General features: G+C 60.3%; 56 protein-coding genes, 3 tRNA genes, 1 pseudogene and 1 riboswitch (1 of these 61 cut by a window edge). Of the genes and pseudogenes, 42 read left to right on the forward strand and 18 right to left on the reverse strand.

From position 1 onward, the window contains the following. From B5E41_RS25900 to B5E41_RS25915, 4 genes are all read right to left on the reverse strand, one after another. Positions 1-242 (reverse strand): transposase (locus B5E41_RS25900; protein WP_176439322.1); only part of this gene is annotated, 242 nt, incomplete at its 3' end. A 96-nt stretch (positions 243-338) separates the two neighbouring features. After that, on the reverse strand, positions 339-806 hold the full coding sequence (rpsI, locus tag B5E41_RS25905; protein WP_009995734.1) for a 30S ribosomal protein S9: 468 nt from the start codon (positions 804-806) through the stop codon (positions 339-341). Between the two features lie 2 nt (positions 807-808). Next, positions 809-1,273 carry a 50S ribosomal protein L13 gene (gene rplM, locus B5E41_RS25910; protein WP_012483399.1) on the reverse strand — a complete coding sequence of 155 codons (465 nt, stop codon included), beginning with the start codon at positions 1,271-1,273 and terminating at the stop codon, positions 809-811. Positions 1,274-1,565: 292 nt separating this feature from the next. Continuing rightward, positions 1,566-2,444, reverse strand: a complete 879-nt coding sequence (locus B5E41_RS25915) for a LysR family transcriptional regulator (protein ID WP_088396697.1) — start codon at positions 2,442-2,444, stop codon at positions 1,566-1,568. A 93-nt stretch (positions 2,445-2,537) separates the two neighbouring features. On the opposite strand from B5E41_RS25915, the gene B5E41_RS25920 reads away from it, so the two are divergent. Beyond that, a complete protein-coding gene (locus tag B5E41_RS25920; protein WP_088396698.1) occupies positions 2,538-2,756 on the forward strand; it encodes a DUF1127 domain-containing protein in 219 nt (72 codons plus the stop codon). Between the two features lie 94 nt (positions 2,757-2,850). After that, positions 2,851-3,678 (forward strand): enoyl-CoA hydratase, encoded by an 828-nt coding sequence (locus B5E41_RS25925; RefSeq protein ID WP_088396640.1) that lies wholly within the window; start codon positions 2,851-2,853, stop codon positions 3,676-3,678. Here the strand turns inward: B5E41_RS25925 and B5E41_RS25930 are convergent, their stop codons facing one another. Both B5E41_RS25930 and B5E41_RS25935 read right to left on the reverse strand, forming a co-directional pair. Then, entirely contained in the window at positions 3,679-4,515 is an 837-nt protein-coding gene (locus B5E41_RS25930) for an EamA family transporter (protein ID WP_088396641.1), read from the reverse strand. Positions 4,516-4,988: 473 nt separating this feature from the next. Then, positions 4,989-5,312, reverse strand: a complete 324-nt coding sequence (locus B5E41_RS25935) for a hypothetical protein (protein ID WP_088396699.1) — start codon at positions 5,310-5,312, stop codon at positions 4,989-4,991. A gap of 117 nt (positions 5,313-5,429) precedes the next feature. On the opposite strand from B5E41_RS25935, the gene B5E41_RS25940 reads away from it, so the two are divergent. Together B5E41_RS25940 and B5E41_RS25945 are read left to right on the forward strand one after the other, a co-directional pair. Further along, positions 5,430-5,858, forward strand: coding sequence for a CoA-binding protein (locus B5E41_RS25940; RefSeq protein ID WP_088396642.1), 429 nt, complete (start codon positions 5,430-5,432; stop codon positions 5,856-5,858). Positions 5,859-5,978: 120 nt separating this feature from the next. Further along, a complete protein-coding gene (locus B5E41_RS25945) occupies positions 5,979-7,262 on the forward strand; it encodes an O-acetylhomoserine aminocarboxypropyltransferase (RefSeq protein WP_088396643.1) in 1,284 nt (427 codons plus the stop codon). A gap of 355 nt (positions 7,263-7,617) precedes the next feature. On the opposite strand, the gene B5E41_RS32820 is transcribed toward B5E41_RS25945, so the two are convergent. The 4 genes from B5E41_RS32820 to B5E41_RS25965 form a co-directional block, all read right to left on the reverse strand. Next, on the reverse strand, positions 7,618-7,884 hold the full coding sequence (locus B5E41_RS32820) for a DUF982 domain-containing protein (RefSeq protein WP_088396644.1): 267 nt from the start codon (positions 7,882-7,884) through the stop codon (positions 7,618-7,620). Positions 7,885-8,445: 561 nt separating this feature from the next. After that, positions 8,446-8,739, reverse strand: a complete 294-nt coding sequence (locus tag B5E41_RS25960; RefSeq protein ID WP_245303152.1) for a hypothetical protein — start codon at positions 8,737-8,739, stop codon at positions 8,446-8,448. A 158-nt stretch (positions 8,740-8,897) separates the two neighbouring features. Continuing rightward, on the reverse strand, positions 8,898-9,200 hold the full coding sequence (locus B5E41_RS32440; protein WP_245303153.1) for a hypothetical protein: 303 nt from the start codon (positions 9,198-9,200) through the stop codon (positions 8,898-8,900). A 2-nt stretch (positions 9,201-9,202) separates the two neighbouring features. Then, entirely contained in the window at positions 9,203-10,129 is a 927-nt protein-coding gene (locus B5E41_RS25965; RefSeq protein ID WP_245303154.1) for a serine hydrolase domain-containing protein, read from the reverse strand. Positions 10,130-10,749: 620 nt separating this feature from the next. Here B5E41_RS25965 and B5E41_RS32445 point away from each other — a divergent pair. Continuing rightward, on the forward strand, positions 10,750-10,944 hold the full coding sequence (locus tag B5E41_RS32445) for a hypothetical protein (RefSeq protein ID WP_003577126.1): 195 nt from the start codon (positions 10,750-10,752) through the stop codon (positions 10,942-10,944). Between the two features lie 574 nt (positions 10,945-11,518). Here B5E41_RS32445 and B5E41_RS32875 read toward each other — a convergent pair. Both B5E41_RS32875 and B5E41_RS25980 read right to left on the reverse strand, forming a co-directional pair. Then, positions 11,519-12,019: a hypothetical protein gene (locus tag B5E41_RS32875; RefSeq protein ID WP_483431146.1), complete on the reverse strand. Its 501-nt coding sequence runs from the start codon at positions 12,017-12,019 to the stop codon at positions 11,519-11,521. A 478-nt stretch (positions 12,020-12,497) separates the two neighbouring features. After that, the gene (locus B5E41_RS25980; RefSeq protein ID WP_088396647.1) at positions 12,498-13,457 is read right to left on the reverse strand and encodes a LysR family transcriptional regulator; all 960 of its coding nucleotides are present in this window, start codon (positions 13,455-13,457) and stop codon (positions 12,498-12,500) included. A gap of 106 nt (positions 13,458-13,563) precedes the next feature. Here B5E41_RS25980 and B5E41_RS25985 point away from each other — a divergent pair, with 106 nt between their 5' ends. The 5 genes and pseudogenes from B5E41_RS25985 to B5E41_RS26005 all read left to right on the forward strand — a co-directional run bounded on the left by B5E41_RS25985 (position 13,564) and on the right by B5E41_RS26005 (position 18,073). Next, on the forward strand, positions 13,564-14,319 hold the full coding sequence (locus B5E41_RS25985; RefSeq protein ID WP_088396648.1) for an SDR family oxidoreductase: 756 nt from the start codon (positions 13,564-13,566) through the stop codon (positions 14,317-14,319). Between the two features lie 34 nt (positions 14,320-14,353). After that, positions 14,354-14,731: pseudogene (locus B5E41_RS25990) on the forward strand (oxidoreductase); the annotation flags it as partial. 145 nt (positions 14,732-14,876) lie between these two features. Then, positions 14,877-15,188, forward strand: a complete 312-nt coding sequence (locus B5E41_RS25995; protein ID WP_088396649.1) for a DUF982 domain-containing protein — start codon at positions 14,877-14,879, stop codon at positions 15,186-15,188. Positions 15,189-15,370: 182 nt separating this feature from the next. Continuing rightward, entirely contained in the window at positions 15,371-15,715 is a 345-nt protein-coding gene (locus B5E41_RS26000) for a cupin domain-containing protein (protein ID WP_088396650.1), read from the forward strand. A gap of 231 nt (positions 15,716-15,946) precedes the next feature. Beyond that, complete coding sequence (locus B5E41_RS26005; protein ID WP_088396651.1) at positions 15,947-18,073, forward strand: bifunctional diguanylate cyclase/phosphodiesterase; 2,127 nt, start codon at positions 15,947-15,949, stop codon at positions 18,071-18,073. 48 nt (positions 18,074-18,121) lie between these two features. Here B5E41_RS26005 and B5E41_RS26010 read toward each other — a convergent pair whose 3' ends face one another. After that, positions 18,122-19,366: a cytochrome P450 gene (locus B5E41_RS26010; RefSeq protein WP_088396652.1), complete on the reverse strand. Its 1,245-nt coding sequence runs from the start codon at positions 19,364-19,366 to the stop codon at positions 18,122-18,124. Between the two features lie 154 nt (positions 19,367-19,520). Next, on the reverse strand, positions 19,521-20,774 hold the full coding sequence (locus B5E41_RS26015; protein WP_088396653.1) for a GGDEF domain-containing protein: 1,254 nt from the start codon (positions 20,772-20,774) through the stop codon (positions 19,521-19,523). Between the two features lie 387 nt (positions 20,775-21,161). On the opposite strand from B5E41_RS26015, the gene clpP reads away from it, so the two are divergent. The 5 genes from clpP (at position 21,162) to B5E41_RS26040 (ending at position 27,929) form a co-directional block, all read left to right on the forward strand. Further along, entirely contained in the window at positions 21,162-21,791 is a 630-nt protein-coding gene (clpP, locus tag B5E41_RS26020) for an ATP-dependent Clp endopeptidase proteolytic subunit ClpP (RefSeq protein WP_038688182.1), read from the forward strand. A 302-nt stretch (positions 21,792-22,093) separates the two neighbouring features. Further along, positions 22,094-23,371 carry an ATP-dependent Clp protease ATP-binding subunit ClpX gene (gene clpX / locus B5E41_RS26025; protein WP_004680013.1) on the forward strand — a complete coding sequence of 426 codons (1,278 nt, stop codon included), beginning with the start codon at positions 22,094-22,096 and terminating at the stop codon, positions 23,369-23,371. Positions 23,372-23,775: 404 nt separating this feature from the next. After that, positions 23,776-26,193, forward strand: coding sequence for an endopeptidase La (gene lon, locus B5E41_RS26030; protein ID WP_088396654.1), 2,418 nt, complete (start codon positions 23,776-23,778; stop codon positions 26,191-26,193). Positions 26,194-26,399: 206 nt separating this feature from the next. Beyond that, positions 26,400-26,675, forward strand: a complete 276-nt coding sequence (gene hupB, locus B5E41_RS26035) for a DNA-binding protein HupB (RefSeq protein WP_003558438.1) — start codon at positions 26,400-26,402, stop codon at positions 26,673-26,675. Between the two features lie 117 nt (positions 26,676-26,792). Further along, a riboswitch (FMN riboswitch) is annotated at positions 26,793-26,944 on the forward strand. 82 nt (positions 26,945-27,026) lie between these two features. Beyond that, the gene (locus B5E41_RS26040) at positions 27,027-27,929 is read left to right on the forward strand and encodes a DMT family transporter (RefSeq protein ID WP_425350146.1); all 903 of its coding nucleotides are present in this window, start codon (positions 27,027-27,029) and stop codon (positions 27,927-27,929) included. Between the two features lie 237 nt (positions 27,930-28,166). Here the strand turns inward: B5E41_RS26040 and B5E41_RS26045 are convergent, their stop codons facing one another. Then, positions 28,167-29,153, reverse strand: a complete 987-nt coding sequence (locus B5E41_RS26045; RefSeq protein ID WP_088396656.1) for an aldo/keto reductase — start codon at positions 29,151-29,153, stop codon at positions 28,167-28,169. A 142-nt stretch (positions 29,154-29,295) separates the two neighbouring features. Between B5E41_RS26045 and B5E41_RS26050 the strand changes: the two genes are divergently transcribed. Continuing rightward, complete coding sequence (locus tag B5E41_RS26050; RefSeq protein WP_088396657.1) at positions 29,296-29,697, forward strand: (R)-mandelonitrile lyase; 402 nt, start codon at positions 29,296-29,298, stop codon at positions 29,695-29,697. Between the two features lie 5 nt (positions 29,698-29,702). Here B5E41_RS26050 and B5E41_RS26055 read toward each other — a convergent pair whose 3' ends face one another. Beyond that, positions 29,703-30,308, reverse strand: a complete 606-nt coding sequence (locus B5E41_RS26055) for a class I SAM-dependent methyltransferase (RefSeq protein WP_088396658.1) — start codon at positions 30,306-30,308, stop codon at positions 29,703-29,705. Between the two features lie 163 nt (positions 30,309-30,471). Here B5E41_RS26055 and B5E41_RS26060 point away from each other — a divergent pair, with 163 nt between their 5' ends. Continuing rightward, positions 30,472-30,834 (forward strand): hypothetical protein, encoded by a 363-nt coding sequence (locus tag B5E41_RS26060; RefSeq protein WP_088396659.1) that lies wholly within the window; start codon positions 30,472-30,474, stop codon positions 30,832-30,834. Between the two features lie 128 nt (positions 30,835-30,962). Next, on the forward strand, positions 30,963-31,511 hold the full coding sequence (locus B5E41_RS26065) for a glutathione peroxidase (protein ID WP_088396660.1): 549 nt from the start codon (positions 30,963-30,965) through the stop codon (positions 31,509-31,511). A 23-nt stretch (positions 31,512-31,534) separates the two neighbouring features. Here the strand turns inward: B5E41_RS26065 and B5E41_RS32700 are convergent, their stop codons facing one another. Both B5E41_RS32700 and B5E41_RS26075 read right to left on the reverse strand, forming a co-directional pair. Beyond that, complete coding sequence (locus B5E41_RS32700; protein ID WP_088396661.1) at positions 31,535-31,747, reverse strand: hypothetical protein; 213 nt, start codon at positions 31,745-31,747, stop codon at positions 31,535-31,537. A gap of 284 nt (positions 31,748-32,031) precedes the next feature. Continuing rightward, a tRNA-Val gene (locus tag B5E41_RS26075) sits at positions 32,032-32,107 on the reverse strand. A gap of 414 nt (positions 32,108-32,521) precedes the next feature. Between B5E41_RS26075 and B5E41_RS26080 the strand changes: the two genes are divergently transcribed. The 24 genes from B5E41_RS26080 to B5E41_RS26195 form a co-directional block, all read left to right on the forward strand. Continuing rightward, positions 32,522-32,598 (forward strand) — tRNA-Asp (locus B5E41_RS26080). A 51-nt stretch (positions 32,599-32,649) separates the two neighbouring features. Further along, positions 32,650-32,726: transfer RNA gene (locus B5E41_RS26085), tRNA-Asp, on the forward strand. Positions 32,727-32,973: 247 nt separating this feature from the next. Further along, positions 32,974-33,339 carry an NADH-quinone oxidoreductase subunit A gene (locus B5E41_RS26090; protein ID WP_010055493.1) on the forward strand — a complete coding sequence of 122 codons (366 nt, stop codon included), beginning with the start codon at positions 32,974-32,976 and terminating at the stop codon, positions 33,337-33,339. Further along, positions 33,330-33,914 carry a NuoB/complex I 20 kDa subunit family protein gene (locus B5E41_RS26095; RefSeq protein ID WP_064801815.1) on the forward strand — a complete coding sequence of 195 codons (585 nt, stop codon included), beginning with the start codon at positions 33,330-33,332 and terminating at the stop codon, positions 33,912-33,914. The genes B5E41_RS26090 and B5E41_RS26095 overlap by 10 nt, the downstream gene beginning before the upstream one ends. Before the next feature lie 18 nt (positions 33,915-33,932). Beyond that, positions 33,933-34,535 carry an NADH-quinone oxidoreductase subunit C gene (locus B5E41_RS26100; protein ID WP_085859162.1) on the forward strand — a complete coding sequence of 201 codons (603 nt, stop codon included), beginning with the start codon at positions 33,933-33,935 and terminating at the stop codon, positions 34,533-34,535. 67 nt (positions 34,536-34,602) lie between these two features. Continuing rightward, entirely contained in the window at positions 34,603-35,793 is a 1,191-nt protein-coding gene (locus B5E41_RS26105; protein WP_064801819.1) for an NADH-quinone oxidoreductase subunit D, read from the forward strand. Beyond that, the gene (locus B5E41_RS26110; protein WP_011424926.1) at positions 35,793-36,065 is read left to right on the forward strand and encodes a hypothetical protein; all 273 of its coding nucleotides are present in this window, start codon (positions 35,793-35,795) and stop codon (positions 36,063-36,065) included. The genes B5E41_RS26105 and B5E41_RS26110 overlap by 1 nt, the downstream gene beginning before the upstream one ends. A 16-nt stretch (positions 36,066-36,081) precedes the next feature. Beyond that, entirely contained in the window at positions 36,082-37,242 is a 1,161-nt protein-coding gene (locus B5E41_RS26115; RefSeq protein ID WP_088396662.1) for an NADH-quinone oxidoreductase subunit E, read from the forward strand. Between the two features lie 10 nt (positions 37,243-37,252). Continuing rightward, positions 37,253-38,557 carry an NADH-quinone oxidoreductase subunit NuoF gene (gene nuoF / locus B5E41_RS26120; RefSeq protein ID WP_088396663.1) on the forward strand — a complete coding sequence of 435 codons (1,305 nt, stop codon included), beginning with the start codon at positions 37,253-37,255 and terminating at the stop codon, positions 38,555-38,557. A 2-nt stretch (positions 38,558-38,559) separates the two neighbouring features. Next, the gene (locus B5E41_RS26125) at positions 38,560-39,261 is read left to right on the forward strand and encodes a 5' DNA nuclease (RefSeq protein WP_088396664.1); all 702 of its coding nucleotides are present in this window, start codon (positions 38,560-38,562) and stop codon (positions 39,259-39,261) included. A gap of 221 nt (positions 39,262-39,482) precedes the next feature. Beyond that, a complete protein-coding gene (nuoG, locus tag B5E41_RS26130; protein WP_088396665.1) occupies positions 39,483-41,564 on the forward strand; it encodes an NADH-quinone oxidoreductase subunit NuoG in 2,082 nt (693 codons plus the stop codon). A 12-nt stretch (positions 41,565-41,576) separates the two neighbouring features. After that, the gene (nuoH, locus tag B5E41_RS26135; protein WP_064801830.1) at positions 41,577-42,620 is read left to right on the forward strand and encodes an NADH-quinone oxidoreductase subunit NuoH; all 1,044 of its coding nucleotides are present in this window, start codon (positions 41,577-41,579) and stop codon (positions 42,618-42,620) included. Between the two features lie 40 nt (positions 42,621-42,660). Then, positions 42,661-43,152 (forward strand): NADH-quinone oxidoreductase subunit NuoI, encoded by a 492-nt coding sequence (nuoI, locus tag B5E41_RS26140; RefSeq protein ID WP_004680064.1) that lies wholly within the window; start codon positions 42,661-42,663, stop codon positions 43,150-43,152. 142 nt (positions 43,153-43,294) lie between these two features. Then, complete coding sequence (locus tag B5E41_RS26145) at positions 43,295-43,909, forward strand: NADH-quinone oxidoreductase subunit J (RefSeq protein WP_085859166.1); 615 nt, start codon at positions 43,295-43,297, stop codon at positions 43,907-43,909. Between the two features lie 23 nt (positions 43,910-43,932). Beyond that, positions 43,933-44,241 (forward strand): NADH-quinone oxidoreductase subunit NuoK, encoded by a 309-nt coding sequence (nuoK, locus tag B5E41_RS26150; protein WP_010066755.1) that lies wholly within the window; start codon positions 43,933-43,935, stop codon positions 44,239-44,241. A gap of 7 nt (positions 44,242-44,248) precedes the next feature. Further along, positions 44,249-46,249, forward strand: coding sequence for an NADH-quinone oxidoreductase subunit L (nuoL, locus tag B5E41_RS26155; RefSeq protein WP_088396666.1), 2,001 nt, complete (start codon positions 44,249-44,251; stop codon positions 46,247-46,249). Then, the gene (locus B5E41_RS26160; protein ID WP_088396667.1) at positions 46,249-47,760 is read left to right on the forward strand and encodes an NADH-quinone oxidoreductase subunit M; all 1,512 of its coding nucleotides are present in this window, start codon (positions 46,249-46,251) and stop codon (positions 47,758-47,760) included. The genes nuoL and B5E41_RS26160 overlap by 1 nt, the downstream gene beginning before the upstream one ends. Positions 47,761-47,778: 18 nt before the next feature. After that, on the forward strand, positions 47,779-49,224 hold the full coding sequence (gene nuoN / locus B5E41_RS26165; RefSeq protein ID WP_088396668.1) for an NADH-quinone oxidoreductase subunit NuoN: 1,446 nt from the start codon (positions 47,779-47,781) through the stop codon (positions 49,222-49,224). Further along, positions 49,224-49,988 carry a biotin--[acetyl-CoA-carboxylase] ligase gene (locus B5E41_RS26170; protein ID WP_088396669.1) on the forward strand — a complete coding sequence of 255 codons (765 nt, stop codon included), beginning with the start codon at positions 49,224-49,226 and terminating at the stop codon, positions 49,986-49,988. The genes nuoN and B5E41_RS26170 overlap by 1 nt, the downstream gene beginning before the upstream one ends. A 16-nt stretch (positions 49,989-50,004) precedes the next feature. Continuing rightward, the gene (locus tag B5E41_RS26175) at positions 50,005-51,675 is read left to right on the forward strand and encodes a ribonuclease J (RefSeq protein WP_088396670.1); all 1,671 of its coding nucleotides are present in this window, start codon (positions 50,005-50,007) and stop codon (positions 51,673-51,675) included. 2 nt (positions 51,676-51,677) lie between these two features. Further along, positions 51,678-52,082, forward strand: a complete 405-nt coding sequence (gene mce / locus B5E41_RS26180) for a methylmalonyl-CoA epimerase (protein ID WP_088396671.1) — start codon at positions 51,678-51,680, stop codon at positions 52,080-52,082. A 164-nt stretch (positions 52,083-52,246) separates the two neighbouring features. Then, positions 52,247-52,522 (forward strand): DUF1467 family protein, encoded by a 276-nt coding sequence (locus B5E41_RS26185; protein ID WP_088396672.1) that lies wholly within the window; start codon positions 52,247-52,249, stop codon positions 52,520-52,522. Between the two features lie 588 nt (positions 52,523-53,110). Then, positions 53,111-54,433, forward strand: coding sequence for a proline--tRNA ligase (gene proS, locus B5E41_RS26190; protein ID WP_088396701.1), 1,323 nt, complete (start codon positions 53,111-53,113; stop codon positions 54,431-54,433). 15 nt (positions 54,434-54,448) lie between these two features. Continuing rightward, positions 54,449-55,459, forward strand: partial view of a lipoprotein-releasing ABC transporter permease subunit gene (locus tag B5E41_RS26195; protein ID WP_088396673.1) — the 5' portion only. 294 nt of this gene lie beyond the right edge of the window; the window shows 1,011 of its 1,305 coding nt (coding positions 1-1,011); its start codon is at positions 54,449-54,451; its stop codon lies beyond the right edge, outside the window.

Genomic DNA, 55,459 nt, shown 5'->3' on the forward strand with positions numbered 1-55,459 from the left:
CGCACCAACTGCCGCTCGGAGCGGATGCCGAACAGGTAGCCGATGAACAACGCCTTGAACATCAAGGTTGGATCGAGCGGTGGTCGGCCGTTGTCGGCGCAATACAATCCCGCAACGCGGTCGTGGATGAAGGAGAAGTCAATCACCGCCTCGATCTTGCGAAGCAGGTGATCCTTTGGCACCAGACTATCGAGCGTCACCATCTCGAGAGCTGTCTGTTCAGGGCTGGGTTTCTTCAACATGTCCCAGTGAATCACAAACCCCCAGCTCTCGCCAGGGGTTTGTCAGCAATCTGAGGCCGGGTTTCCCCGGCCTTCGTACCCGTCTGTCCGAAGCGATTAACGCTTGGAGAACTGGAACGAGCGGCGGGCCTTCGCCTTGCCGTACTTCTTGCGCTCGACGACGCGGCTGTCGCGGGTCAGGAAGCCGCCCTTCTTCAGCACCGAGCGAAGGCCCGGCTCGAAGTAGGTCAGCGCCTTGGACAGGCCGTGGCGAACGGCGCCGGCCTGGCCGGAGAGGCCGCCGCCGGCAACGGTTGCGACGATGTCGAACTGGCCGTCACGGGCAGCCGCGACGATCGGCTGACGCAGGATCATCTGCAGTACCGGGCGGGCGAAATATTCCGCGAATTCCTTGCCGTTGACGATGATCTTGCCGGAGCCCGGCTTGACCCAGACGCGGGCGACGGCGTTCTTGCGCTTGCCGGTCGCGTAGGAGCGGCCGAGCGAATCGACTTTGCGGACGTGGGCCGGAGCAGCAGCTTCGGAAGCCGTGCCGAGATCCTTCAGGGAGGAGAGGTCAGCCATGATCAGGCGCTCCTTACGTTCTTTTTGTTGAGCGCGGCAACGTCGAGGGCGACCGGCTGCTGGGCTTCATGGGGATGGTTGGAGCCGGCGTAGACGCGCAGGTTCTTCATCTGGCGACGGCCGAGCGGGCCGCGCGGAACCATGCGTTCGACGGCCTTTTCGAGGACGCGCTCCGGGAAGCGGCCTTCGATGATCTGGCGTGCGGTGCGTTCCTTGATGCCGCCGGCATAACCGGTGTGCCAGTAGTAGACCTTGTCGGAATACTTCTTGCCGGTGAAAACGACCTTGTCGGCATTGATGACGATGACGTTGTCGCCGTCGTCAACGTGGGGCGTGAAGGTTGCCTTGTGCTTGCCGCGCAGGCGCATAGCGATGATGGAAGCGAGACGGCCAACGACCAGCCCTTCGGCGTCGATGATCACCCACTTCTTCTCCACCTCTGCCGGCTTCTGTGAGAAGGTTGCCATAGTGAATACTCTCTTTTAGGACCCTTGGCCCGAGGGCTTTAAGGGCGTTTCTTGTTGCTTGGATTGGCAAGCGCGAACCCGCCAAAAAGAAAGCAGCCCGGACAGGCTGCGTTCTGGCGCGGTGTATAAAGGCAATGTGACACAGGGTCAATATCGGTTTTCGCGACCGTCGGAAAAAACGACAAATGAAAACAGTTGGTTAGGTGTGTGGTGTTGTGATACCTCACGATTAAGCTGAATATTTGCGCTATTTAACATTTTAGCGTTGCCCGCGTGCGATCGAAAACCATCGCTAATCCTCAAAGGCACGCAGGCATTTTATCATTTCCCGAAGGCCGCGTGTCAGATGTTTGTCCCGGCGAAGAACCATGCCGAGGCGGCGTGTCAGCTTCGGCTGCAGCGACGATGTCGTCAGGAGACCGGCGCGATCGCCCTTCACTGCCAGCCCCGGCAGGATCGACCAGCCGAGACCAACGGCCACCAGCTCCTTGATCGCCTCGATGCTGCCGAACTCCATCGCCGGTCGGATCCGGGTATCCGGAGCAGCCAGCCATGCGTCGATTGCCCGCCTCGTATTGCCGCCCTCATAAAGCAGCAGCGTCCTGTCGCGCATGAAGGCGGCGTCCGGCCCACCCTCAGGCACGGGGCTGCCCGCAGGGGCGACAGCCAGCAGTTCCTCCTCGTAGAAGGGTTCGATCTCGAAGTTCCGTCCCGATGCTGGCAGGGCCGCGACGGCGATGTCGAGACTGTTGGCTTCCAGATCGCGCAGAATATCGTCGGCATTGCCGATCGAGACGGTGATTTCGAGGCCAGGCATGGACTTCCGGGCGGCGGCGATGGCGCGGGGAAGCAGATGGATCGAGGCCGTGCCGCCGCTGCCGATGCGCACCCGGCCGCTGGCCCCATCCCTGTGGGGCATCATCGCTTCTTCCGCCGCGGCTGCCTGCTGAAGCAGACGCCTTGCATGCGAAAGCAGGTCGATGCCCGCCGCGGTCGGTTGCGCTCGTCGTCCGACGCGCTCGATCAGCCTGACGCCGAGCCGCTGTTCGAGCCCCTTGATCTGCAGGCTGACGGCCGGCTGCGTCACGCCTTCCTTGTCGGCCGCAGCCGTAAAGCTCCCCAGGTCGGCGACATTGATGAAGGTTGCGAGCTGATCGAGATTGAGGAGCATGCCAAAGAAATCCTTATGCAAATGATAATATCCATAAGCTTCCTTCGCTGCACCTTCCAGCGCATCTTTCGTCCATCGGGAAAGGATGAAGAGATGACCGTGGAATTCGACGAAAGCTTGGAGATACCGCTCAGCGCCCTTCGGCTGAAACATCGTGAGACGGCGCGTTGGGGCAGGCGGCTGCTGTCGGTCATCGAGTGCCGGCTCGAAAAGCGTCGCAGCCGCCGCAAACTGTCTGAACTCACCGATGACGAGCTTCGCGATATCGGTCTGACCCCTGCGCAGGCGAGGGCGGAGAGATCGAAATCATGATTCTGGTTTTGACTGCGACGGCGGATCCTGCTCGAAATTGGCGGCGCCTTGTGGCAGAACGGCTGTGTGGAAATCGAGCGCAGGGAGCAGCAACATGGCCGAAATCGTATCCTTCCGAAAGGAAGCGGACAGGACGGATGGATTGTTGCTCCGCTCGTTGCGCGACGGCGTGCTGCGGCTCGTGCTTAACGACCCGCCGGCCAATGTGCTTTCGATGGCGCTTCTCGAGGCGCTGATGGCTGAGCTCGAAAAGGCGGAGGCGGATTTGGATGTGCGCGTCGTCATCATCGCCTCCACCGGCGTCGTCTTTTCCGCCGGTCATGACCTCAAGGAACTCACGGCCCATCGCGTCGACGAAGATCAGGGCGCCGCTTTCTTCGAGAAAAGCTTCCGGCTCTGCGCCGATTTGATGCTGAAGATCGCGCATCTGCCAAAACCGGTCATCGCCGAGGTCGATGGGCTTGCAACGGCTGCGGGCTGTCAACTCGTCGCCTCCTGCGATCTGGCGATCTGCACCGACACTTCGACTTTCTGCACGCCGGGCGTCAATATCGGCCTGTTCTGTTCGACGCCGATGGTGGCCGTTTCCCGTGCCGCGCACCGCAAGCAGGCGATGGAGATGCTCTTGACCGGCGAGACCATCGATGCCTCGACCGCCAAGGATTTCGGCCTCGTCAACCGCATCGTGCCGAAGCAGTATCTGGCGCAGGTCGTTTCCAAATATGCCGCCGTGATTGCCGGCAAATCGCCGCTGATCTTGAAAATCGGCAAGGAAGCGTTTTATCGGCAGCTCGAACTGCCGGTGGAGGCGGCCTATGATTATGCCGCCAAGGTGATGGTGGACAACATGCTGACGCGGGACGCGCAGGAAGGGATCGGCGCCTTTCTCGGCAAGCGCAAGCCGGAATGGAAGGGTGAATGATCAGGCGAGTTTCAGAACCAGCACGCCGATCGCGATGACGACGCCGGCGACGTAGCGCCAGATGCCGGCTTTTTCCTTGAAGACGGCAACCGAGAGCACCAGCGCAAACAGGATCGAAGTTTCCCGCAGTGCGGCAACGGTCGCCACCGGCGCCTTCGTCATCGCCCAAAGTGCCAGTCCGTAGGATGCAATTGATCCCGCGCCGCCGATCAGGCCGCGCCACCAGTTGCGGCGAACGTGATGCAACACCGTCAGGCTGCCGCGCTGCGACGCCGCCCAGGCAAACAGCAGTATCGGCGGCAGCAGCGACATCCACAACGTATAGGAAACCGCATTGCCTGAAAGACGCGCGCCGATGCCGTCGACATAAGTGTAGCTGGCGATGACGAAGGCATTGGCAATGGAGAATGCGACCGCATGGCCGCTGCTGCGCCGAGCCTCCAGGGCGAGCGTCAGGACGCCGGCTGAAATCGTCATGATCCCGGCAAGAGCGGCGGCGGAAAGATGTTCGCGCAGGACGACACCGCTTGTCGCGGCGACCAGCAGCGGCGCGCAACCACGCATCAGCGGATAGACGAGGCCGATATCACCGGCTCGGTAGGCGGCGGCAACCAGCTGGAAATAGGCGAACTGCAGGATGGCCGAGGCGCCGATGAACGGCCAGGCTGCGCTTTGTGGCAACGGTAGAAAGGCCAGAAACGGCAACGCGGACACTGCGCCGCCGGCCGAAATCAACGCTGCATCCAGGGATTTATCGCTGCCCGCTTTGACGATCGCATTCCATGTCGCATGCAGCAGCGCGCCGAACAGAACGAACAGGATGACGTCGAGAGGCAAGGGATAAATCCGGTGCTGCGGAGGAAGGCGAAGCGCCTCGCCCCGACGGGGCAGAATTCTGGAAAGACAACTGATATTTGCACGAAAATGCGTTGCCGCGGTCGCGGATGCGTTTTCGGGTCCAATACCATCCTTTCAATATGCAAACAATGGCGGGGTCTGGCGGCAAGTTATACGTGCGCGCGATATGCGTTCAATCCAGGCGATCTTCTCAACTATGAGATGCTTCTAATGAACGCGAGAACACATCATGATCTTATGGGGAACCGAAGGAGAAAACGGCTGGGCGAAATCCCAGGTGGATATTTCTATGCTGCTGAAATAAAGATATTATTCTATAACTTTGACATACGCGAAAAAAGAAGCTTTAGATTGTATCTTCTCTGATAAATCGCAGCGCGCGATTGAGCTCTAAGCCTGTTTGCAAGCGAAAAAGGAAAACGGCGCCTGCAGGGCGCGCGGTGGCGACGACGTCATAGCTGATGATGCGGAACCACGAACATCCCGTCAAGGTTGTCTATGCTCTGGCAATTCAGAACCGGGCAGCGGGGATCGTCCCTTGCCGGGATATGAGTCCATTCCGCATAATCGGTTGCGTCACAATAATTGCTGTTGCGGACGTAGCGATCATAAAGCGGCAGCCCGCGGGGAGATTGGTAGCGGAATATGACGGCGCCCTGATTGTGGATGGCCGCCCGCACGCTGGCGCAGCTCATGGTAAGCGGATTGTAGCGCGAGATCGCCGCTGCCGGTGATGCGGCGAGCACAAGCATGACGGCAAGAGCAATTTTTCTCATTGAATCATCCTTCAGGGCCATTCAACTCCTATATACGCAGAACGCGTGCAGCCGGTTTGCCGAAATGCAAAAAAATGCCGGCGGACTCAAAGGCATTCTCGGAATGGAGAAACGGATATGAATCACGACGCCTACACGGATGATTATCTCGCCGGAATCCTGCAGTCGGTAAAGACCATCGCGCTGACCGGTGCCTCGCCCAACCCGGCCCGGCCGAGCAACGGCGTCATGGGCTATCTGCTGTCGCGCGGCTATGAGGTCATACCCGTCAATCCGGGGCAGGCAGGCAAACAGATCCAGGGCCGCACCGTCTACGCCCGGCTTGCCGACGTTCCGGTGCCGATCGATATGGTCGATGTCTTTCGCGCCGCCGAATATCTCGATGGGGTCGTCGGGGAAGTGTTGGCGCTGAGGCCGTTGCCGAAGGTGATCTGGGCCCAGCTTGGCGTCCGCGACGATGCCGCGGCGGCAAAGGCGGAGGCTGCCGGCATTGAAGTGGTGATGAACCGTTGCCCGGCGATCGAATATCCTCGCCTCATTGCCTGAGCAGGGCTGCCCTGAGACGGATTTTCCACCGAACGCCCAAGGGTTGAAACGGATCGCGATTAACTTTCGTCGGCGACAAGCTATGATCCTGCCCCGTGAGCAATAAATTCGGAGGGCGACATGGCCAAGAACGATCCTGGATTCAACACGTTGGCGGTCCACGCAGGCGCACAGCCCGATCCGGCCACCGGCGCACGGGTGACGCCGATCTACCAGACGACCGCTTTCGTCTTCAACGATTCCGATCATGCCGCCGCCCTCTTCGGCTTGCAGGCCTTCGGCAATATCTACACCCGCATCATGAACCCGACGCAGGCCGTGCTCGAAGAGCGCGTCGCCGCGCTCGAGGGCGGTACGGCGGCCCTTGCCGTCGCCTCCGGCCACGCGGCGCAGATGATCGTCTTCCACACCATCATGCGCCCGGGCGAAAATTTCATCGCCGCCCGCAAGCTCTATGGCGGCTCGATCAATCAGTTCGGCCATGCTTTCGAGAATTTCGGCTGGCAGGTGCGCTGGGCCGATTCCGCCGATCCGGCGAGCTTCGAAAGCCAGATCGACGACAAGACCCGCGGCATCTTTATCGAAAGCCTTGCCAACCCGGGCGGCACTTTTGTCGATATCGCCGCCATTGCTGAAGTCGCGCATCGCCACGGCCTGCCGCTGATCGTCGACAACACGATGGCAACACCCTATCTCATCCGTCCGATCGAGCACGGCGCCGATATTGTCGTGCACTCGCTGACGAAATTTCTCGGCGGCCACGGCAATTCCATGGGTGGCCTTATCGTCGACGGCGGCACCTTCGACTGGTCGAAGTCAGGCAATTACCCGATGCTGTCGAGCCCGCGGCCGGAGTATAACGGCATGGTGCTGCACGCGACTTTCGGCAATTTCGCCTTCGCGATTGCTGCCCGCGTGCTCGGCCTGCGCGACCTCGGTCCGGCGATTTCGCCCTTCAATGCCTTCCTGATTCTGACCGGCATCGAGACCCTGCCGCTGAGAATGCAGCGCCACAGCGACAATGCCATCGCTGTCGCCCGGTGGCTGAAGGCGCACAGCAAGATCGCCTGGGTGAATTATGCCGGTCTCGAAGACGATCCGAACCATGCCCTGCAGCAGCGTTATTCGCCGAAGGGAGCGGGCTCGGTCTTCACCTTCGGCGTCCGGGGCGGTTATGAGGCTGGCAAGACGCTGGTGGAAGGACTTGAGCTCTTTTCCCATCTTGCCAATGTCGGCGACACCCGCTCGCTCGTCATTCATCCGGCCTCGACGACGCACCGGCAACTGAGCGACGAGCAGAAGATCGCCGCCGGTGCCGGACCCGACGTGGTGCGGCTTTCCATCGGCATCGAAGACGTTAAGGACATCATCGCCGATCTAGAGCAGGCGCTCTCGAAGATCTGATTGCCGCTCGCCAGAACGCCCTTCAGGAAACCCAGCCAGTAGGCCGTCCCTTGCGACTGTTCGATTTCGCGTGGATGCGCCCCAGCGCTGTGCCTCCGACTTCCAGTGATCCATTTCGAGCCTGTGCTACATCGACCATTGTTGCCCCCTCGTAGCTATCAACGATCGCACCCTAACAATACTTTTGGGGCAAGGGGGTGAGTGCTGGCCGCAACTCTCTCAGAAATTGTTGTCTTGAGTGACATCTGCAACCGAGCATTACAAGGCTATGACCGGATATATAATATGCCGACGGCATGAGCCTCGCCCGCTACCCACTAGAGGTGTCAACCTGCACCATCCTGTGTTGGTTCTCCTAGCGTTCTATATCGGTCGAGTAGGGGATTTCGGCTTCCTTCAACGCCAACAAGAACGACCCCCGAGCGCTTTCGTCTGAAACATGTCCGTCATCGACGCCTTCACAGGCTTCAAGAGCCGCGATGTAAGCCTTTCCGTCAGAGACGGGCCAACGGGCCGATAGGAGATCGAACGCCTGTTTTGCCGATCTTACGGTGATCGACTTTCGCAGATGTAGAATAACGACGCTTTTCCACAAGACACAGGCTCCATCGCCAGCGGGCAATCCTCCAAAAGGAGCGTCCGCTTCACCCCAACCAGGGTCTACGACGAAGGTTCCTCACGCTTGTTTTCAGCCATCCTGAGGTCCAGCGCCTGTCGCAACTGACCTGCTGACAGGTCTGTGTTTGCACTTAAAAGATCAACGGCGGCAGCGTATGCGGCTTCCGCGCAATTTCCGCCGGCGTCGATGGAGTTCGCGTCGCACCAGTCGGCTATTACCCTCGCGAGCATCTCTATGTGCCGTTCGGAGAGTTCCGGAAGATTTAGGAGGTTTAGAGACATTATTGTGACCCCACCTAAGGCAAGAGCACGTCTGATCACGCAATCGGCCTCGCCCTGCTAAGATCGCCGCTCGGAGTATTCTACGCTTTATATTGCGCGATGGTATCACGGTCCGCAATGGGCTGAGGTCGGAGTGGCAGCGACCAATCGTATCAGTCCGTCGGCTGCGCTTCTGCTTAAAATCAACTGCCGCCGAATATGGTCGATAGTACCCTTCCTGGTGTCGACGGAGCTTCGCTATCGCTATCAGATACGTCGCGGTACCGAATCTCTGAAAGGCGGATTATCGTGCCAGCGACCTCCCAGAGAGCAGTTCCCAGATGCGGCGCATCTTCTGGAGCCGTGAGGAAATCCGTTCCTTTGCGGGAGGAACCAACATGCCGTTGCGGAAATCGGCCCAGGCCTGCGCTTCCAGCCTCGTTTTTTCGGTTGAACCTTCCCGGTCGACGAGTGGACTGCCGGTCTGATGATCGATGACCGACCACATTCCGTTTTCGAGTGCTTGTATCTCGTAGCGATGCATACTGAAGCCATAGAGTTGAAGCGCAACATCAACCTGAAATCCCTTTGAAATCAACTCGACCGACCCATCGCTTCACATATACTTTGGTGAGATGGTGAACCCCGTATTACTCGCGCGCAGGAACACAGGGATACCTTCCACATACTTCCCGGACCGATCCGCCTGCTGCTGCCCTTCCATGCCCCGTCAACTCCGAGACTGCGTCCACCTCTTCAGGCCCCCGTCAACGCTCCATAGACGAGTGCGCGCAACTCTTTGCGCACAGGAATGGCGCTTGAAGGCAGCAGTTGCGTGAAGAGAATGACAACCATGTCGTCGACCGGGCTTACCCAGAAGAAGGTGCCTGCCGCGCCGCCCCAGCCATAGTCTCCCACCTGCGCCGAAATTTGTGCCTTGGCCGGATCAAGGACGACAGAGCCCAACAGACCGAACCCGACGCCATCAAACTGGGTTTCGGACCAAACTTCGGCTGCCAGCGAGGCAAGATCTCCCGGCAGGTGATTGCACGCCGCCAATCTCAAAGTGCGGGACTGAGGATGCGTTCGCCGTTGAGTTCACCTCCAGCCCGCAGCATTTCGGCGAACCGCCAATAGTCGTCGATGGTCCCGACGAGCCCGCCTCCGCCGCAGAACGTGTCAACCTTGCCTTGCCGCCACTCCGAAACCTGAGGCGCTTCGTGCAAAGCCATTCCGCCAGCCATGGCCTCGTAGAGCGGGGGAAAACGGCCGATCTCAGATCCCGGCACAGAGAAGCCGGTGTCGGTCATGCCGAGGGGCTCGAAGATGCGGGTCGCGAAGTACTTGTCGAGCGTCATTCCGGAAACGACTTCAACGATGCGGCCGATGACATCTAACCCGGTGCTGTATTGCCATTTCGTACCCGGTTCCCATTCCAATGGCAGCTCGGCGATCCTGCGCACCATCTTGTCGAGCCCACCGTAGGCAAGGGCGAGGCCGAGTTTTTCTTTGGCATAAGCTTCGCCGAGTATTCCGGGGTTCGTAAAAAGGCTTAGGCCAGATGTGTGGGTCAGCAGATGACGGATCGTCATCTTCGTTTTGACGGGCACCGTTTGGTCGAGCGACGTTGCGTCCGGTATCAGAAGTTGCCTATTTTTGAATTCCGGCAGGTAAGCTTCGACCGGATCGTCGAGATGCACGCGCGCCTCCTCGTACAGCATCATCAGCGCTACGGCGGTGACAGGCTTGGTCATCGAGTAGATGCGGGCGATGAGGTCGCGCCGCCAAGGCCGCTTGGCTTCGACGTCGGCGCGCCCGGCGCAACCGAAAAAGGCGAGTTCTCCATGACGCGCGATGAGCACCGCACCACCCGGCCAGCGCCCGGTGTCGGCATATCGCTGCATCCACCGCTTCAGTCGCGCCAGCCGCGGCTTGTCGAAGCCGAGGTCCCCTGGATCACGAACTGGTTCGCTACCAAATTGACTCATCGCGCAAATGTCCGGTCGCAGGCGAAGGCCCTTTGGACAATCCTGCGCTTTCCCCGCATTATTGCAATAGTTGCCTGCTTGTAGCGAGTTCATTGTGCTTCATTTCGGCCGGATTCACTTCCTTAATCCTCTCGAGGTTGGGATGCAGGAATGTATGAAGTGTCTGGGGGCATCACAACCGCTTCGGCACTCGGAAGGCGCTCGCTCAGCGGCTATGTCTTGCGCGATTTGTGCGGTAAAGCCTCGAAGGGCTTTCGATAATGGGTCGGGACGAACGTACATCATTGGCTACTTCGCACCTGCGGTAATTGTCATACGATTCAAAACGCTAAATAATAACAAAAATCAGTTGCTTGCTCGAGGTTTCTCGACTACGTTTTTTACAGGGGAAACTCCGAAATAACCGGCTCTCGCCGACGATACTCAGTGGCCGTTTGACCTTGCTTGAGGGGAGGATGATGACGTTGTTTATCCGACTTCGTTTCTTCGCAATGGTGCAGCGAATGCGTGATCTCGTCTCGATCCGATATCGACCTACGACGGCAATCTGACGGTCGTAAACCAACCTTTTGTTCCACTTTTCCAAGATGGTGCTCCGTGTGGCGCGCCCGAGGTTTGTTATGCAAAAGCAAGCTGTCGTATTCAATGGTCAGGAAGTCGGGATCGCGGTCCCTGTCGAAAACCGCCTCAAATTTATAGCTGTCCGCTTCAATGTCATCGACTTGGACAACAGGCTCTTTGACACGGTTACCGAAATCCGGCGCGCCATTACAGAGCATCTCGCGTCCAGCGGTCGCGCAATCACCTCTCACTGAGTGGAATAAACACCACGATTCCGAGGGCGGACTTCGAACGCCTTTAAGTACGCCTTCCCTGATGACGATGGCGGGAGCGTGGAGATCACCCTGACCTCGGAAGGAGCGGACATCCTCCTCACCGAGAACAACGGGCGGGGTGCCCTCTCGACCTTGGTGATGCAAACGGATCGAAACTCATCGAGCTGACGGCATGGCGCAGTTCGATGGCAACGTGATGAGGCATCCCTCTGAGAAGGGGTGCCGTGTTGAGGCAGGATGAGGTAGCCCGACGAGAAATCGCAGGCTTTTATATCGAACGAACATGGTTGTCGGGGCAGGGATTCGAACCCTGCGTCACAGCTCGCAAGCTGGAAGCAACCTCGGATACCCGAGGATGAGGAGAGCGCCGCGCTCCGATTACGCTTACGCCCGACTGAAGCATTAACTCCCGGAGCTTGCGATTGTTCCTAATGGGATATTCTGCTGCGAAGATGATTGTAAGCTTCCTGCCCATTGTCGCCCCCGGCTACGAGCAACACGAATATACAATTCTGCCTTCTATACATAAGAGCGACGGCTTCACCGATTCTGATCAGTGCATAACGCCCTCGATGTAGTTGATTTCTGGCGTATCGGCCAATAGCCTCAGCTTATTCATCAGGCGGACCAGACGAATAAGAACATGAGGCAGCCGAAACTGCCCGAAGAACCTCCAAGCGGTACTCAAGCCGCCCGCCATTTTCCCCTGTGAACCGAGCTTGCCTCGTTTCGGGCGTTGCTCACGGCTGTTTGGAGATGACAATGAAATTCGCCCGTAGACGGAATCCGTCAGGAAGCAACGACAGGTGTCCGTGGGAGCTGTCCCGGTTGGGGATCGCCGACGCTCGCCAAGTGTGGTCTCAAGCGACTGCATCAGTGGGCGCACATCAGTGCCGCTGTTTGTGACCGTTGGTGGGAGCCCGAGACGGAATGGCATCGGGCGTGGAAGAACCTGTTTCCGACGGAATGGCAGGAGATCCGCCACGTCGCAATTGATGGCGAGGTCCACATCGCCGACGTCAAGACGGAGAGCAGCACGGTAATCGAATTCCAACACTCGACGATCTCGCCGCAGGAGAGGGCTTCTCGCGAGGCGTTCTACGGTTCCATGATCTGGATTGTCGATGGTACTCGTCTCAAACGAGACCTCTCGTCGTTCCGCGAAGCGTTGCTCAATGCTCCGCCGGTCGGGGTCGAGACCGATGCCCGCTCATGGCTGCTATTTGCTCGCGCCGCAGCGCTCATCGAGCGCTGGAGAGGAGGCAAGCGTCCCGTTTTCCTGGATTTTGGTGACGCCGAGTTTCCACTGGCCCGGATGTCATCGACAGGGGTACTTTGGTGGTTGAGCTACGCTCTCGGCGGGCGTGTGATCGCGACACCCGTGGATCGCCAGAGCGTGGTGGATCATATGCTGTCTGGCACGTCCATACGCGGGTTTGGTAGACCAGTGCCACCTACGTTACGTCGATCAGGACGGCCGAGATTTTGAACCGCAGCCTGATTGCGCGTACCTACGGTCTCAGCGACGTACTTCACGATGGTTGGGCAGCTTCGCTAGCGGCGAAGATGCGGTCCCACGCGGCCTCGGCGGGGAAAACCTCTCCGAGAAACGCGACGAACGCCTTGACAGTGGGGTTGCCTCGGCGGCTCTCCGGCCAGAGGGCGGTAATGTTGAAACGGTCGACGGCGTATTCCTTGAGAACGGGCACCAGTTCGCCGTGCTCGAGGTAAGGGGCGGCGACATACGTCGCGGACATGCCGATACCGCCGCCCGCAACGGTAATAGCGGCTACAGCGTCACTATTGTCGACCACGATCGCGGCGTTCGGAACGATTTCGAGCAACCGGTCCCCGACTTTGAATGGCCAACGCAATGGCTGGCCAGTGCTCTGGTGCCGGAAGTTGACGCAGTCGTGGTGGACAAGGTCCTCCGGCCGCGCGGGCACGCCACGTCGTTTAATGTAATCCGGCGATGCGAATGCGCAGACGCGGTTCGGCGCGAGCTTCCTGGCGATCAAGCGCGAGTCCGCTGGTTCGCCGACACGGATCGCGACGTCGATGCCTTCCTCGATGATATCCGTGAACGTGTCGCCGAGCCGCAGGTCTACGGAGACCGTGGGGAAGCGCTCCCGGAAACGGGGCAGGGCGGGAGCGACCAGATTAGCTCCGATCGGCAGCGGCGCAGTCACCTTGAGCGTGCCCGAAGGTTCGCCACGAGCCGCGACAGCCGCCTGTTCGATTTCTTCTGCCTCACGAAGCAGGCGCAACGCACGTTCGTGTAGGTCGCGGCCTTCGGCGGTCAGCGTGAGCGATCGCGTGGTCCGGCTGAAGAGACTGATCCCGAGGTGCTCCTCAAGCCGCTGGACGCTTTTGCTGACCGCGGAGGGCGAGACCGACAGGGAGCGGGCCGCCGCAGTGTAGCTTCCTAAGGAGGCCGAGCGAGCGAAAGCGATGATCCCCGTCAGCCTGTCAATTCCAATTTGTTCCACCATGGCAATATTAAAATGAAATACGGCCCGATTATCAAGCGGGCGGATTGGATTTAATTCTAACTCATCGGCGCTGGACACCAGCCCCGCTAACAAAGGAGAGACGAAAATGAACCAGACAGTAACGGTTCCCACGGGTAACTTTACCTCTTCGCTTGAAGGCAAGAAGGTCGTCATTTTCGGCGGCACATCCGGTATCGGCCTCGCTGCCGCCATCCAGGCCAAGGCCGCTGGCGCGAAGGTCACCGTTATCGGCAACGACCGCCAGCGCGCCCAACAGGCTGCCTCCGAGAACGGCCTCGACGATTGGCGCGCAGCCGACGTAACCAACCCGGCCTCGATCGGTGAAGCTGTGGCAACTATCGACCGTGTCGACCACCTTGTTTTGCTTGCGGGCACCTTCGTCGCCGGCAAGGTGCTGGAAGCCGATGTGTCGTATTTGAAGCACGCCTTCGACGAGCGCATCTGGGCGGCAGTCCACACGCTTCGCGCTCTTGGCGACAAACTGGCTGAAGACGCTTCCATCACCCTGATTTCCGGCGCTCTGGCGGATCGCCCGAATGCCTATGGCACCGCGATCCTGGCATCCGCCTCCGCGGCGATGGAAGCATTCGGACGCGGACTTGCAATCGAACTCGCGCCGCGCCGCGTGAACACTCTTTCTCCCGGCCCGATCGACACTCCGATTCTTTCCAAGGCACTGGGCGAAGGCCGCGACGCATACGTCGCCTCCCTCAAGCAGGCGCTCCCGCTGCACCGCCTCGGCACTGCGGACGAAGCGGGTGCGGCGGTCGTCTTCCTGATGGCCAACGGCTGGATGAACGGTGCCGTTCTCAATGTTGACGGAGGATCGCGCCTCGTTTGAGGCGCGCATCCCACTTGCTCTCAAGGAATTCCCCATGACCAGCTTGTTTGATCCAATTCAGCTTGGCACTATCAAGGCTCCCAACCGTATTCTGATGGCTCCAATGACCCGCGCGCGCGGCACACGAGGCCATATCCCGACGCCTATCATGGTCGATTACTACGCCCAGCGCGCCTCTGCCGGCCTCATCATCAGCGAAGCGATCGGAATCAACCAGCTGGGACTCGGCTGGCCGTATGCGACTGGACTGTGGATGCAGGAGCAGATTGCCGGATGGCGGAAAGTCACAGACGCGGTCCACGAAAATGGCGGCCGGATCATCGCCCAGCTGTGGCAAATGGGTCGCGTCGTGCACTCGAGCTTCCTGGATGGCGGCCAGCCAGTATCCGCATCGGCGACCACCGCGCCGAACATGAGGTCCTTGAGCCCTTTCTTTAGTTTCTGCTACTTCGCGTTGGAGCGGTTTTATCGCTCAGTTTTCAATTCCAAATTTCAGGAAACAAGCGTATGTTGCGCGGTTAGGATTGCAGTAATCATGCCTTGAGGGTTCGGGGACAATGTGCTGGAATACATCATCGGCATTCACGCCGGTCGCGCTTGCTTTGCGCGGTCCGGCAACGCGCAAGATCGTCCGGACGCTCGGCGATGCGGCGCATCTCCTGATTAACGACTGGCCTTCCGACGACGGCGAGGAATATGTCTCGGCTGTAAAGGCCTGCGTCGATGCAATTAGCGGGAAAATCGACCCGGAACGATTCCGCGAGGCGCTTTTGCGTGCTGCCGACGAAGCGGGTATCGCTGCTCTAACGGTCGTTCAGCAGCGCGTGGTAGAGCGGCGACCGGACCTGCTCTCAGGCGCGCCAGCATAGCCCCTATTTCGGCCGGCTACTCGTCAACACGGCGTTGCGCCGGACGCGGTGTCAAGGTGGAGATGGGGCTCCTGAAATTCAAGCGCGGCTAAATATCCTGTGCGACGAGAGATAAATTGTAAAGATTTCAAACAATCACGCGCAGAACTTCGCCGCGAAGGACACTGATGTCGAAGAGGTCCATGATGAATTTAATCACCTTCAACCTGGATGGCATCGAACCCGAGTTCAGCGCCCCCGAGCCCACTCGGATCATCTCCGGCAATCCGCATTTTCGCACCTGGAATCTGGAGGAAGCCGAAGGCGGCCTCTATTCCGGCATCTGGGAGGCGACACCCGGCAAGTGGCGGATCGTCTATGAGGAGTGGGAATATTTCAGCCTGCTATCAGGCCATTCGATCGTCACGGAGGACGGCGGTGAGCCGGTGCATCTGAAGGCGGGCGACCGGATGATCTTGAGGCCGGGCTTCAAGGGAACCTGGGAAGTCGTTGAAACGACTCGCAAGGACTATGTGATCAAGGTCTGAACAGCGGCTGCGAGCCGGCTTTGGCGATGGCGGTCTGTCCCGGTTTGCGGCGATTATGATCCCTTTCCCCAAAATAACCGCTTCTCTTTCGCAGATAGAGGGCATTTGATCTTTCCCATTAATGAGACCTACATCGTCAGATGTTAGACCTTATCTGCAGCGCATTGCGGACATGATGTCTCCTGCCGTCACCACAGACATGGCCTTGCAATTCATCTTTTCGGGATTGGCATGTCGTCGAATCTTGCGGGTAGGCACGTTCGGACCCAAACGTCTTCCATCATTGCAACAACCGTTTTCTTCCTTATCGTGGCGCTCGTCCTGACCGGCCTGATGGCGCATGTTGTCGCTACGATGACCCGGTCCGCAAACGACATCGATGATGCCAGGGCCCGTCGCGGCGCCCAGGCGGCGATCGCCGCCTTTATGTCTCGCCTGGGCGCGACGACGACGGACAACGCCGTTTGGGACGATGCCTACAGGGCGGCATCGTCTCCCACTGCGGCGGATTGGGCCTATGAGAATTGGGGGAAAACCAGCGAGGATTATGCGCTGTATGACGGCGCGATCGTGATCGCTCCGGACCGAACTTCGATCGTTTCCGCCTATGCCAAAGGCAAGCCCTTTGAGCCCGGCGTATTCTTCGGCGATGGCTTTTATCGGCAGGTTAAAGCTGCCGCCGATCCGGCGCGCGCGCCTCTGGTGAACTTCATCAAGACCGAAAACGGTATCGCACTGCTCGCATCGCAGGCTATCCAACCGTTCGACGACGTCGCCGAGATTCCGCAGTTCAGTACACTGAGCTTCTACAAGGAATTTACCCAGGAGGTTCTGGATACCCTCTCGAACGAACATGAACTCGAAGGCCTGCGACTTGAGGCAAGGCCCAAGCCGGATTTCCTGAACGCACCGATCACCGACATGAAGGGAGCCGTGATCGGCTACCTTGTCTGGCCCAGCAAGGCGCCTGGGAGCCTCGTGTTTCGTCAGGTGACCCCTTATGTCGCAGCCGCTATTGTCATTCTCGCGCTTTTTCTGATCGGTGTCCTGATGGTCGGCGCGTCAGAGGCGCGGCGCCTGCGTCAACTGGCGCAGGCCGCGCTTTACGAAGCCGGCCACGATAGTCTAAGCGGTCTGTTTAACAGACAGGGGCTTCTCAGCTTGCTCGAACAGCTGGATGATGCAGCCGCTTCGCCGCCCCGGCTCTATCTGGTCGACCTTGATGGCTTTAAGGCCGTCAACGATGCCTGGGGGCATGCTGTCGGGGACGATCTGATCCGGCTGGTTTCGAACGCGCTGACGGCCTGCCATCCCGAATTCGTCGCGGCGGCCCGGCTGGGGGGTGACGAATTTGCGCTTGTGCAGGTAGGCTCTGCCACATGCGACGATATGGAAAGGGCTATTCTGGCGCTGTTTGCCGAGCCCTTCAAAATCGGCGGACGGACAATCGAAGTCGGCGCCAGCATCGGAGCTGCCGCGCGCGACGGCGACATCGAGCCATTGGAGCTGCTGCGCAGAGCGGACATGGCGCTTTATCGCGCCAAGGCAAATGGCAGAGGCCAGGCGATCGAATACGACCCCGAACTGGACCGAGAGCGCCAGCGGGTCGCCGAGCTGGAGGCTCTGTTGAAGAGCGCTATCGGCGCCGGCGCCATCGAAGCTGTCTTCCAACCTCTCGTCTCCGCCTCGACCGGCACGGTGACCGGTCTTGAAGCCCTGGCGCGTTGGCGAACGGCAGCAGGCAACGTCAGCCCGGAGGTCTTCATCCCCCTTGCCGAAAGATGCGGTCTCATCGATGCGCTCGGCGCTCACATGCTCAGAACATCGATCGCGCATGCCAAGACCTGGCCCGATCTGGCATTGTCGGTGAATGTCTCGCCGGTCCAGCTATGCAATCCGGAATTTGCTGCCGAAGTGATCTCGGTCCTGCAGGAGCTCGATTTCGACCCGAAGCGCCTCACATTGGAGATCACTGAAGGCGTCTTGATGACAAATCCGGATCAGGCCCGCCGCTCGATAGACCAGCTCAAGCGCGTCGGCATCAAGTTCGCGCTCGACGACTTCGGCTGCGGCTACGCCAGCATCGGCGCATTGCGGCAATTCGGCTTCGATCGCATGAAGATCGACCGTTCGCTGGTCTCGGCCCTCGACGAAGGCGCAAAGGGCGCCGACGTTCTTCGGGCGACCATCTCTCTCGCGACCGCTCTGCAGATCCCCGTCACCGCCGAAGGCATCGAGAATTCGCGCCAGGCGGCGATCCTGCGGGACGCCGGATGTGATCAGCTTCAAGGCTATCTGATGGGAAAACCCATGTCGGCCCGCGACATCACCGGCAAGCTGCAGGAAGAGGCCGCCTAGACTAGAGGGTGTGTCGCAAAAAGTGTTTAGCGGGGTAAAGCCTCGGGATCACCATTGCAAATCCAGCCGCTCCAGCCCGTGGAAATGGTAGACGTCCTTGACCACGGGCGTCTTCGCCAGCCTCAGGCCGGCGAGCCGCTCGAACAGGATCGGAAGCACGACGTTGAGCTCCAGCCGCGCCAGCGGTGCGCCGATGCAGAAATGGATGCCGGCGCCGAAGGAGAGGTTTGGCGCCTCGTTGCGGTCGGGCCGGAAGGCAAGGGGATCGGTGAATTTCGCCGGGTCGAGATTAGCGGCAGCGAGAATGAGGCTTACCTTGTCGCCGCGCTTGAAGGAGACGCCGTCGATCTCTGCGGGCTCGAGCGCCCAGCGCTGGAAGATGTGGACGGGCGCGCAGATGCGCAGGGTTTCCTCGACGGTGCGCTCCGTAGCCGCTTCGTCCCTGAAGAGTTCTGCCGGATCGCAGCCGCTGTCGAGGATGGTGTGCACGGAGTTGCCGATCTGGTGCACGGTTGCCTCGTGTCCGGCATTGAGCAGCACGATCGTCGTTGAAATGAGCTCCTCCTCGGTGAGGTACTGACCCTTGTGCTCAGTGTGGATCATGTGGGTCAGCAGGTCATCGCGCGGCTCGGCCCGCCGTTCCGCGATTACCCCCCTGACATAGTCGGAAAATTCTCTGGCCGCCCGTTCGGCCTCTTCTTCTTGCCGGCGCGTGCGGCCGAACATGTACATGCGCACATAGGCATGTGACCAGGCGAGCAGTTGCGGCCCCATCTGCTCGGGGATGCCGATCATGCGGGCGATCATCGTTACCGGGATGATGTCAGCAAAGGCCGAGAGCAGCTCGACCTCGCCCTTCTCCGCGAAGCCGTCGATCAGCCGGTTGGCAAGCTCGACAAGCTCCGGCTTCATCTTCTCGACATGGCGGGAGACGAAGGCGCGGTTGACGAGCGTGCGCAGCCGCGTGTGCTCCGGCGGTTCGAGCTCGAGCAGAGAATAACGTTCCGAGCGATCGAAACTTTCAAGATGCGCCATCGGTTCGGCAAGTCCGAGCTCCTCGCGGCTGGCGATATGCAGGATCTGCCGGCCGAAGCGGCGGTCGCGCAGCAGTCCGTTCACATGGTCGTAGGCGGTGAAGAACCACTGCTTCTGCTCCGTCCAATAGAAGGTCGGGCAATGGGCGTGAAGTGCGGCATAGACGGCGTTCGGATTGCCGTAGAAATCAGGATTGCGGGCGTCCAGCGAGACATGGCGGCTGGCGCGGTCGATCGAGAGAAGGGGCGGTATGGTCATGCCCGAGGCTTAGCGGATTTGCCGGCCTTCGAAAAGATGTGAGGGCAGGAGATGTCCCGGAACGCACGTCCAAGCGGCCGGCGTCCGATCGGGCTTCATCGCGTTAGAATTTGCCCGTAACTCCTGGGATCGATTCCGATTTTCGAAGCTTATGCTAGCCGGCGCGCGACAGCGTACGCATGCGCCGCAAGGCTTCGATCTGGTCATCCACTGTCGGCACGAGCTCGCCGGCGGTGGTGCTCGGCGTGGCCGGCGCCGGGGCCGCCGCTTCCTCTTCGCCGAAGGTGACCGTGCAATTGCGGCCGGCGGCCTTGGCCGCATAGAGTGCCCGGTCGGCGGCCGAGATCAGCTTGTCGATATTGGCTTCAATCGAGGAGGCGAGTGCAATGCCGATGCTGACCGTGACCGGAACGATCGCTTCGCCGGTGCTGACAGGAAGGCGGCAGAATTCGGTGCGGATCGCTTCGGCGATCGCCTCGGCTTCCGTCTGGTCGGCAACGGCCGCGATGGCGGCGAATTCTTCGCCGCCCATGCGGCCGAAGATGTTGTTTGGAACATATTGCCGGGCCATGCGCGCGAAAGCGGTGAGCACGGCGTCGCCGGACTGATGGCCGAAGCGATCGTTGACGCGCTTGAAATGGTCGAGGTCGAAAAGGATCACCGCGACCTGCCGCTGCTCGCCATGGGCTCTCTCCTGGATCGACTCGAAATAGCCGAGCAGACCACGGCGGTTGAGCACGCCGGTCAGGGAATCGGTCAGCGTCATTGCGCGCAGATGCCGTTCGGAGCGCTCCATCACCAGTCGGCAGGTGAGCGCGAAGGCGATGGTGAGCAGGAAGGCGCTTGCCATTGCCGAGACGCCGCCGAGATTGGTTGCCTCGATATCGCTTGGCAGCGTCACCGCCATCGTCAGCGCCGAGGCGAAACACAGGCCGCCCTGGATGACGAACACGCCCATCAGCTTGATGCGGGTGCGCTCGCGACGCATGTCGCCGGCGGCGACCGCCATGGCCAATGCCGTGGCACCCGTCGCCGAAGCGAGATTATAGAGCACGACTCGGTTGGAATAATCGGTGTTGACCCAGGGCAGAAAGATCCCGGCCAGCCAGATTGCCGGCGGCAGCAGAGCCCACCATTCGATCTTCTTGCGGTCGAGTGCGAGAAAACCCGCTACCCAGGCGCTCTGGCCGAGCAGCGCGATGGCATTGCCCACCTCGATGGAGAGCAGGCTGGGAATTTCGCTGCGCAGAGCGATCATCGCAAAGCCGATGGCGGTCAGAAAGAAGCCGAGGCCCCAATAGAGATAGGCTTCATTCCTGACATTGTGGCGCCATGCGACGAAAAGCACCAAAGCGAGCGTCATGGCCTCCGAACACCAGATGGCGAGACCTGTAGCGATATTGAACACGGCAGCAACCCCTTGCCCGTCGACCTTGTCTGTTGGCCCGCATCCTTGCGGAGGAAGGTCGCCAGTTCCTTAATGTCGTTGCACTGCGGCATGATTTTCGGCCGGTATCTGGCGATAGGCTTTCCGTCGGGTAAACGTGTGTGAGCAGAGCCGAATGGAGTAAGCTTTCCTTCATCCTGTCACGGAGAAAAGCCGGGGGAGATGGTGTCGAGGGCTCGCGGTCAGCAGGCGTTTGCGAGAAAGAGGCTGCGAACGGCCGCCCGACCCGCCTTCTTAACGTTATCCTCATGCGTGTCTTGAAGAGGAGGGCAGGGACACTCTATGTAGGGATAAGACATTTTCTTTGATTCCCGGCGTCGGCCGGCATGACGTTGACAAAGGACGCACATGAGAAACCCAGTTGATACCGCAATGGCCCTCGTGCCGATGGTCGTGGAACAGACCAACCGCGGTGAACGCTCCTACGACATCTATTCCCGCCTGTTGAAGGAACGCATCATCTTCCTGACCGGCGCCGTCGAGGATCACATGGCGACGCTCGTCTGCGCCCAGCTTCTCTTCCTCGAGGCAGAAAACCCGAAAAAAGAAATCGCTCTCTACATCAATTCGCCCGGTGGCGTGGTCACTGCCGGCATGGCGATCTACGACACGATGCAGTTCATCAAACCAGCGGTGTCGACGCTCTGCATCGGCCAGGCCGCGTCCATGGGCTCGCTGCTGCTGGCGGCCGGCCATAAGGACATGCGCTTCGCCACGCCGAATTCCCGCATCATGGTGCACCAGCCCTCGGGCGGCTTTCAGGGCCAGGCCTCAGACATCGAGCGCCACGCCCGCGACATCCTCAAGATGAAGCGCCGGCTGAACGAGGTCTACGTCAAGCACACCGGCCGCAGCTACGAGGAAGTTGAAAAGACGCTCGATCGTGACCATTTTATGGATGCGGACGAGGCCCAGGGCTGGGGTGTGATCGACAAGGTTCTGACGTCACGCCTCGAGATGGAAGGCGAGCAGGCCTAGTAATTAATTGGGATGGTGTTTTCCTCGCCACAGTTCTATCTCATTTGTGATCGAACAAGGCTTTCAACTGGCGACGAAGACGCTAATAGTAACTATTAATGCTATGTTGAATTTTTATGACATAGCATTCGGCGTTCGAAGGGGAATTCGTTGCCGCCGGAACCTGGACATGGTTGATTGGGACCGGTTCGTAGCCCCTGAAGCCCTTCTCGGCAAAGGCTCCGGAAACGGAGTGCCGCCAGGAGCTGATAGAGTGGACCGCGATTTCGCCTTGAAATGCGGCGTGCTGGAAGGAAAGTGATATGAGCAAGGTCAGCGGCAGCAACGGCGGCGACTCCAAGAACACCCTCTATTGTTCGTTCTGCGGAAAGAGCCAGCACGAAGTCCGGAAACTGATTGCCGGGCCGACCGTCTTCATCTGCGATGAATGCGTCGAATTGTGCATGGACATCATCCGCGAGGAAAACAAGTCCTCGATGGTCAAGTCCCGCGACGGCGTTCCGACGCCCCAGGACATCATCAAGGTCCTCGACGAATATGTCATCGGTCAGCGCCAGGCGAAGAAGATCCTGTCGGTCGCCGTTCACAACCATTACAAGCGCCTGGCGCACGCCTCCAAGAACGGCGAAGTCGAGTTGGCGAAGTCGAACATCATGCTCGTCGGCCCCACAGGCTGCGGCAAAACCTATCTTGCTCAGACGCTCGCCCGCATCATCGACGTTCCCTTCACCATGGCCGATGCGACGACGCTGACGGAAGCCGGTTATGTCGGTGAGGACGTCGAAAACATCATCCTCAAGCTCCTGCAGGCAGCTGACTACAATGTCGAGCGCGCCCAGCGCGGCATCGTCTACATCGACGAAGTCGACAAGATTTCGCGCAAGTCCGACAATCCGTCGATCACCCGCGACGTCTCGGGCGAGGGCGTACAGCAGGCGCTTCTGAAGATCATGGAAGGCACGGTTGCTTCCGTCCCGCCGCAGGGGGGCCGCAAGCACCCGCAGCAGGAATTCCTGCAGGTCGACACGACGAACATCCTGTTCATCTGCGGCGGCGCCTTCGCCGGTCTCGACAAGATCATCTCCGCCCGCGGCGAGAAGACCTCGATCGGTTTTGGCGCGACCGTCAAGGCCCAGGACGACCGCCGTGTCGGCGAAGTCCTGCGCGAACTGGAGCCGGAAGATCTGGTCAAGTTCGGCCTCATCCCCGAATTCATCGGCCGTCTGCCGGTTTTGGCGACGCTCGAGGACCTCGATGAGGACGCGCTGATCCAGATCCTGTCCGAACCGAAGAACGCGCTGATCAAGCAGTATCAGCGGCTGTTCGAGATGGAGGATGTGGAACTGACCTTCCACGAGGATGCGCTGCGCGAAATCGCCCGCAAGGCGATCGTCCGCAAGACCGGCGCCCGCGGCCTTCGTTCGATCATGGAAAAGATCCTGCTCGACACGATGTTCGAGCTGCCGACGCTGGAAGGCGTGCGCGAGGTCGTCATCTCGGAGGAAGTGGTGCGCGGCTCGGCTCGTCCGCTTTACATCTATGCCGATCGTCAGGAAGAAAAAGCCAACGCTTCCGCGTAATCTTGTGGCTTTCGCACCATTATTTTGAGGGGCTTGCCATAGGCGAGCCCCTTTCTATTTGAAAAACCATGTGAGGCGCTGTTAGTATTTTGGCGGTGGGAACTGGAGCTTGCCCTTGCCGATGTTGCGCAAGGGGCGGTGCTTGGCAATGATGCAGTGATTCCGTGAGTGTATTGCTGGTGTTGTATTTAGCCGGGTCGGAAGTGGTAAGCGCCGGTCCAGCCACGCGTTTCATAGTGCTGGTGTTCCGTTGTAACAAAGCTGTCATATCCGGGGAACGCGGGCGTTAGGCGTGGCTTGAAAAGCGTAGTCAGAACCTCCACTTGTAGGCCAAGTGAGAGTGCCGGCCGATCCCAAGCGGCCGTGCAGAGAGCCCGGTAACGGGACGATGGAAAGGACATAAAATGACGAAGAAAACGTCTGTAGCGAGCAGCACTGCCTACCCTGTTCTGCCTTTGCGTGACATCGTGGTTTTCCCGCACATGATCGTGCCGCTGTTTGTCGGACGGGAAAAGTCAATCCGTGCGCTTGAAGAGGTCATGGGCTCGGACAAGCAGATCATGCTGGTGACGCAGATCAACGCCAGCGACGATGATCCGGACCCTTCGGCGATCCATAATGTCGGCACCGTGGCAAATGTGCTGCAGCTGCTGAAGCTGCCTGATGGCACCGTCAAGGTTCTGGTCGAAGGCCGCGCCCGTGCCGAGATCGACACCTATACCAGCCGCGAGGATTTCTATGAGGCGCTCGGCCATGTGCTCGAAGAGCCGCATGACGATCCTGTCGAACTGGAAGCCTTGTCGCGCTCGGTCGTTTCCGAATTCGAAAGTTATGTGAAGCTCAACAAGAAGATTTCGCCCGAAGTGGTCGGTGCCGCCAGCCAGATCGACGACTACTCCAAGCTCGCCGATACGGTCGCCTCGCATCTGTCGATCAAGATCACCGAGAAGCAGGAGATGCTGGAGACCACCAGTGTCAAGGCTCGCCTCGAAAAGGCTCTTGGCTTCATGGAAGGCGAGATTTCGGTCCTGCAGGTCGAAAAGCGCATCCGCTCGCGCGTCAAGCGCCAGATGGAGAAGACCCAGCGCGAATACTACCTCAATGAGCAGATGAAGGCGATCCAGAAGGAGCTCGGCGACGGCGAGGAAGGCCGCGACGAGATGAGCGAACTGGAAGAGCGGATCTCCAAGACCAAGTTGTCCAAGGAAGCCCGTGAAAAGGCCGAGGCGGAGCTGAAGAAGCTGCGCCAGATGAGCCCGATGTCGGCAGAAGCCACCGTCGTGCGCAATTATCTGGACTGGCTGCTCGGCATCCCGTGGGGCAAGAAGTCGAAGATTAAGGCCGACCTCAACAATGCCGAGAAGATCCTCGAAGCCGATCACTTCGGTCTCGACAAGGTCAAGGAGCGTATCGTCGAATATCTCGCCGTGCAGGCCCGCGCCACCAAGATCAAGGGCCCGATCCTCTGCCTCGTCGGCCCTCCGGGCGTCGGCAAGACCTCGCTCGCCCAGTCGATCGCCAAGGCGACCGGCCGCGAGTATGTCCGCATGGCGCTCGGCGGCGTTCGCGACGAAGCCGAAATCCGCGGTCATCGCCGCACCTATATCGGCTCGATGCCCGGCAAGGTCATCCAGTCGATGAAGAAGGCGAAGAAGTCCAACCCGCTCTTCCTGCTCGACGAAATCGACAAGATGGGCATGGATTTCCGCGGCGACCCGTCCTCCGCCCTGCTCGAAGTGCTCGACCCGGCGCAGAACTCGACCTTCATGGACCACTATCTGGAAGTCGAATACGACCTGTCGGACGTGATGTTCATCACGACGGCGAATACGCTGAACATCCCTGCACCGCTGATGGACCGCATGGAGATCATCCGTATCGCCGGTTACACCGAGGACGAGAAGCGCGAGATCGCCAAGCGGCACCTGCTGCCGAAGGCTATCAAGGAACATGCGTTGCAGCCGGAAGAATTCTCGGTCAGCGACGACGCCCTGATGGCGATCAGCCAGCAGTATACCCGCGAAGCCGGTGTCCGCAGCTTCGAACGCGAACTGATGAAGCTCGCCCGCAAGGCGGTCACGGAGATCATCAAGGGCAAGACGAAGTCCGTTCACGTGACGGCCGCCAACATCGCCGATTACCTAGGCGTCCCGCGCTTCCGCCACGGCGAAGCCGAGGGCGAGGATCAGGTCGGCGTCGTCACCGGTCTTGCCTGGACGGAAGTCGGCGGCGAGCTGCTGACCATCGAAGGCGTGATGATGCCGGGCAAGGGCCGCATGACGGTCACCGGCAATCTGAAGGACGTCATGAAGGAATCGATCTCGGCAGCGGCCTCCTATGTCCGCTCGCGCGCCGTCGATTTCGGCATCGAACCGCCGATGTTCGAAAAGAACGACATTCACGTGCACGTGCCGGAAGGTGCGACGCCGAAGGATGGTCCGTCGGCCGGTGTCGCCATGGCAACCGCCATCGTCTCGATCATGACCGGCATCCCGGTCAACAAGCATGTGGCCATGACCGGTGAAATCACCCTTCGCGGCCGTGTGCTGCCGATTGGCGGTCTCAAGGAAAAGCTGCTCGCAGCGCTTCGCGGTGGCATCAAGAAGGTGCTGATTCCGGAGGAGAACGCCAAGGATCTGGCGGAGATTCCGGACAATGTGAAGAACAGCATGGAGATCATCCCGGTCTCCCGGATGGGCGAGGTGATCAAGCACGCGCTGATCCGGCGGCCGGAGCCGATCGAGTGGGATGGCACGGTGGAAACGCCTGTCATCACGTCGGTCGAAGGCCTTGATGATACGGGCGCAACCATAGCGCATTGAGTGGCGTTTGCCACATTTATGCCCTATTGGCGCAAAAGACGCGAAAAGGCTGGCGGAAACGCCAGCCTTTTTTGTGAAAACGTCATGGAGACGCTTGCTTTTCCTTGATTTGCAGGGCTTTTGGGTTCCCGGCGGGCCTGATGAAACCTATTCTGCGCCTAGCTTAGATTTGAGTCGTTTCATACCATTTAGAAAGGGGTGGAAACATGAACAAGAATGAACTCGTGTCCGCAGTCGCCGAAAAGGCAGGACTGACGAAGTCTGACGCGGCTTCCGCTGTTGACGCGGTTTTCGACGTTGTCCAGGCCGAACTCAAGAACAAGGGCGACATCCGCCTCGCTGGTTTCGGCAGCTTCACCGTTTCTCATCGCGCTGCAACGAAGGGCCGTAACCCGTCGACCGGCGCTGAAGTCGATATCCCGGCTCGCAACGTGCCGAAGTTCACGCCCGGCAAGGGCCTGAAGGACGCCGTCAACGGCTGATTTGATCGTCCGCCGGCCGTAAACGAGAACGGCTGAGCAGGATTTCGAGGGGTTCGGCACTGCCGGACCCCTTTTTGTTTTGCCCTTGCTGCATGCTGCGCTTTGTTTTACGAACGATGCTGTTCTCAGGGCGGGGTGAAAGTCCCCACCGGCGGTAAGGGCTGCGGCCCGAGCCCGCGAGCGCCTTCTCAAGCTTCGGCCGGAGAGGGGTCAGCAGATCCGGTGCGATTCCGGAGCCGACGGTATAGTCCGGATGAAAGAGAATGAGCATGGCCGCGAGCGGGCAGGGGACTGCCGGCGTCTGCGCGCCGTCGCCTCATGCGTCCTGATTTATGTTGGTCCCTGTTTTGGATGGAAGACATGAATCAGAATTCCCTTGCAGTCTCGCAATCTCGCGCCATTGCCGGCGCCGTTTTCATGGTGCTTGGAGGCGTCGCCTTCTCGCTGCTCAACGTCGTCACCCAATGGCTGACCATGAAGCTTGCCTTTCCGCCAGCCTCCGCAGCCTTCTGGCAATATGCCTTCGCCTTCCTCTTCTCCTTGCCCTTCCTGCGCAAATCCGGCCTTGCTGCTATGCGGACGGACTATCCCTGGCGCCACGTCGTGCGCGTCGTCTTTGCCGCGCTGGGTGTCGAGGCCTGGGTTTCCGGTCTTGTGCCGATCTGGCAGGCGATCGCGCTGGTCATGACCTCACCCTTCTTCATCATTCTCGGTGCCCGCCTGTTCCTCGGTGAGTGCGTCGGCCCGGCCCGCTGGGCAGCGACCGGTGTCGGCTTTGCCGGCGCGATGATCATCCTCCAGCCATGGTCGGACAGCTTCACCTGGGCAGCGCTCCTGCCGGTGCTCTCGGCGCTGCTCTGGGGTTCCTCATCGCTTATCACGAAGAGCCTGACCGGTATCGAGAGGCCGGAGACCATCACCGTCTGGCTGTTGGTGCTGCTGACGCCGATCAACGGCGGTCTGGCGTTTGCCGCGGGTTTCGCGGTGCCGACAGGCACGACACTCGCGCTCTTCCTTCTGGCTGGCCTCCTTACGGTCGTGGCCCAATATCTGCTGACCCTAGCCTATGCCAGCGCCGACGCAGCCTATGTCCAGCCCTTCGATGACCTGAAGCTGCCGCTGAACGTTCTCGCCGGCTGGCTGTTCTTCGGCTATGCGCCCGCCGGCTATCTGTGGTTCGGCGCTGCACTCATTCTTTCCGCGTCGCTCTTCATCATGAGGAATGAGATGCGTCGGGAAAAACAGGCGGTCTGACGCCGACTCTCTGAAAGCCTGCCGGTCGTCATGTCTCCGTCATGCGTAAAAACGGGGAGAGGAACGCGCCCTGCGAGAGGCAAGCGGGGGACGGGGAGATTGCGGCTTGGTCCCTATCGCCCCGCGAGCGGGGGTCCGAGGACGGGTCGAGACGAGTGGCTCGACCCCGGTCGGTGGCGGTAGCCGGATGAGGGGCTGTTCTCGTCTCGCCGTAGTCCTTACGAAGAACCTCCAGCGCTACCAGCGCTGATGCACATGCGGCGCGATCAGCCGCTCGTAGATCTCGCGCGTTGCCGCCATGACATCCGCTGAAAGCGGCGCAAGGTCGGCTGCAGCCGCGTTGGCTCTCGCCTGTTCGGCATTGCGGGCGCCGGGGATGACAACGGTGACCGCATCGCTCATCAGAATCCAGCGCAGCGCAAAGGCGGCCATGGTGGCGCCGGCCGGCACTAGCTTGCGCACTTCCTCGACCGCCTGCAGCCCGACCTCGAAGGGTACACCCGCAAAGGTCTCGCCGACATCGAAAGCTTCGCCGTGGCGGTTGAAATTGCGGTGGTCGTCGCTGGCAAACTGCGTCTCGCGGCTGATCTTGCCGGAGAGAAGGCCGCTTGCGAGCGGCACGCGGGCGATGATCGCCACGTTCCTGCGGCGCGCCTCGGCGAAGAACAGATGGTCGGGGCGTTGGCGGAAGATGTTGTAGATGATCTGGATGCTGACGACGCCGGGATATTCGATCGCCTTCAGCCCGTCCTCGATCTTTTCGACGCTGACGCCATAGCCCTTGATCTTGCCGGCTTTCTGCAGCGTATCCAGGCTCTCGAAGATCTCAGGCTGGTAAAGCACCTCGCGCGGCGGGCAGTGCAGCTGCACGAGGTCGAGACTGTCGACCGCAAGATTCTCCATGCTGCGGTCGATGAAGCCTTCTAGATTGGCCTTGCTATAACCTTCCGCGACATGCGGGTTGAGGCGGCGGCCGGCCTTGGTCGCGACCATCGGGCGCTCGCCGCCGCGCGTCTTCAAGACATCGGCAATGATCTTTTCCGAGCGTCCGTCGCCGTAGACATCCGCCGTGTCGATGAACGTCATACCGGCATCGAGCGCGGCATTCAGCGCCGCGCGCCCATCCGCCTCGCTGATGTCGCCCCAGGAGCCGCCGATCTGCCAGGCGCCGAAGCCGACATTGGTGACGGTGAAGGGCATGCGGCCAAAAGCATGGTGTTTCATGAACATCTCCCCGGTTATGAAAGACACTGGCCTATCAGGCGGACAACTGGGCGGCAATTGCCGATCCGGTCTTGATCGGTCGCCTCGATCAAATATCGTCCGCAGACAAGGCTTCAACCGCAATGGATGGAAAGGAACGATCATGGAGATCAAACCCGCCGGCTCTCGCCCTTCGACGAAACCGCCGGCCGACTACTTTACCGGCGCCGTTCGCCAGGATCCGCTGATCGAGCCGCCGGCGCCGGCCCGGGTGAGGGCAACCTCCGTCACCTTCGAACCGGGTGCCCGCACGGCCTGGCACACGCATCCGCTCGGCCAGACGCTGATCGTCATCTCAGGCAAGGGCCTCGCCCAGAGCTGGGGCGGGGATATCCGCGAGATCCGCGCCGGCGACACCGTCTGGTTTGCGCCGGGCGAAAAACACTGGCACGGCGCCGGCCCGGACACGGCAATGACGCACATCGCCATCCACGAGGCATTGGACGGCAGCCATGTCGACTGGATGGAAAAGGTCAGCGACGATCAATATCCCGGCAAAGCGTGAGCTGATCAGAGGCGCTTCAGGCAATAGGAAAAATGCGCGTGTGATTCGACCGTCAAGAATTCGAATTGCCAGCCATAATCCTTGCAGAATTTGGTAACCGCCTCGACGACACCGTAGACGATCGGTTTGACCGTGTTGCCGGTGCAGAAATCATGGCCGGCAATGCGTCCTGTCCGTTTGACCTTCTTCTCGCAGAGCAGGAGCTCCTGCCAGGTGAGCTCGAAGGAATGGTCGGTGTCGATATAGGCCCAGTCGAGGAAGTCGTCCGCGAATTCGGCGAGTTTGTCGAGCGATGTGCCTTGCATCAGGTGCAGCCGGCCGGCCTCGATCTCGGCCGCGAAATTCGTGTGAATCGCGTCGAGCCCGGAGCTGTAGCGATCCATCGACCAGGGATCGATGAGATAAAGCTGCGCCGGGCGATTTTTTTCCAGGATCTCCGCCGTATATTCGCCGAAGGCTGCTCCCACCTCGACGCCGATGCCGCCGTTCGGAATCCGGTAGAGCAGTTCGCCGCGATCCGGCAGCAGCCTGGCGTTTTCCATATGATGGGCGCTGAGCGGAGTGCGCGGCATGCTCGCCCGCAACGTCTGCCTTTCTTCACGTGTCTTCATCTCTGATCTCGGGATTGGGGCGGCTGACGGCCCTGATGCGGTTCGAGGCGAAGGTAGGAGCAGCCGACGCGGATGACAACGGCATGACAAGAATTTGCTTCTTCCGGACAAAAGGTTAAGTTTCGCCTGTAAATGACGAAAGAGCCCTGGGAGGAGCGACTTCATGAGACGGATGTGGCCCGAAGAGTTCAATGCCATCATTGCCGATGCCGAAGAAGTGATGCTGGAATCGTCCGCCGAGCCTGGCGCCGGCGAGCCGCTGCATCGGAAAGCGCTGAAGGCGCGAATCGCCATGGAAGATTACGAGCGAATCTGGCCGCTCGCCGAGATGCGTTTCCGGTTGGGCGAGGGACCGTTAGCAGGCAAGGCCATCACGCTCATCACCACTAATCCCCATTACCACCCCTGGCATCCAAAGGATGGCGGCAGCGTCGAATCCGTCTCCGACAGCGGCCGTCACTATAGGACCGATTACCTCGTGGTCCATTTCCTGCTCGACGACGTAAGGGAAACCTCACCCGCCTGAGGGGCTTCCCCGGTGTCGCCAAACGGCGACGCCGGGGATGCTGACGCCGAGTTGATCCTTCACCTTGATGACAATGGCGGCGCTATCGCTAAGCTCCCCCGAACGATCCTTGCCAATTGGAGGTTCCCATGACGGGCAATGTGCTGGATATTCCGGTCAAGACGGTGGATGGTCGACAGACCACGCTGAACGAATACAAGGGCAGGGTGCTTCTGATCGTCAATGTCGCCTCGAAATGCGGGCTCACGCCGCAATATGAGGGGCTTGAAAGACTCTATGGCGAAAAGCGCGAGCGCGGCTTCGTTATCGCCGCTTTCCCCGCCAACGACTTCAAGGGCCAGGAACCCGGCACCGACGCCGAGATCCTCGATTTCTGCACCACCACCTACGACGTCACCTTCCCGATTTTTTCTAAGATTTCGGTCAAGGGCGAGGCCCAGCACCCGCTCTACCGGCAGCTGACCAAATCGGGCGTGAAGACGACGGGCGAGGGTCCGATGCGCGAACGCCTGAAATCCCACGGCATATCAGTCGGCGACGAGGACGACATCCTCTGGAATTTCGAAAAATTCCTGATCGGCCGCGACGGCCAAATCGCCGCCCGCTTCGCGCCCGATGTGACGGCAGACGATTCGCGGCTGGTTTCGGCGGTGGATCAAGAGCTGGCGAAGGGATGATTGCTAGGAGCCGAGCAGGATCTTCAGATCCCGAGCACGGTCACAAGCGGGGGCGTAAAGTCCTTGAAACCCAGTCTCGGCTGGTCGCACCTTCTGTCAAACTTCGTCTTCGGCACGTGGCGCTGGCAGTCCGGATTCGTTTTGAACGCGTATCCGGGCAGGCTGACATATGAGGCGCTTGGCGCGCCAAGGGCGATCGCGATGCACAGCGTCAATGCGGAGCATAGAGTTTTCATGGCACCCCCCGGCGCCGTAAGCCTTCAACTGCGGAGACTTCCGGGCGACGAATAGTCTCACTTTTGCCCGCCCCCATCCATTCGCCCAATAGGAGGTGGCGTGCCGGCCGGGGATAGTCCGTTTTGGTGGAGCACTGGCTTTCAAGGAGCGGCGCACCTAAAGCTGCGGGGCGCCTCGGCTGGATAGACTGTGCAACTGGAATTGCAAATATGCTGACGAATCAATGCGGGCGTCTGTCTGCGAAGCCTCGGCATTATCCAGCTGTTTGGCACTTTGGAAAAAATGGTGGGCGATGAGAGACTCGAACTCCCGACATCCTCGGTGTAAACGAGGCGCTCTACCAACTGAGCTAATCGCCCATCGCTGGCGAAGCCGGATCGGCCTGCTGCGTTGGTGGCCGTGATCTATGCGGATCGCGGCAAAACCGCAAGAGTGTTTGTGAAGAATTTTTGATTTTTTTGGCGGTTCGTCTGCTGCTCTGCGCTGCCGATTGCGCGCAGTCGGCCTGTGGACAAAGGGGAGGGAAGGCGCCGGACTTATCCATTTTGCCCGCACTGTCGGCTCCGATTGTGCCTCGCTACGGCTGCGGAGGTTGGAATTGCCGGCTTTCCGTTCTTCCTGCAGCGGCTTTGCCGAAACAATTCAACGACTGTCATGGTTTTGTCTCCAAACCTGCTTGACACTAAAAGGCGAACCCCGTAGTTAGCCGCTCATCGAAACGGGCAGCCGTTTTGGTGAGGGTGCGAAGGCATCCGGATTGCTTGAAATGAAGTGCGGGTGTAGCTCAGTCGGTTAGAGTGCCGGCCTGTCACGCCGGAGGTCGCGGGTTCGAGCCCCGTCACTCGCGCCATTTCAAAGCAGGCGTTCAGACGCCACGGTCCGGCTCTTTCATCCACTATGCGCGGGTGTAGCTCAGTCGGTTAGAGTGCCGGCCTGTCACGCCGGAGGTCGCGGGTTCGAGCCCCGTCACTCGCGCCATTCTCTTCCGAAAGCCATGCAGTTTCCAAGGGTCAGGCATGCAGCTTGAATCGACTTCTGCGGATTTGTCGCGACATCGTTGCATCTGCTTGATAATGTCCGCGCCCGACGCGTCGAATTGCCTCTGTAAAAGTCTTGCGCCGCGGCGTCGGCTGCGCTAACCACGGCTTGTTGCAACGCACGTTCGCTTGTCGGGCAATTGCCCAAATGCGCCGCCTGGCGCCTCCGGCAAGCAAGGATGAACATGATGACTGAACTGCTCAGTTCCTATATTCCGATCGCTATCTTCATCGCCATCGCGCTCGTTATCGGCCTGGCGCTGCTCATTGCGCCGTTCGCCGTGGCTTTCAAAGCGCCCGATTCGGAAAAGCTTTCGGCTTACGAATGCGGCTTCAACGCCTTCGACGACGCCCGCATGAAGTTCGACATCCGTTTCTATCTCGTGTCGATCCTCTTCATCATCTTCGACCTCGAGGTCGCCTTCCTCTTCCCCTGGGCCGTTTCCTTCGGCGCCATCGGCTGGTTCGGCTTCTGGTCGATGATGGTCTTCCTCCTCGTGCTGACCATCGGCTTTATCTATGAATGGAAGAAGGGAGCCCTGGAATGGGAGTGACCCCTGTGAGCAATCAGCCGCTCGTCGCGCCGCAGCCGAAGGGGATCATCGATCCCTCGACCGGCAAGCCGATCGGCAGCAACGACGCATTTTTTGGCGAGATCAACAACGAACTCGCCGACAAGGGTTTCCTCGTCACCTCGACGGACGAACTGATCAACTGGGCTCGCACCGGCTCCCTGATGTGGATGACCTTCGGTCTTGCCTGCTGCGCCGTCGAAATGATGCAGCTCTCCATGCCGCGTTATGACGTCGAACGCTTTGGTTTCGCGCCGCGCGCTTCGCCGCGCCAGTCCGACGTGATGATCGTCGCCGGCACACTGACCAACAAGATGGCGCCGGCTCTGCGCAAGGTTTACGACCAGATGCCCGAGCCGCGTTATGTCATCTCGATGGGCTCCTGCGCCAATGGCGGCGGCTATTACCATTATTCCTATTCCGTGGTGCGCGGTTGCGACCGCGTCGTGCCGATCGACATCTACGTGCCGGGCTGTCCCCCCACGGCGGAGGCACTGCTTTACGGCGTGCTTCTGCTGCAGAAGAAGATCCGCCGCACCGGCACGATCGAACGCTAAGGGTTAAGGACAAGGCATATGAGTGAAGCCCTGACTGAGCTTGCCTCCTATCTTGGCGAAACGCGCGGCAACCTGATCGCCGCTTCGCAGATGAAGTATGGCGAGCTGACGCTGACGGCGACGGGTGAGAACCTGATCGCGCTGCTGACCTTCCTGCGTGACGACGCCAAATGCGGATTCGTCAATCTGATCGATATTTGCGGCGTCGACTGGCCGCAGCGCGAACTGCGTTTCGACGTCGTCTATCATCTGCTGTCGCCGAAGAGGAACCTGCGCATCCGTGTCAAGGTCGCAACCGACGAGGATACGCCGGTCCCATCGGCCTGTGCGGTTCATCCCGGCGCCGATTGGTTCGAACGCGAAACCTGGGATATGTACGGCGTCCTGTTCACCGGCCACCCGGATCTGCGTCGCATCCTGACCGACTACGGTTTCGAAGGCCACCCGCTGCGTAAAGACTTCCCGACCACTGGTTTCGTCGAGGTCCGTTACGACGACGCTGCAAAGCGCGTCGTCTACGAGCCAGTGGAATTGAAACAGGAATTCCGCAATTTCGACTTCATGTCTCCCTGGGAAGGCACGGAATATGTGCTGCCGGGCGACGAAAAGGCGAAGCAGTAGGATCTGAAGAATACACCATTGCCTATTGCCTATTGGCTAATGCCTGCAATAGCGGAGCGCGTTGCAAATGACAGAACATAACGTCCGCAACTTCAACATCAATTTCGGACCGCAGCATCCGGCGGCGCACGGCGTTCTTCGTCTTGTCCTGGAGCTTGACGGCGAAATTGTGGAGCGAGTCGATCCGCATATCGGCTTGTTGCATCGCGGCACCGAGAAGCTGATCGAGACCAAGACCTATCTGCAGGCGGTGCCCTATTTCGATCGGCTCGATTATGTCGCGCCGATGAACCAGGAGCATGCCTATGCGCTGGCCGTCGAAAAGCTGCTCGGCATCGAGATCCCGATCCGCGGGCAGCTGATCCGCGTGCTCTATTCGGAGATCGGTCGCATCCTCTCGCATCTCTTGAACGTCACGACGCAGGCGATGGACGTCGGCGCGCTGACGCCGCCGCTCTGGGGCTTCGAAGAGCGTGAAAAGCTGATGGTGTTCTATGAGCGCGCCAGCGGTTCGCGCATGCATGCCGCTTATTTCCGCCCGGGCGGCGTCCACCAGGATCTGCCGGAAAAGCTCGTGCAGGACATCGGCGACTGGTGCGATCCGTTCCTGAAGGCGCTCGATGATATCGACGACCTGCTCACCGGCAACCGCATCTTCAAGCAGCGCAACGTCGATATCGGCGTCGTCTCGTTGGAAGATTGCTGGGCCTGGGGTTTCTCCGGCGTCATGGTGCGCGGTTCGGGCGCCGCCTGGGACCTGCGTCGCGCCCAACCCTACGAATGTTATTCCGATCTTGAATTCGACATCCCGATCGGCAAGAACGGCGACAATTACGACCGCTACCTGATCCGCATGATCGAGATGCGCCAGTCGGTCCGCATCATGAAGCAGTGCGTCAATCGCCTGCTGTCGGATGCCAAGACCGGTCCGTTCTCGTCGATCGACGGTAAGGTGGTGCCGCCGAAGCGCGGCGAGATGAAGCGCTCGATGGAAGCGCTGATCCACCATTTCAAGCTCTACACCGAAGGCTACCACGTGCCGGCCGGCGAGGTTTATGCCGCCGTCGAGGCGCCGAAGGGCGAGTTCGGCGTCTATCTCGTCTCCGACGGCTCGAACAAGCCGTATCGCTGCAAGATCCGCGCTCCGGGTTACGCCCATCTGCAGGCGATGGACTTTATGTGCCGCGGCCACCAGCTTGCCGACGTCGCTGCCGTCCTTGGCTCGCTTGATATCGTCTTCGGCGAGGTGGACCGCTGATGCAGCTTCTGCCGCTGGCCGTCGCAATTCTTCTTGCGGCATCCGGGGTTTCGGCCCAGGAGGCCGACACCCTCGGCACGCCGCTGGGTCATAAGGAAGTGACGCCGCCGGCGGCGCAAGCGTCCATGGGCGAGCTTTTGTCCAAGGGCTATCAGATCAAGGCCGCCGTTCCGAACGGCAGCAAATTCGTCGTATTTATGCAGAAAGACCAGTCGGCCTATGCCTGCGAAATGCAGTCTTTGACCGCTTCGCGGTGTGGAACCCTAAACTGACAAGGCGTGAGGAAGAATGTCCGTTCGTCGATTAGCCGAAGATCAATTTCAGCCTGCCGCATTCGCTTTCAGCGATGAAAATGCGGTTTGGGCGGACAAGACGATCCAGAAATACCCCGCCGGCCGCCAGCAATCGGCGGTCATTCCGCTGCTGATGCGAGCGCAGGAACAGGACGGCTGGGTCACGCGCGCGGCGATCGAAAAGATCGCCGACATGCTTGACATGGCCTATATCAGAGTGCTCGAGGTCGCGACCTTCTATACGCAGTTCCAGCTGCATCCCGTCGGCACGCGCGCCCATGTCCAGGTCTGCGGCACCACGCCCTGCATGCTGCGCGGTTCGGAAGCGCTGATGTCGGTCTGCAAGAGCAAGATCCACGCGCACCCCTTCGAGCGCAATGCCGAAGGCACGCTCTCCTGGGAAGAGGTCGAATGTCTTGGCGCCTGCGTCAACGCCCCGATGGTGATGATCGGCAAGGACACCTATGAAGATCTGACGCCCGAACGTCTCGAAGAGATCATCGACACCTTTGCCACCGGCAATGGCGCGAGCATCAAGCCGGGCACCCAGGTCGACCGGATATTCTCAGCACCTGAAGGCGGCCTGACCTCGCTCACGACGGAAGAGCCGAAGGCAAGGACACGCGCCAAGAAGACCGATGCCGAAAGCGTGTCGGCGCCGGCCGACGGCGCGCCGATCCCGCCCTCCGAGGCCGGCCGCCCGAAGAGCACCGATGCCGAGACCAATGCGGCGTTGAAGACGCCGGCAACGGCGCCGAAGGGGGCGGCGAAAAACGCCAAGGCAGCCGAGCAGCAGCCGGTTTCCGGCACTGCGCCTGCCGAGCCCGCGCCGGCCGCGAGGGCCGAAACCGCCGCGGCGGCCAAGCCAAGCCTGACCGACAAGAACCGCCCGGCCGGCATCGAAAAGCCCGCCGCTCCGGATGACCTGAAGATGATCTCCGGCGTCGGTCCGAAGATCGAGGCGACATTGAACGAAATCGGTATCTTCACCTTCTCGCAGGTGGCAGGCTGGAAGAAGGCCGAGCGCGAATGGGTCGATGGCTACCTGAATTTCCGCGGCCGCATCGAACGCGACGACTGGGTCAAGCAGGCCAAGGCGCTCGCCAAGGGCGGCGAAGCGGAATATATCAAGGTCTTCGGCAAGAAGCCGCGGTAAGAGGTGAAGCATGTTACAAGATAAAGACCGCATCTTTACCAACATCTACGGCCTCAAGGACAAGTCCCTGAAGGGCGCGATGAGCCGCGGCCACTGGGACGGCACCAAGCAGATCCTCGAAAAAGGCCGCGACTGGATCATCAACGAGATGAAGGCCTCTGGCCTTCGCGGCCGCGGCGGAGCCGGCTTCCCCACGGGTCTCAAATGGTCCTTCATGCCGAAGGAAAGCGACGGCCGCCCGCATTACCTCGTCGTCAATGCAGACGAATCGGAGCCCGGCACCTGCAAGGACCGCGACATCATGCGCCACGATCCGCATACGCTGATCGAAGGCTGCGTCGTCGCGAGCTTCGCCATGGGCGCCAATACCGCTTATATCTATGTGCGCGGCGAATATATCCGCGAGCGCGAAGCGCTGCAGGCGGCAATCGACGAATGCTATGACTTTGGCCTGCTCGGCAAGAACAACAAGCTCGGCTGGGACATGGACATCTTCGTCCATCACGGCGCCGGCGCCTATATTTGCGGCGAGGAAACCGCGCTGCTCGAAAGCCTCGAAGGCAAGAAGGGTCAGCCGCGCCTGAAGCCGCCATTCCCGGCCAATATGGGCCTCTACGGCTGCCCGACGACGGTCAACAACGTCGAATCGATCGCCGTTGCGCCGACGATCCTGCGTCGCGGCGCCGGCTGGTTCTCGTCGATCGGCCGTCCGAACAATGTCGGCACCAAGCTGTTCATGCTCTCCGGCCACGTCAACAAGCCGTGCACGGTCGAAGAGGAAATGGGCATCACCTTCCGCGAACTGGTCGACCGCCATGCCGGCGGCATCCGCGGCGGCTGGGACAATCTGCTCGCGGTCATTCCCGGCGGCGCATCCTGCCCGATCGTTCCGGCCAAGGACATCATCGACTGCCCGATGGATTTCGACGGCCTGCGCGGCGTCGGCTCTTCCTTTGGCACAGCCGCCGCCATCGTCATGGACAAGTCCACCGACGTCATCAAGGCGATCGCCCGCATCTCCGCCTTCTTCAAGCACGAGAGCTGCGGCCAGTGCACGCCCTGCCGCGAAGGCACCGGCTGGATGTGGCGGGTGATGGAACGCATGGCCAAGGGCAATGCCCAGAAGCGCGAAATCGACATGCTGTTCCAGGTGACCAAGCAGATCGAAGGCCATACCATCTGTGCGCTCGGCGACGCCGCCGCATGGCCGGTGCAGGGTCTGATCCGTAACTTCCGCCCGGAGATCGAAAAGCGCATCGACCAGTATACGGCAAGCGCGCTCGACCACGGCGCGGTTCTGGAGGCGGCTGAATAATCATGACGGACAAGGCATCGAAAAGTGGGAAGAAGGAAGAGACCGCCGATATCGCGGCCGGCTTCGGCCGTCTTGCCGCCGAGATGCTGGAAAACGCACAGGCGTTGCCTGTGCATCCGCTGATGGCGCATCCCGCCGCAGCCTTTGCCGCCGCAACGGCGATCGGCTTCGGTTTCTCGACGCAGATGGCGGGCGCCTTTTTCGGGGCCTTCCAGAGCGCGCTGGAGACGACCGGCAAGCTCGCGGCCGCCCTCGACGATACGCCGCCGGACGAACCGATGCCCGATGTCGATATCCGGCCGGAAAATATCCGTCCGGCTGTCAAGGTTTTCACCAAGCCCGCGGCCGACAAACCCGAGCTCGAGAAGAAGGCAGGGCCGAGACTGACCGTTGTTAAACCGGCGAGCGCGCCGATCCCGGCAAGCGAACCGCAGCCGGCCAGCAAGGCAAAATCGGTCGTGAACGCAAAGCCGGTTGCGCGGGCTACAAAGGCCGACGATCTCAAGCTGATCGCCGGCATCGGCCCGAAGCTGGAGCAGGTGCTGAATGCCAGGGGCGTTCGCAGCTTTGCTGAGATTGCCGCCTGGACCGACGAGGACATCGCCCGGCTCGACGCCGATCTTGGCTTCAACGGCCGCATCGCCCGCGACGACTGGATCGGCCAGGCGAAGGCTCTCGCCGGGCGGGGCCGCAGAAGGAAATGAACTGTCCGGCCGTGCAACCGGCCGGAAATAGGGCAGATCGGCGGACGGGCGGGGCCTCACGCTGCAGATGCCGGTGCGGGTTTCACGTCTGGAACGCGCGACAGAAAATTTGAGCGACATCGGCTGCCGGCAGGACGAAAGATCCGGCTCGGCAAAGACAATGTTGCAAAAACGGGTTTGTTTGCCGTCATCAGGCAAACGGAAAACAGGACTGAGCGACGATGGCAAAACTGAAGATTGACGGCAACGAGATCGAAGTTCCGGATCATTTCACGCTATTGCAGGCGTGCGAAGATGCCGGGGCCGAGGTTCCGCGCTTCTGCTTCCATGAGCGCCTGTCTGTTGCCGGCAATTGCCGCATGTGCCTTGTCGAAGTGAAGGGCGGCCCGCCGAAGCCGCAGGCTTCCTGCGCCATGAGCGTTCGCGACATCCGCGGCGGCCCGAACGGCGAACTGCCCGAGGTCTTCACCAACACGCCGATGGTCAAGAAGGCCCGTGAAGGCGTGATGGAATTCCTGCTGATCAACCATCCGCTCGATTGCCCGATCTGCGACCAGGGTGGCGAATGCGACCTGCAGGACCAGGCGATGGCCTTCGGCATCGACACCTCGCGTTATCAGGAAGACAAACGCGCCGTCGAGGACAAGTATATTGGCCCGCTTGTCAAGACGGTGATGAACCGCTGCATCCATTGCACGCGTTGCGTCCGCTTCACCACCGAAGTCGCCGGCATCTCCGAACTCGGTCTGATCGGCCGCGGCGAGGATGCCGAGATCACCACCTATCTCGAACAGGCGATGACCTCCGAACTGCAGGGTAACGTCGTCGACCTCTGCCCGGTCGGCGCGCTCACCTCCAAGCCCTTCGCCTTCACCGCGCGCCCCTGGGAACTGAACAAGACTGAATCGATCGACGTCATGGATGCCGTCGGTTCGGCGATCCGAGTCGACACCCGCGGCCGTGAGGTCATGCGCATCCTGCCGCGCGTCAATGAGGCGATCAACGAAGAGTGGATTTCCGACAAGAGCCGCTTCATCTGGGACGGGCTGAAGACCCAGCGCCTCGACCGGCCGTATGTCCGCCGCGACGGCCGCCTGCAGCCGGCGAGCTGGGCCGAGGCCTTCGGCGCCATCAAGGCCGCCGTCGGCGCCACCTCGGGCGACAAGATCGGCGCGATCGCCGGCGATCTCGCTTCCGTCGAGGAAATGTATGCGCTTTCCGAACTGGTGAAGTCGCTCGGATCGGCCAATCTCGACTGTCGCCAGGATGGGGCGGCACTCGACCCGTCGCTCGGCCGCGCAAGCTACATCTTCAACCCGACCATCGCAGGCATCGATCAAGCCGACGCGCTGCTGATCATCGGCGCCAATCCGCGCTTTGAGGCGGCAATCCTGAATGCCCGCATCCGCAAGCGCTGGCGCCGTGGCAAGTTCCCGATCGGCGTCATCGGCGAGCCCGGCGAACTACGCTACAGCTATGACTATCTCGGCGGCGGTCCCGACACGCTGAAGGATCTGCTCGACGGCACTCACGCCTTCGCTGACGTCCTGAAGAACGCCGCCAAGCCGATGATCATCATTGGCCAGGGCGCGCTGTCGCGCAGCGACGGCGCTGGCGTTCTCGCCAGTGCCGCCAAGCTCGCCGGTTCGGTCGGTGCGGTCGTCGATGGCTGGAACGGCTTCGCCGTCCTCCATACCGCCGCCTCGCGCGTCGGCGGCCTCGACCTTGGCTTCGTGCCGGGTGCTGCGGGCGTCAACGCCGCCGAAATGCTGCAGTCGATGGATGTGCTCTTCCTGCTCGGCGCCGACGAACTCGACTTCACCGCCAAGAAGGCCAAGCTCACCGTCTATATTGGCTCGCACGGCGATAACGGCGCGCACCATGCCGACGTCATCCTGCCGGCCGCAGCCTATACCGAAAAGTCCGGCACCTGGGTCAACACCGAAGGCCGCGTCCAGATGGGCAACCGCGCAGGCTTTGCGCCGGGCGATGCCCGTGAGGACTGGGCGATCATCCGTGCCCTGTCCGATGTGCTCGGCAAGAAGCTTCCCTTCGATTCGCTGAGTGAGTTGCGTGGCCGGCTCTATGCCGCTTTCCCGCATTTCGCCGCCATCGACGAGATCGCCGAAACCGATAGCGCCCAAATTGCCGCAGTCGCGAAAAAAGCCGGCAAGATGAACAAGTCAGGGTTTGCGTCGCCGATCAAAGACTTCTATTTGACGAACCCGATAGCGCGCGCCTCGGCTGTCATGGCCGAGTGCTCGGCATTGGCCCGCAACAACTTCAAAGTCGCGGCAGAGTAAGGGCAGGAACTCATGGATTCTTTCTTCTCAACCTATGTCTGGCCGGGGATCATCATGATCGGTCAGTCGCTGCTGCTTCTCGTCTGCCTGCTCGTCTTCATCGCTTACGTGCTGCTTGCCGACCGCAAGATCTGGGCGGCGGTGCAGTTGCGCCGCGGTCCGAACGTCGTCGGTCCCTTCGGCCTGTTCCAGTCCTTCGCCGACCTTCTGAAGTTCGTCTTCAAGGAGCCGATCATTCCGGCCGGCGCCAACAAGGCGGTGTTCCTGCTCGCTCCGCTGGTGACGGTGCTTCTGGCGCTGTCGACCTGGGCGGTGGTGCCGCTCGCCGACGGCTGGGTGATCGCCAACATCAATGTCGGTATCCTCTATATCTTTGCGATCTCCTCGCTCGAAGTCTATGGCATCATCATGGGCGGTTGGGCGTCGAACTCGAAATATCCGTTCCTCGGCGCGCTGCGCTCGGCGGCACAGATGGTGTCCTATGAAGTCTCGATCGGCTTCGTCATCGTCACCGTTCTGCTCTGCGTCGGATCGCTCAACCTGACCGACATCGTCAATGCGCAGCACAATGGCCTCGGCACCATGCTCGGCCTGCCGGCCTCGTTCCTCGACTGGCATTGGCTGTCGCTGTTCCCGATGTTCATCGTCTTCTTCATTTCGGCGCTCGCCGAGACGAACCGTCCGCCGTTCGACCTTCCGGAAGCCGAATCGGAACTCGTCGCCGGCTTCATGGTCGAATACGGTTCCTCGCCATACATGATGTTCATGCTCGGCGAATATGCGGCCGTCTGCCTGATGTGCTCGCTGACGACGATCCTCTTCCTCGGCGGCTGGCTGCCTCCGGTCGATATCTGGATCCTCAACTGGGTTCCCGGCATCATCTGGTTCATGCTGAAGGCCTGCTTCGTGTTCTTCATGTTCGCGATGGTCAAAGCCTTCGTCCCGCGCTACCGCTACGACCAGCTCATGCGCCTCGGCTGGAAGGTCTTCCTGCCGCTGTCGCTCGCCATGGTCATCATCGTTGCATTCGTGCTGAAACTGATGGGATGGGCGTAATGATCCCAGCTCTCGTTTCCGGCAAAATTGGAGGTTGAAGATGGCAAGCTTGTCCAGCTCCATCAACTCGCTGTTCCTCAAGGAATTCTTCGGCGCGTTCTTTCTGTCGATGCGCTATTTCTTCCGCCAGAAGGCGACGATCAACTACCCCTTCGAAAAGGGTCCGGTCTCCCCGCGCTTCCGCGGCGAGCATGCACTGCGCCGTTATCCGAACGGCGAGGAACGCTGCATCGCTTGCAAGCTCTGCGAGGCAATCTGTCCTGCCCAGGCGATCACCATCGAGGCCGGTCCGCGCCGCAACGACGGCACACGCCGCACCGTGCGCTACGACATCGATATGGTGAAGTGCATCTATTGCGGCTTCTGCCAGGAAGCCTGCCCGGTCGACGCGATCGTCGAAGGCCCGAATTTCGAATTTGCGACGGAAACCCGCGAAGAGCTCTATTTCGACAAGGCGCGCCTTCTCGATAATGGAGACCGGTGGGAGCGCGAAATCGCCCGCAACATCGCGATCGACTCGCCGTACCGCTGATTGATATCCGAAATGCCGCGACGGAGCTGCTCGCTCCTGTCGCGGTCAATATGCACAGGAGCTTTGCCGGCGAAGTGCCGCGAAGCTCCATCGGGCAGGGAAAACTCCCGGCTGCCCGGGGGAAGATGAAAAAGGCACCAACATGGGTCTGCAGGCTCTATTTTTCTACCTTTTCGCCTTTGTCGCGGTGGCGTCGGCGTTCATGGTCATCTGGGCGAAGAACCCGGTTCACTCGGTTCTGTTCCTGATCCTGGTGTTCTTCAACGCGGCCGGCCTGTTCCTGCTGCTCGGCGCCGAGTTCCTGGCGATGATCCTGCTCGTCGTCTATGTGGGCGCCGTCGCCGTCCTCTTCCTCTTCGTGGTGATGATGCTCGATATCGACTTCACCGAATTGAGGGCAGGCGTGCTCGAATATGCGCCGATCGGCGGATTGATCGGGATCATCCTGGCGGCCGAGTTGATCGTCGTCATCGGCGGCAGCGTCATCTCGCCCGAGATCGCCAAATCAGTCGCCATGCCGATCCCGGCGCTTACCGAGCGCACCAATACGGCCGCTCTCGGCGACGTGCTTTACACCAACTACGTCTATTTCTTCCAGATTGCCGGCCTGGTGCTGCTGGTCGCCATGATCGGTGCGATCGTGCTGACGCTGAGGCATCGCACCAATATCAAGCGGCAGAATATTTCCAGGCAGGTTGCCCGCACGCCCGCCACCGCCGTCGAGGTGGTGTCGGTCAAGCCGGGGCAGGGCGTCTAAAGGCAGGTCAAGGAACAAAGAACATGGTCATCGGACTTTCCCACTACCTGACGGTCAGCGCCATCCTCTTCACGCTCGGCGTCTTCGGTATCTTCCTGAACCGGAAGAACGTCATCGTCATCCTGATGTCGGTCGAACTGATCCTGCTTGCGGTCAACATCAACATGGTCGCCTTCTCTCACTTCCTGAACGACATTGTCGGACAGGTCTTCGCGCTGTTCATTCTGACGGTCGCGGCTGCCGAGGCGGCGATCGGTCTTGCAATTCTCGTTGTCTTCTACCGCAACCGCGGCTCGATCGCGGTCGAAGACGTCAATATGATGAAGGGCTGAGTGGCTCATGTTCCTCTATAAGGCTATTGTCTTTCTTCCCTTGATCGGCGCGATCGTCGCCGGCCTTTTCGGCCGCGCCATTGGCGCCAAGGCTTCGGAATATGTTACCAGCGGCTTGATGGTCATCGCCGGCATCCTCTCCTGGATCGTCTTCTTCAACGTCGGCATGGGCCATCTTGAAGGCGGGCCGATCAAGGTCGAGGTGCTGCGCTGGATCCAGTCCGGCGGTATTGATGTCTCCTGGTCGCTGCGCGTGGATACGCTCACCTCAGTCATGCTGATCGTGGTCAACACGGTCTCGACGCTGGTGCATATCTATTCGATCGGGTACATGCATACCGATCCGCATCGCCCGCGCTTCTTTGCCTATCTCTCGCTCTTCACCTTCGCCATGCTGATGCTGGTGACGGCCGATAATCTTGCCCAAATGTTCTTCGGCTGGGAAGGCGTTGGTCTCGCCTCCTATCTGCTGATCGGCTTCTGGTTCAAGAAGCCGTCGGCGACGGCCGCGGCGATGAAGGCTTTCATCGTCAACCGCGTCGGCGACTTCGGTTTCGTGCTCGGCATTGCCGGCGTCTTCGTGCTGTTCGGCTCGATCAACCTCGATACGATCTTCGCCAATGCATCGAACTTCGCCCCGCATGAAGGCGGTGGTGAGGCGAGCGAAGTGATCCTCAACCTCTTTGGCATGCAACTTGATAAGGCGCACGCGCTGACCGGCATCTGCCTGCTGCTGTTCATGGGCGCCATGGGTAAGTCGGCGCAGTTCCTGCTGCACACCTGGCTGCCGGACGCCATGGAAGGTCCGACCCCGGTCTCGGCCCTCATCCATGCCGCCACCATGGTCACCGCCGGCGTCTTCCTCGTCGCCCGCATGTCGCCGCTTTTCGAACTGTCGCCGGACGCCCTGACCGTCGTTACCGTGATCGGCGCGATCACCGCCTTCTTCGCGGCAACCGTCGGCCTCGTGCAGAACGACATCAAGCGCGTCATCGCCTATTCCACCTGCTCGCAGCTCGGCTATATGTTCGTGGCGCTCGGGGTAGGGGCCTATGGCGCAGCGATCTTCCATCTCTTCACGCACGCCTTCTTCAAGGCGCTGCTCTTCCTCTGCGCCGGCTCGGTCATCCATGCCGTCGATGGCGAGCAGGACATGCGCTACATGGGCGGGCTTTGGCCGCATATTAAAGTTACAGGCGGCCTGATGATCATCGGCACGCTGGCGATTACCGGTGTCGGCATTCCCTTCACGCCGTTCGGCCTTGCCGGCTTCTTTTCCAAGGACGTGATCATTGAGGCGACTTATGCATCGCACTCGCCGGTCGCAGGCTTTGCCTTCTCGCTGCTGGTCATCGCTGCACTCTTTACGAGCTTCTATTCCTGGCGCCTGATCTTCATGACCTTCTTCGGCAAGCCACGCGCTTCGCATGAGGTCATGCACCACGTCCACGAGTCGCCGCAGGTCATGCTGGTGCCGCTCTATCTTCTTGCGCTCGGCGCAATCTTTGCGGGCGTGATCTTCGAAGGTCGGTTCTACGGCGAGGAATACGCCGAGTTCTGGAAGGGCGCGCTCTTCACCGGCGCCGAGAACGAACTCGTCGAAGAGTTCCACCATGTTCCGGCGCTGGTTGGCCTGAGCCCCTTCATCGCAATGCTGATCGGCTTCGTCATTGCCTGGTACATGTATATCCGCTCGCCGCAGACGCCGCGCGTCCTCGCCAAACAGCACCGGGTGCTCTACCATTTCCTGCTCAACAAGTGGTATTTCGACGAACTCTACGACTTCCTGTTCGTCCGCACGGCAAGGGCGCTTGGCCGCTTCCTGTGGAAGAAGGGTGATGTCGGCGTCATCGATACCTATGGCCCGAATGGCGTGGCAGCCCGCGTGGTCGCTGTCACCGACCGCGTCGTCCGCCTGCAGACCGGTTACCTCTATCACTATGCCTTCGCCATGCTGCTCGGCATTGCGGCGCTCGTTACCTGGATGATGCTCGGGAGTTCCTTCTGATGACCGATTGGCCTATTCTTTCAACGGTCACCTTCCTGCCGCTCGTCGGCGTGGTGCTCCTGCTCTTGATGAATGGCGACAGCGAAAGCGGTCGGAGGAACGTGCTGTGGATCTCGCTGATCACCACCGTCTTCACCTTCGTCGTCTCTCTCTTCATCTGGATCGGCTTCGACAATGCCAACCCGGGCTTCCAGATGCTCGAAAAGCATGATTGGCTCGGCACCGGCATCGGCTACCACGTCGGCGTCGACGGCATCTCCATGCTGTTCGTCATCCTGTCGACCTTCCTCATGCCCTTCTGCGTGCTGGCGAGCTGGCTCTCGATCGAGAAGCTCCTGAAGGAATACATGATCGCCTTCCTCATCCTGGAAACGATGATGGTCGGCGTCTTCGTCTCGCTCGATATCGTGCTCTTCTACGTCTTCTTCGAGGCAGGCCTCATTCCGATGTTCCTGATCATCGGCGTCTGGGGCGGAAGAGACCGTGTCTATGCGAGCTACAAGTTCTTCCTCTATACGCTGCTCGGCTCGGTGCTGATGCTGCTCGCCATCATGGCGATGTACTGGCAGGCCGGCACGACCGACATCACCGCGCTGCTCGCCTACAAGTTCCCGCCGGCGCTGCAGACATGGCTCTGGCTTGCCTTCTTCGCCTCCTTCGCGGTGAAGATGCCGATGTGGCCGGTTCACACCTGGCTTCCGGATGCGCACGTTCAGGCGCCGACGGCAGGCTCGGTGATCCTGGCCGGCGTGCTCCTGAAGCTCGGCGGCTACGGTCTCATCCGCTTCTCGCTCGGCATGTTCCCGGTCGCCTCCGACTATTTCGCGCCGCTCGTCTTCGCCATGTCGGTTATCGCCATCATCTACACCTCGCTGGTGGCGATGATGCAGGATGACATCAAGAAGCTGATCGCCTATTCCTCCGTGGCGCATATGGGCTACGTGACCATGGGCATCTTTGCCGCCAACATGCAGGGCGTCCAGGGTTCGATCTTCCAGATGCTCTCGCACGGCATCGTCTCCGGCGCGCTCTTCCTCTGCGTCGGCGTCGTCTACGACCGTACCCATACCCGCGAGATCAACGCCTATGGCGGCCTCGTCAACAACATGCCGAAATATGCCGTGGCGATGATGGTCTTCACCATGGCCAATGTCGGGCTTCCCGGCACGTCTGGCTTCATCGGCGAATTCCTGACGCTGATCGGCGTCTTCCGGGTCAACACCTGGGTCGCGCTCTTTGCCGCCACCGGTGTCATTCTATCGGCCGCCTATGCGCTCTGGCTTTATCGCCGGGTGATCTTCGGCGCGCTGGAGAAGGAAAAGTTGAAGGCGCTGCTCGATCTTTCCAGACGCGAACAGCTGATCCTCTATCCGCTGGTTGCGCTGACCATCTTCTTCGGCGTTTATCCGGCTCCGGTCTTCGATGCGACGGCCGCCTCGGTGGATCTGCTGGTCAACAACTACACGGCCGCCGTGCACGCAGCGCAGAACGTTGCGCTGTCTATGAAATGATGACGGGACTTATCGGACATGACCGCTGAAACAATTCTCCTCAGTCTGCATCTTTCCGCGCCGGAGCTCATCCTCGCGGTCGGCGCCCTAGTCCTGTTGATGGTCGGCGTCTTTTCAGGCGAGCGGTCGGGCCTTGTCGTCACCGGCCTTGCCATCGTCCTGCTGCTCGCATCCGGCCTGTGGCTGCTCTTCGTGCCGGCGGAAGGCCTCGCCTTCGGCGGCGTCTACATGGCCGACGGCTTCTCGCGCTTCATGAAGCTGGTGGCGCTCATTGGTTCGCTGGTTGCGCTGTTCATGACGATGGGGCATGCCCGCGAAAATCAGCTCGACAAGTTCGAGTTCCCGGTTCTGCTGGTGCTGGCGACCCTCGGCATCCTGCTGATGATTTCGGCCAACGACCTGATCTCGCTCTATCTCGCGCTGGAACTGCAGTCGCTGGCGCTCTACGTCGTCGCCGCGATCAATCGCGACAGCCTGAAGTCGACCGAAGCCGGCCTCAAATATTTCGTGCTCGGCGCGCTGTCCTCCGGCATGCTGCTCTACGGCATGTCGCTGGTCTACGGCTTCACCGGCCATACCCATTTCGCCGAAATCGCCCAGGCGCTTTCGGTTGAAGGTGCACGCTCGCTCGGCCTCATCTTCGGCCTGGTCTTCATCCTCGCCGGCATCGCCTTCAAAATCTCGGCCGTTCCGTTCCACATGTGGACGCCGGACGTTTATGAAGGCGCGCCGACGCCGGTCACCGCCTTCTTTGCCGCAGCCCCCAAGGTTGCCGCCATGGCAATGTTGACTCGCATCGTAATCACCGCCTTCCAACCGGTTCTGGCGGACTGGCAACAGGTCGTCGTCTTCATCTCGATCGCCTCGATGCTGCTCGGCTCCTTTGCCGCGATCGGCCAGAAGAACATCAAGCGACTGATGGCCTATTCCTCGATCGGCCACATGGGTTATGCTCTGGTCGGCCTTGCCGCCGGCAACCAGACCGGTGTTTCTGGCGTCATGCTTTACATGGTCATTTACATGATTATGACGCTCGGCACCTTCGCGATCATCATGTCGATGCGCCGCAAGGACGGAACCGTTGTCGAAGACGTCAATGATCTCGCCGGCCTTTCCGCGACCAACCCGTTCATGGCCGTGGTACTAACGGCGCTGATGTTCTCGCTCGCCGGCATTCCGCCGCTCGCCGGTTTCTTCGCCAAGTATTTCGTCTTCGTTGCAGCGATCGAAGCCAAGCTCTATGCGCTTGCCATCATCGGCGTCCTCGCCTCGGTCGTCGGCGCCTATTATTATCTGCGCGTCATCAAGCTGATGTGGTTCGATGAGGCGACCGGAGAATTCGCCCGCGTTTCCAGTGCCTTGCGGCTGGTCTTCGGTCTCTCCGGTCTCTTCGTCACCGCCTATGTGCTGATCGGCGGTCCGATCGGTGGCGCGGCAGAGCTTGCCGCCGCAACGCTCTTCTGATGGTTTCCGACAGACGGCGCCGGATATCGCTCGGCGATTTCAGGCACGAGGCGCTGTCGGAAACATCATCCACCAACAGCGAATGCCTCGCCCGGGCGCGGGCGGGCGATCCCGGCAATCTCTGGGTGACGGCCGAGAGGCAGACCGGCGGCCGCGGCCGCCGCGGTCGTCTCTGGGTTTCCGAACGCGGCAATCTCTACGCGTCTCTTCTATTGATCGATCCGGCGCCGATGGAGCGCCTCGGCTCGCTGCCGCTCGCGGTTGCCGTCGCGGTACACCAGGCTATCCGCCAGGTGCTGCCGCCGGGCGCCGAACCACTCGAGGTCAAATGGCCGAACGATATTCTCATCGGCCGGAAAAAGACCTGCGGCATCCTCGTCGAGGGTGAGCAGTTGCCGGACGGCCGCTACGCGCTGATCGTCGGCATCGGCATCAATGTTTCGGTTATGCCGGACAATCCGCTCTATCCCGTCACCTGCCTGCGCCAGCATGCGAGCGCGGCTTCGCCGGAGGAACTCTTCGCTCATCTCTTCGCGGCGATGGCGGAACTGCTGGAAATATGGGATCAGGGCCGCGGCATTGCCGAGATCACCGCACGCTGGCGCGCCATTGCCTGCGGCGTCGGTGAAAAGATCACGGTCAATTTACCGGACCGGTCAATTTCCGGACAATTCGCCGGGATTGATGATAATGGCTTGTTGATGCTCGATACCGGCGCTGGCAGGATCATGTCTATTGCCGCTGGTGATGTGTTTTTTGGATAGCGGAAAAAACGAAATTATGGCGAAACAGGACGAATTGGTATTCCTGCCTCTGGGCGGCGTCGGCGAGATCGGGATGAATCTTGCCCTTTACGGCTACGGCCCGCCCGAGCATCGCCAGTGGATTATGGTCGATTGCGGCGTCACCTTTCCCGGTCCTGACCTGCCGGGCGTCGATCTCGTGCTGCCCGATATCCGCTTCCTCGCCAATGAGCGCAAGAACCTCAAGGCGATCATCATCACCCATGCCCATGAAGACCACTATGGCGCACTCGCCGACCTCTGGCCGGGCCTCAACGTTCCGGTTTTCGCCTCGGCCTTTACATCGGGCTTGCTTGAAGCCAAACGCAATTTCGAGAAGGCAACGATCGGCGAAGTGCCGGTGACGCCGTTCAAGGCAGGCGATACGATCAATGTCGGCCCGTTCAGCATCGAAGGTGTGGCCGTCAACCATTCGATCCCCGAGCCGATGTCGCTGATGATCCGCACGCCGGCCGGCAACGTCATCCATACCGGTGACTGGAAAATCGATCACGAGCCCTCGCTGGGGCCTCTGACCGATGAGACACGATTCCGCCAGCTCGGCGACGAGGGCGTGCTGGCGCTGATGTGCGATTCCACCAACGCCCTGCGCGACGGTGTTTCGCCCTCTGAGAAGGATGTGTCGGAAAGCCTGCGCAAGATTATCGAGGATGCCGAGGGCCGGGTAGCGATCACCACCTTCTCGTCGAATGTCGGGCGTATTCGCACCGTCGCCGAGGCTGCCGAGGCGGCCGGCCGCGAAGTGCTGCTGCTCGGCAGTTCGCTGAAGCGTGTCGTCGATGTCGCTAGTGATATCGGCCTGATGGAAGGGGTCAAACCTTTCATTTCCGAGGAGGAATACGGCTACATCCCGCGCGACAAGGTCGTCGTCATCCTGACCGGCAGCCAGGGTGAGGCGCGGGCCGCCCTTGCCAAGCTCTCCCGTGACGAGATGCGCAACGTGGCCTTTGCGGCAGGCGATATCGTGGTCTTTTCCTCGCGTGCCATTCCCGGCAACGAAAAGGCGATTCAGGATATCAAGAACGGCCTCGTCGAGCAGGGCGTGCATATCATCACCGATACCGAGGCGCTCGTCCACGTCTCCGGCCATCCGCGCCGCAACGAGTTACAGAGGATGTATGAGTGGACCCGGCCGAAAATCGTCGTGCCGGTGCATGGCGAGGCGACGCATCTAACGGCGCATAAGGAGCTGGCAGAGCAATCCGGCATCGCGGTCGTGCCGCGGGTGCGCAACGGCGATATCCTGCGGCTGGCGCCAGGTCCGGTCGAGGTGATTGGCGAAGCGCCGCATGGCCGCATCTACAAGGACGGCCTGCTGATCGGCGATTTCGACGAAATGGGTATCGGCGAGCGCAAGAAACTCTCCTATGTCGGCCATGTCGCGGTCAACGTCGTGCTCGACGCGCGTTATGACATTCTCGGCGATCCCGATCTCGTCTCCATCGGCCTTCCGGTTTATGATGACGAAGGCGAGGAGATGGAGGATACGCTCTACGATGCGGCGATCAGCGCCATCGAAAGCATTCCGCGCGCCCGCCGCAAGGATATCGATATGCTGCAGGAGGCCGTACGCCGTGCCATCCGCGCAGCCGCAAATCACGCCTGGGGCAAAAAGCCCGTTGTCACCGCCTTCGTCACCAAGGTCTGACCATGCTCGGCCGGGTAAACCATATCGCCATCGCCGTCCCTGATCTCGCAGCGGCGACGGCCGCCTACCGCGACACGCTGGGGGCCGCCGTATCGCAGCCGCAGTCTCTGCCGGAACACGGGGTCACCGTCGTCTTCGTCGAGTTGCCGAACACCAAGGTCGAATTGCTGCAGCCGCTCGGGCAGGACTCGCCGATCGCAGCCTTCCTCGAAAAGAACCCGTCCGGCGGCATGCATCATATCTGTTACGAGGTGGAGGATATCATCCTCGCCCGTGACCGACTGATCGTCGCCGGCGCGCGGGTGCTGGGTGACGGCCAGCCGAAGACCGGCGCGCATGGCAAGCCGGTGCTCTTTCTGCACCCCAAGGATTTCTTCGGTACGCTGATCGAACTCGAACAGGCCTAAATCAAATATACTCGGACGCGTTTTTCGCTGCGGCAGAGTGACCCGAAGACGTCGAAATGTTTCCTTCGCTTTGAGTTGGACGCTATTCCGCCGTATAAGTACGCCAGTTCCATGCGACACAGCGTTTCGCGCGTTCTGTCGGCAAGACACGACCGGGAAAGATAATGCTTCAGACCTTCCTGCAGGGATTCGCCGTCTACTTCATCATATGGTGGATGACGCTGTTCGCCGTTCTGCCGATCGGCCTGCGCACTCAGGCGGAAGACGACAATATCGTGCTCGGGACCGTGCCAAGCGCGCCCACCCGCTTTCGCGCCGCCTTCGTCTTTTCCCTGACGACGCTGATCTCGGCGCTGATCTATGGCCTCTGGTATGTCTGCGACACCTATTTTGGCTGGGGCTTTGACGCCCTTCCACAACTGGGGCCTAGCTTCTATTGAGATAGCTTTTGCTCAAACTTTGAGCAGATGTAAAATTCAGGGAAAATTCGTTTCGTCATATTGGTGTCATGCTGTTGCGGCAAGGAGCTCGCCTAGCGGAATGAGAGGATTCCCTTACGGAAGCCGTCTGGAGCTTGAATGGGAGGAGAGGGCGAAAAGCCAAAAAAAAACAAGGCTGGAAGCCTTGTTTTAAGTATCGCGTGATCTGTAACCGTTGCCGGGGCTGCGACGAGCGCGCCTAAGATCTGATCCTCCCAAGACTTGACCGCGAATTCGACAAGAATTTAGCTTCCTGCCTGTTTTGTGAGCTAAAACTAGCTCAAACATTGGGCTTTGTCATTAGCTTTTTTTGCATTTTTGCTACACACCAGCAAAATTTTTCTGTTGACAAGATTTTCGTTCAAGTCCTTATAAACACGCGCTTTTTTACGCCCTTTCATTTTGCGGGTGCGAACATGCGTGTCCGGGAGGCGGCCGACGGCAGTTGCGGGTTTCCTTCCCGCCGCGAAGCGGCTATGAACGCTCCCACATTCACAATGTATCTCCGATTCCGCTTGCCGGCGGGATCTCAACTGCTCCGGAATCGCCATGCGTCTGTCTCGCTACTTCATGCCCATTCTTAAGGAAAACCCAAAGGAGGCGGAAATCGTCTCCCACCGGTTGATGCTGCGCGCCGGCATGATCCGCCAGCAGTCTCAGGGCATCTATTCCTGGTTGCCGCTCGGCAAGCGTGTGCTCGACAAGGTCAACGCCATTATCCGCGAGGAGCAGAACCGCGCCGGCGCCATCGAGCTTTCGATGCCGACCCTGCAGTCGGCCGAGCTCTGGCAGGAAAGCGGCCGTTATGATGCTTACGGCAAGGAGATGCTGCGCATCAAGGACCGCCAGGACCGGCCGATGCTGTATGGTCCCACCAACGAGGAGATGGTGACGGATATTTTCCGTTCCGCGGTCAAGTCCTATAAGGACCTGCCGCTCAATCTCTATCACATCCAGCTGAAGTTCCGCGACGAGATCCGCCCGCGCTTCGGCACCATGCGCTCGCGCGAGTTCATGATGAAGGACGCTTACTCCTTCGATCTGACGCGCGAAGGGGCGGAGCATTCCTATAATAAGATGTTCGCCGCCTATCTCAGAACCTTCGATCGGCTCGGTCTCCGGGCCATCCCGATGCGCGCCGATACCGGCCCGATCGGCGGCAATCTCAGCCATGAATTCATCATCCTCGCCGATACCGGTGAATCCGAGGTCTTCTGCCATAAGGATTTCGTCGGTTTCGATATTCCCGGCGAAAACACCGATTTCGACAGCGTCGAGGGCCTGAAGGCGATCTTCGACAAGTGGACCTCGCTCTATGCGGCGACCTCGGAAATGCACGACGAGGCGGCCTTCAACGCCGTGCCCGAGGGCGACCGCCTTTCGGCCCGCGGCATCGAGGTTGGCCACATCTTCTATTTCGGCACGAAATACTCCGAGCCGATGGGCGCGAAGGTGCAGGGACCTGACGGCAAGGAACACTTCGTTCACATGGGTTCCTACGGTATCGGCCCGACACGCCTTGTTCCCGCCATCATCGAAGCCTCGCATGACGACAACGGAATCATCTGGCCGGCATCGGTCGCACCCTTCGATGTCGTCGTTATCAACATGAAGGTGGGCGATGAGGCCTGCGACGATACGTGTGAGCTGATCTACGCCGCTCTGAAAAAGGCCGGCAAGGATGTGCTCTATGACGATACCGACGACCGGGCCGGCACGAAATTCGCGACGGCCGACCTGATCGGCGTACCCGTCCAGATCATCGCCGGCCCGCGTGCGGTCGCGAACGGCGAGGTCGAAGTGAAGGACCGCAAGACCGGCGCCCGTGAAACGATGACCATCGAAGCGGCGATCAACAGGTTCGTGGCTTAAGGAAACGGAGGCGAAATGGCAGAGGCAGCAGTGGACCGGAGTTCAAAATCCGGCTTGGGTCCGGCTGGCAAGCCATTTTCCACCTTTGAGCGCCTTGTGGCGTGGCGTTATCTGCGCGCCCGCCGCAAGGAGGCCTTCATCTCGGTGATCGCTGGCTTCTCCTTCGTCGGCATCATGCTCGGCGTTGCGACGCTGATCATCGTCATGGCCGTCATGAACGGTTTCCGCACCGAGCTCGTCTCGCGCATCCTCGGCATCAACGGCCACATGATCGTGCAGCCGGTCGACGGTCCCTTCACCGATTATCCCGACCTGACCGCCAAACTCGCCGCGGTGCCCGGCGTCAAGATGGCGCTGCCCTTGGTCGAAGGCCAGGTGCTCGCCTCCGCCCAGGCCGGCGGCAGCACCGGTGCTTTGGTGCGCGGCGTCCGCCCTGAAGACCTCACCAAGCTCAAAACGATCTCTAATAACATCAAGTCCGGCGACATGGTGGGCTTTGCCTCCGGTGAAGGCGTGCTGATCGGCACCCGCATGGCCGACCAGCTGGGTCTGCGCGTCGGCGACGCCATCACGCTGACCTCGCCGGAAGGCGACATCACGCCGATGGGCGTCAATCCGCGCGTCAAATCCTACAAGATCTCCGGGCTGTTCGAGATCGGCATGTCGGAATACGACTCGTCGATCATCTTCATGCCGCTCGAGGAGGCGCAGCTCTACTTCAATGCGGCCGGGCTGGTGCAGTCGATCGAACTCTTCGTCGATCATCCCGATGATATCGACGCGCTGAGGCCGAAGGTGGAAGAGGCGGCCGGCCGCCAGATCAACCTCACCGACTGGCGCCAGCGCAACCAGACCTTCTTCTCCGCGCTCCAGGTCGAGCGCAACGTCATGTTCATGATCCTGACGCTGATCGTGCTCGTGGCGGCGCTGAACATCATCTCCGGCCTCATCATGCTGGTGAAGGACAAGGGCAGCGATATCGCCATCCTACGTACCATGGGCGCCAGCGCCGGTGCGATCATGCGC

This window comes from Rhizobium esperanzae, assembly GCF_002204185.1.
In the GTDB taxonomy this organism is placed as follows: Bacteria; Pseudomonadota; Alphaproteobacteria; order Rhizobiales; family Rhizobiaceae; genus Rhizobium; species Rhizobium esperanzae.

Excerpts from the sequence above, each read along its gene's own strand:
- B5E41_RS25985 (WP_088396648.1), top strand. The coding sequence starts at position 13,564 with ATGAACCAGACAGTAACGGTTCCCACGGGTAACTTTACCTCTTCGCTT.
- proS (WP_088396701.1), top strand. The coding sequence starts at position 53,111 with ATGCGTCTGTCTCGCTACTTCATGCCCATTCTTAAGGAAAACCCAAAG.
- B5E41_RS26105 (WP_064801819.1), top strand. The coding sequence starts at position 34,603 with ATGACAGAACATAACGTCCGCAACTTCAACATCAATTTCGGACCGCAG.
- B5E41_RS26170 (WP_088396669.1), top strand. The coding sequence starts at position 49,224 with ATGGTTTCCGACAGACGGCGCCGGATATCGCTCGGCGATTTCAGGCAC.
- rplM (WP_012483399.1), bottom strand. The coding sequence starts at position 1,273 with ATGGCAACCTTCTCACAGAAGCCGGCAGAGGTGGAGAAGAAGTGGGTG.
- B5E41_RS25995 (WP_088396649.1), top strand. The coding sequence starts at position 14,877 with ATGTGCTGGAATACATCATCGGCATTCACGCCGGTCGCGCTTGCTTTG.
- B5E41_RS26090 (WP_010055493.1), top strand. The coding sequence starts at position 32,974 with ATGACTGAACTGCTCAGTTCCTATATTCCGATCGCTATCTTCATCGCC.
- lon (WP_088396654.1), top strand. The coding sequence starts at position 23,776 with ATGACGAAGAAAACGTCTGTAGCGAGCAGCACTGCCTACCCTGTTCTG.
- B5E41_RS26115 (WP_088396662.1), top strand. The coding sequence starts at position 36,082 with ATGTCCGTTCGTCGATTAGCCGAAGATCAATTTCAGCCTGCCGCATTC.
- nuoI (WP_004680064.1), top strand. The coding sequence starts at position 42,661 with ATGGCAAGCTTGTCCAGCTCCATCAACTCGCTGTTCCTCAAGGAATTC.
- rpsI (WP_009995734.1), bottom strand. The coding sequence starts at position 806 with ATGGCTGACCTCTCCTCCCTGAAGGATCTCGGCACGGCTTCCGAAGCT.
- nuoN (WP_088396668.1), top strand. The coding sequence starts at position 47,779 with ATGACCGCTGAAACAATTCTCCTCAGTCTGCATCTTTCCGCGCCGGAG.
- B5E41_RS32700 (WP_088396661.1), bottom strand. The coding sequence starts at position 31,747 with ATGAAAACTCTATGCTCCGCATTGACGCTGTGCATCGCGATCGCCCTT.
- B5E41_RS26005 (WP_088396651.1), top strand. The coding sequence starts at position 15,947 with ATGTCGTCGAATCTTGCGGGTAGGCACGTTCGGACCCAAACGTCTTCC.
- B5E41_RS26125 (WP_088396664.1), top strand. The coding sequence starts at position 38,560 with ATGACGGACAAGGCATCGAAAAGTGGGAAGAAGGAAGAGACCGCCGAT.
- clpX (WP_004680013.1), top strand. The coding sequence starts at position 22,094 with ATGAGCAAGGTCAGCGGCAGCAACGGCGGCGACTCCAAGAACACCCTC.
- B5E41_RS26040 (WP_425350146.1), top strand. The coding sequence starts at position 27,027 with ATGGAAGACATGAATCAGAATTCCCTTGCAGTCTCGCAATCTCGCGCC.
- B5E41_RS26160 (WP_088396667.1), top strand. The coding sequence starts at position 46,249 with ATGACCGATTGGCCTATTCTTTCAACGGTCACCTTCCTGCCGCTCGTC.
- B5E41_RS26000 (WP_088396650.1), top strand. The coding sequence starts at position 15,371 with ATGATGAATTTAATCACCTTCAACCTGGATGGCATCGAACCCGAGTTC.
- B5E41_RS26060 (WP_088396659.1), top strand. The coding sequence starts at position 30,472 with ATGAGACGGATGTGGCCCGAAGAGTTCAATGCCATCATTGCCGATGCC.
- nuoL (WP_088396666.1), top strand. The coding sequence starts at position 44,249 with ATGTTCCTCTATAAGGCTATTGTCTTTCTTCCCTTGATCGGCGCGATC.
- mce (WP_088396671.1), top strand. The coding sequence starts at position 51,678 with ATGCTCGGCCGGGTAAACCATATCGCCATCGCCGTCCCTGATCTCGCA.
- B5E41_RS25915 (WP_088396697.1), bottom strand. The coding sequence starts at position 2,444 with ATGCTCCTCAATCTCGATCAGCTCGCAACCTTCATCAATGTCGCCGAC.
- B5E41_RS25925 (WP_088396640.1), top strand. The coding sequence starts at position 2,851 with ATGGCCGAAATCGTATCCTTCCGAAAGGAAGCGGACAGGACGGATGGA.
- B5E41_RS26100 (WP_085859162.1), top strand. The coding sequence starts at position 33,933 with ATGAGTGAAGCCCTGACTGAGCTTGCCTCCTATCTTGGCGAAACGCGC.
- B5E41_RS26050 (WP_088396657.1), top strand. The coding sequence starts at position 29,296 with ATGGAGATCAAACCCGCCGGCTCTCGCCCTTCGACGAAACCGCCGGCC.
- nuoG (WP_088396665.1), top strand. The coding sequence starts at position 39,483 with ATGGCAAAACTGAAGATTGACGGCAACGAGATCGAAGTTCCGGATCAT.
- B5E41_RS26045 (WP_088396656.1), bottom strand. The coding sequence starts at position 29,153 with ATGAAACACCATGCTTTTGGCCGCATGCCCTTCACCGTCACCAATGTC.
- B5E41_RS25935 (WP_088396699.1), bottom strand. The coding sequence starts at position 5,312 with ATGAGAAAAATTGCTCTTGCCGTCATGCTTGTGCTCGCCGCATCACCG.
- B5E41_RS26175 (WP_088396670.1), top strand. The coding sequence starts at position 50,005 with ATGGCGAAACAGGACGAATTGGTATTCCTGCCTCTGGGCGGCGTCGGC.
- B5E41_RS26110 (WP_011424926.1), top strand. The coding sequence starts at position 35,793 with ATGCAGCTTCTGCCGCTGGCCGTCGCAATTCTTCTTGCGGCATCCGGG.
- nuoF (WP_088396663.1), top strand. The coding sequence starts at position 37,253 with ATGTTACAAGATAAAGACCGCATCTTTACCAACATCTACGGCCTCAAG.
- B5E41_RS26145 (WP_085859166.1), top strand. The coding sequence starts at position 43,295 with ATGGGTCTGCAGGCTCTATTTTTCTACCTTTTCGCCTTTGTCGCGGTG.
- clpP (WP_038688182.1), top strand. The coding sequence starts at position 21,162 with ATGAGAAACCCAGTTGATACCGCAATGGCCCTCGTGCCGATGGTCGTG.
- hupB (WP_003558438.1), top strand. The coding sequence starts at position 26,400 with ATGAACAAGAATGAACTCGTGTCCGCAGTCGCCGAAAAGGCAGGACTG.
- B5E41_RS26185 (WP_088396672.1), top strand. The coding sequence starts at position 52,247 with ATGCTTCAGACCTTCCTGCAGGGATTCGCCGTCTACTTCATCATATGG.
- B5E41_RS25945 (WP_088396643.1), top strand. The coding sequence starts at position 5,979 with ATGGCCAAGAACGATCCTGGATTCAACACGTTGGCGGTCCACGCAGGC.
- B5E41_RS26095 (WP_064801815.1), top strand. The coding sequence starts at position 33,330 with ATGGGAGTGACCCCTGTGAGCAATCAGCCGCTCGTCGCGCCGCAGCCG.
- nuoK (WP_010066755.1), top strand. The coding sequence starts at position 43,933 with ATGGTCATCGGACTTTCCCACTACCTGACGGTCAGCGCCATCCTCTTC.
- B5E41_RS25965 (WP_245303154.1), bottom strand. The coding sequence starts at position 10,129 with ATGAGTCAATTTGGTAGCGAACCAGTTCGTGATCCAGGGGACCTCGGC.
- B5E41_RS26010 (WP_088396652.1), bottom strand. The coding sequence starts at position 19,366 with ATGACCATACCGCCCCTTCTCTCGATCGACCGCGCCAGCCGCCATGTC.
- B5E41_RS26065 (WP_088396660.1), top strand. The coding sequence starts at position 30,963 with ATGACGGGCAATGTGCTGGATATTCCGGTCAAGACGGTGGATGGTCGA.
- B5E41_RS26055 (WP_088396658.1), bottom strand. The coding sequence starts at position 30,308 with ATGAAGACACGTGAAGAAAGGCAGACGTTGCGGGCGAGCATGCCGCGC.
- B5E41_RS25920 (WP_088396698.1), top strand. The coding sequence starts at position 2,538 with ATGACCGTGGAATTCGACGAAAGCTTGGAGATACCGCTCAGCGCCCTT.
- B5E41_RS25940 (WP_088396642.1), top strand. The coding sequence starts at position 5,430 with ATGAATCACGACGCCTACACGGATGATTATCTCGCCGGAATCCTGCAG.
- B5E41_RS25980 (WP_088396647.1), bottom strand. The coding sequence starts at position 13,457 with ATGGTGGAACAAATTGGAATTGACAGGCTGACGGGGATCATCGCTTTC.
- nuoH (WP_064801830.1), top strand. The coding sequence starts at position 41,577 with ATGGATTCTTTCTTCTCAACCTATGTCTGGCCGGGGATCATCATGATC.
- B5E41_RS32445 (WP_003577126.1), top strand. The coding sequence starts at position 10,750 with ATGCAAAAGCAAGCTGTCGTATTCAATGGTCAGGAAGTCGGGATCGCG.